This window comes from Cobetia sp. MC34 (genome assembly GCF_018340035.1).
Taxonomy (GTDB): Bacteria; Pseudomonadota; Gammaproteobacteria; order Pseudomonadales; family Halomonadaceae; genus Cobetia; species Cobetia amphilecti.
Map to the genome: position 1 here is coordinate 57,672 of NZ_JADPPY010000002.1, position 57,671 is coordinate 115,342.

At 65.2% G+C, this 57,671-nt stretch carries 37 protein-coding genes and 1 tRNA gene (2 of these 38 cut by a window edge); 23 read left to right on the forward strand and 15 right to left on the reverse strand.

Annotation, left to right across the window (positions count from 1 at the left end; genetic code table 11):
- A protein-coding gene (gene nhaC, locus IZU87_RS01590) for a Na+/H+ antiporter NhaC (RefSeq protein ID WP_249330374.1) crosses the window boundary here: on the forward strand, positions 1-415 show its end. 1,118 nt of this gene lie to the left of the window's left edge; only the last 415 of its 1,533 coding nucleotides appear in the window; the start codon falls outside the window, past its left edge; its stop codon occupies positions 413-415.
- Between the two features lie 559 nt (positions 416-974).
- On the opposite strand, the gene IZU87_RS01595 is transcribed toward nhaC, so the two are convergent.
- Entirely contained in the window at positions 975-1,865 is an 891-nt protein-coding gene (locus tag IZU87_RS01595; RefSeq protein ID WP_054555340.1) for an AEC family transporter, read from the reverse strand.
- A gap of 372 nt (positions 1,866-2,237) precedes the next feature.
- Here IZU87_RS01595 and glyA point away from each other — a divergent pair, with 372 nt between their 5' ends.
- The 6 genes from glyA (at position 2,238) to purU (ending at position 10,201) form a co-directional block, all read left to right on the forward strand.
- Positions 2,238-3,548, forward strand: a complete 1,311-nt coding sequence (glyA, locus tag IZU87_RS01600) for a serine hydroxymethyltransferase (protein WP_213113476.1) — start codon at positions 2,238-2,240, stop codon at positions 3,546-3,548.
- A 141-nt stretch (positions 3,549-3,689) separates the two neighbouring features.
- Positions 3,690-4,940: a sarcosine oxidase subunit beta family protein gene (locus IZU87_RS01605; protein ID WP_043333139.1), complete on the forward strand. Its 1,251-nt coding sequence runs from the start codon at positions 3,690-3,692 to the stop codon at positions 4,938-4,940.
- Positions 4,941-4,965: 25 nt separating this feature from the next.
- Complete coding sequence (locus tag IZU87_RS01610) at positions 4,966-5,292, forward strand: sarcosine oxidase subunit delta (RefSeq protein WP_043333138.1); 327 nt, start codon at positions 4,966-4,968, stop codon at positions 5,290-5,292.
- A complete protein-coding gene (locus IZU87_RS01615) occupies positions 5,289-8,396 on the forward strand; it encodes a sarcosine oxidase subunit alpha family protein (protein WP_213113477.1) in 3,108 nt (1,035 codons plus the stop codon). Before IZU87_RS01610 ends, IZU87_RS01615 begins: the two co-directional genes overlap by 4 nt.
- Complete coding sequence (locus IZU87_RS01620) at positions 8,389-9,090, forward strand: sarcosine oxidase subunit gamma (RefSeq protein ID WP_249330375.1); 702 nt, start codon at positions 8,389-8,391, stop codon at positions 9,088-9,090. Before IZU87_RS01615 ends, IZU87_RS01620 begins: the two co-directional genes overlap by 8 nt.
- Positions 9,091-9,325: 235 nt before the next feature.
- Entirely contained in the window at positions 9,326-10,201 is an 876-nt protein-coding gene (purU, locus tag IZU87_RS01625; protein WP_054555342.1) for a formyltetrahydrofolate deformylase, read from the forward strand.
- A gap of 109 nt (positions 10,202-10,310) precedes the next feature.
- Here the strand turns inward: purU and fhuB are convergent, their stop codons facing one another.
- From fhuB to IZU87_RS01670, 9 genes are all read right to left on the reverse strand, one after another.
- A complete protein-coding gene (gene fhuB / locus IZU87_RS01630) occupies positions 10,311-12,431 on the reverse strand; it encodes a Fe(3+)-hydroxamate ABC transporter permease FhuB (RefSeq protein WP_249330376.1) in 2,121 nt (706 codons plus the stop codon).
- Positions 12,418-13,422: an ABC transporter substrate-binding protein gene (locus IZU87_RS01635; RefSeq protein WP_249330377.1), complete on the reverse strand. Its 1,005-nt coding sequence runs from the start codon at positions 13,420-13,422 to the stop codon at positions 12,418-12,420. The genes fhuB and IZU87_RS01635 overlap by 14 nt, the downstream gene beginning before the upstream one ends.
- An 8-nt stretch (positions 13,423-13,430) precedes the next feature.
- Entirely contained in the window at positions 13,431-14,198 is a 768-nt protein-coding gene (locus IZU87_RS01640) for an ABC transporter ATP-binding protein (protein WP_054555344.1), read from the reverse strand.
- 99 nt (positions 14,199-14,297) lie between these two features.
- The gene (locus tag IZU87_RS01645) at positions 14,298-15,065 is read right to left on the reverse strand and encodes an RNA polymerase sigma factor (protein WP_064503260.1); all 768 of its coding nucleotides are present in this window, start codon (positions 15,063-15,065) and stop codon (positions 14,298-14,300) included.
- Positions 15,066-15,275: 210 nt separating this feature from the next.
- On the reverse strand, positions 15,276-17,993 hold the full coding sequence (locus tag IZU87_RS01650) for a GNAT family N-acetyltransferase (protein ID WP_213113478.1): 2,718 nt from the start codon (positions 17,991-17,993) through the stop codon (positions 15,276-15,278).
- Positions 17,990-19,606, reverse strand: coding sequence for a lysine N(6)-hydroxylase/L-ornithine N(5)-oxygenase family protein (locus IZU87_RS01655; RefSeq protein ID WP_213113479.1), 1,617 nt, complete (start codon positions 19,604-19,606; stop codon positions 17,990-17,992). The genes IZU87_RS01650 and IZU87_RS01655 overlap by 4 nt, the downstream gene beginning before the upstream one ends.
- The gene (locus IZU87_RS01660; protein ID WP_349305155.1) at positions 19,599-21,233 is read right to left on the reverse strand and encodes a pyridoxal phosphate-dependent decarboxylase family protein; all 1,635 of its coding nucleotides are present in this window, start codon (positions 21,231-21,233) and stop codon (positions 19,599-19,601) included. Before IZU87_RS01660 ends, IZU87_RS01655 begins: the two co-directional genes overlap by 8 nt.
- A 474-nt stretch (positions 21,234-21,707) precedes the next feature.
- Entirely contained in the window at positions 21,708-23,840 is a 2,133-nt protein-coding gene (locus IZU87_RS01665) for a TonB-dependent siderophore receptor (protein WP_249330378.1), read from the reverse strand.
- A gap of 307 nt (positions 23,841-24,147) precedes the next feature.
- Entirely contained in the window at positions 24,148-24,852 is a 705-nt protein-coding gene (locus tag IZU87_RS01670; RefSeq protein ID WP_213113480.1) for a hypothetical protein, read from the reverse strand.
- A gap of 251 nt (positions 24,853-25,103) precedes the next feature.
- Here IZU87_RS01670 and IZU87_RS01675 point away from each other — a divergent pair.
- A tRNA-Ile gene (locus IZU87_RS01675) sits at positions 25,104-25,180 on the forward strand.
- A gap of 261 nt (positions 25,181-25,441) precedes the next feature.
- Here the strand turns inward: IZU87_RS01675 and IZU87_RS01680 are convergent.
- On the reverse strand, positions 25,442-25,999 hold the full coding sequence (locus IZU87_RS01680; RefSeq protein WP_213113481.1) for a PRC-barrel domain-containing protein: 558 nt from the start codon (positions 25,997-25,999) through the stop codon (positions 25,442-25,444).
- A gap of 723 nt (positions 26,000-26,722) precedes the next feature.
- Between IZU87_RS01680 and IZU87_RS01685 the strand changes: the two genes are divergently transcribed.
- From IZU87_RS01685 to IZU87_RS01695, 3 genes are all read left to right on the forward strand, one after another.
- The gene (locus IZU87_RS01685; protein WP_213113482.1) at positions 26,723-27,085 is read left to right on the forward strand and encodes a hypothetical protein; all 363 of its coding nucleotides are present in this window, start codon (positions 26,723-26,725) and stop codon (positions 27,083-27,085) included.
- 643 nt (positions 27,086-27,728) lie between these two features.
- Positions 27,729-28,043 (forward strand): hypothetical protein, encoded by a 315-nt coding sequence (locus tag IZU87_RS01690; protein WP_213113483.1) that lies wholly within the window; start codon positions 27,729-27,731, stop codon positions 28,041-28,043.
- A gap of 236 nt (positions 28,044-28,279) precedes the next feature.
- The gene (locus IZU87_RS01695; RefSeq protein WP_043333131.1) at positions 28,280-28,507 is read left to right on the forward strand and encodes a hypothetical protein; all 228 of its coding nucleotides are present in this window, start codon (positions 28,280-28,282) and stop codon (positions 28,505-28,507) included.
- 146 nt (positions 28,508-28,653) lie between these two features.
- Here the strand turns inward: IZU87_RS01695 and IZU87_RS01700 are convergent, their stop codons facing one another.
- On the reverse strand, positions 28,654-30,267 hold the full coding sequence (locus IZU87_RS01700; RefSeq protein ID WP_249330379.1) for a peptidoglycan DD-metalloendopeptidase family protein: 1,614 nt from the start codon (positions 30,265-30,267) through the stop codon (positions 28,654-28,656).
- Between the two features lie 509 nt (positions 30,268-30,776).
- On the opposite strand from IZU87_RS01700, the gene IZU87_RS01705 reads away from it, so the two are divergent.
- Complete coding sequence (locus IZU87_RS01705) at positions 30,777-31,682, forward strand: LysR family transcriptional regulator (RefSeq protein WP_213113485.1); 906 nt, start codon at positions 30,777-30,779, stop codon at positions 31,680-31,682.
- Positions 31,683-31,838: 156 nt separating this feature from the next.
- The gene (locus tag IZU87_RS01710) at positions 31,839-32,849 is read left to right on the forward strand and encodes a glutathione S-transferase family protein (protein ID WP_213113486.1); all 1,011 of its coding nucleotides are present in this window, start codon (positions 31,839-31,841) and stop codon (positions 32,847-32,849) included.
- A gap of 71 nt (positions 32,850-32,920) precedes the next feature.
- Here the strand turns inward: IZU87_RS01710 and IZU87_RS01715 are convergent, their stop codons facing one another.
- Positions 32,921-33,442 carry a YaiI/YqxD family protein gene (locus IZU87_RS01715; RefSeq protein WP_213113487.1) on the reverse strand — a complete coding sequence of 174 codons (522 nt, stop codon included), beginning with the start codon at positions 33,440-33,442 and terminating at the stop codon, positions 32,921-32,923.
- Between the two features lie 591 nt (positions 33,443-34,033).
- Here IZU87_RS01715 and IZU87_RS01720 point away from each other — a divergent pair.
- The 3 genes from IZU87_RS01720 (at position 34,034) to IZU87_RS01730 (ending at position 37,309) form a co-directional block, all read left to right on the forward strand.
- Positions 34,034-35,740 (forward strand): DEAD/DEAH box helicase, encoded by a 1,707-nt coding sequence (locus IZU87_RS01720; protein WP_043333127.1) that lies wholly within the window; start codon positions 34,034-34,036, stop codon positions 35,738-35,740.
- A 187-nt stretch (positions 35,741-35,927) separates the two neighbouring features.
- A complete protein-coding gene (locus IZU87_RS01725; RefSeq protein ID WP_213113488.1) occupies positions 35,928-36,500 on the forward strand; it encodes a PRC-barrel domain-containing protein in 573 nt (190 codons plus the stop codon).
- A gap of 53 nt (positions 36,501-36,553) precedes the next feature.
- On the forward strand, positions 36,554-37,309 hold the full coding sequence (locus IZU87_RS01730; RefSeq protein ID WP_213113489.1) for an endonuclease V: 756 nt from the start codon (positions 36,554-36,556) through the stop codon (positions 37,307-37,309).
- Positions 37,310-37,315: 6 nt separating this feature from the next.
- Here the strand turns inward: IZU87_RS01730 and IZU87_RS01735 are convergent, their stop codons facing one another.
- Together IZU87_RS01735 and IZU87_RS01740 are read right to left on the reverse strand one after the other, a co-directional pair.
- Positions 37,316-40,903, reverse strand: a complete 3,588-nt coding sequence (locus IZU87_RS01735) for an AAA family ATPase (RefSeq protein ID WP_213113490.1) — start codon at positions 40,901-40,903, stop codon at positions 37,316-37,318.
- Positions 40,900-42,318 carry an exonuclease SbcCD subunit D C-terminal domain-containing protein gene (locus tag IZU87_RS01740; RefSeq protein ID WP_213113491.1) on the reverse strand — a complete coding sequence of 473 codons (1,419 nt, stop codon included), beginning with the start codon at positions 42,316-42,318 and terminating at the stop codon, positions 40,900-40,902. Before IZU87_RS01740 ends, IZU87_RS01735 begins: the two co-directional genes overlap by 4 nt.
- 409 nt (positions 42,319-42,727) lie before the next feature.
- Here IZU87_RS01740 and IZU87_RS01745 point away from each other — a divergent pair, with 409 nt between their 5' ends.
- From IZU87_RS01745 to IZU87_RS01775, 7 genes are all read left to right on the forward strand, one after another.
- Positions 42,728-43,147 carry a DUF1499 domain-containing protein gene (locus tag IZU87_RS01745; protein WP_043333122.1) on the forward strand — a complete coding sequence of 140 codons (420 nt, stop codon included), beginning with the start codon at positions 42,728-42,730 and terminating at the stop codon, positions 43,145-43,147.
- A gap of 604 nt (positions 43,148-43,751) precedes the next feature.
- Entirely contained in the window at positions 43,752-45,089 is a 1,338-nt protein-coding gene (locus IZU87_RS01750) for an MFS transporter (protein ID WP_213113492.1), read from the forward strand.
- Positions 45,090-45,294: 205 nt separating this feature from the next.
- Entirely contained in the window at positions 45,295-49,326 is a 4,032-nt protein-coding gene (gene recC / locus IZU87_RS01755; RefSeq protein ID WP_213113493.1) for an exodeoxyribonuclease V subunit gamma, read from the forward strand.
- Positions 49,323-53,552 (forward strand): exodeoxyribonuclease V subunit beta, encoded by a 4,230-nt coding sequence (gene recB / locus IZU87_RS01760; protein ID WP_213113494.1) that lies wholly within the window; start codon positions 49,323-49,325, stop codon positions 53,550-53,552. Before recC ends, recB begins: the two co-directional genes overlap by 4 nt.
- A gap of 4 nt (positions 53,553-53,556) precedes the next feature.
- Complete coding sequence (gene recD, locus IZU87_RS01765) at positions 53,557-55,689, forward strand: exodeoxyribonuclease V subunit alpha (RefSeq protein WP_249330380.1); 2,133 nt, start codon at positions 53,557-53,559, stop codon at positions 55,687-55,689.
- A 112-nt stretch (positions 55,690-55,801) separates the two neighbouring features.
- Complete coding sequence (gene nosP, locus IZU87_RS01770) at positions 55,802-56,992, forward strand: nitric oxide-sensing protein NosP (protein ID WP_213113546.1); 1,191 nt, start codon at positions 55,802-55,804, stop codon at positions 56,990-56,992.
- Positions 56,982-57,671, forward strand: the 5' end (the start) of a protein-coding gene (locus IZU87_RS01775) for an ATP-binding response regulator (RefSeq protein WP_213113496.1). The gene runs 789 nt beyond the window's last position; 690 of the gene's 1,479 nt are visible here — the first part of the coding sequence; its start codon is at positions 56,982-56,984; its stop codon lies off the right edge, out of view. The genes nosP and IZU87_RS01775 overlap by 11 nt, the downstream gene beginning before the upstream one ends.

The following is a 57,671-nucleotide window of genomic DNA, read 5'->3' on the forward strand; positions in this document are numbered from 1 at the left end:
GGGCGACCCCTACCTCTCCATCGCTCTGCCGGGACGCATGTACGCGCCGATCTATCGCGGTGAGGGATACTCGACGCTCAACCTGTCGCGCTCACTGGAAGAGGGCGGCACGCTCATCTCGCCGCTGATTCCCTGGAATGCCGGCGGTGCGGTGGTGGTCAGTTCACTGGGGCTGATGGCCGGTGGTGCGGGCATGGAGGGGCTGCTCTACATTCCGCTGGCCTTCGCCTGCTGGCTGTCACCGTTGCTGGGGCTGCTCTACACCCTGCTTGGACGCTTCATCATCCGGGCCGATGATGATGAGCGTGCCGAATGGCAAGTCAGGGGACATGCCGTGACAACGCTGGCCCAGCTGCGTCAGCAGCAGGCCGAGGGCCTGGCGGGACTGCAAGCCGCCACGCCAGAGGTGCGCTGACAGTCTGCTCGGCATGAGTGCTCTAAGACTTCATGCTCAGGTTCATGAGCAAGTCGACTCGCGCAGGAAGACGGCACAAACCATCTGGAGGTGCAGACGACTTCGGGGCTACCCTTCAGATGTTGCCACGTGAATGAGCGCATGCAGTGCAGGGGGCTCTGCGGGAAGTCCCGCCAGGCCACGCCAGGGTTCGCCCTGGTGCCATAAGCACAAGGCCCCGTTGGGCTGCATGCCATCTTCAGCTGCGGGTCGAGAGCGGAGAGCGTTCACGTCAGGTCCACGACTGCCACTCCAGTCACGGGTTTGGTCAAAAGGGCAATGATGACACAGGGGAACGGTGCGCCACCTCCAGGCCGGGAGCGGGTGCCAGCAGGACTACAAGGCTGATCGTCGCAACAGGAAGCGCCGTGCTGCTCAATATCGGGATGGTGCAATACCGTCTTCTTCACGGCACGGCAGTTTCCGCAGGAAGGTGTCACACGACCACGCAAGCTCAGGCTCGCGTGGTTTTTTTGTGCCTGTCATTCACTGGGGGATTGCTCGGGCCGCTTCCGTCGGGTCAGCCCAGTGTCGCCCCCATCGCCGCCAGCAGCATGGGCAGATAGAGGAAGGCGGCGAGCGTCGAGCAGAACACCAGCGTAGCGACGTACTCCGGCTCACGCCCGGCCTTCTGGGCGAACATGTAGTTGTAGACCGCCACCGGCATGGCCATCTGCATGGTCAACACGTGCAGTGCCAGCGGGGGCAGGTCCAGCAGGGTGCCGATCCCCCAGGCACACAGGGCGGCAAAGGGAATGCGCAGGACACTGAAGCCCACGCCCGCCGCCAGATTCTTGACGCGAATGCTGGCCAGCGACACGCCCAGGGTGATCAGCATCAGCGGCACGGTGAAGCCGGAGATCAGCTCCAGGCTGTTGGCGACGAAGCGCGGCATGTGCACATCGCAGAGCAGCATGAGGGTGGCGACGATGCTGGCCCAGATGGTCGGCGAGCGCACCACGCTGCGCAGCGGGTTGCCGCTGGTGCTGGCAAGCCAGGCGCCGAGGGTGAACTGCAGCAGCGACATGGTGACCATGATGGTGATGGCGTAGGCGAAGCCGGCCTGGCCGAAGGCGTAGAGCGAGACGGGCAGGCCCATGTTGCCGACGTTGGAGAACAGCAGCGGCGCCACCGCCACCTTCCAGGGCTTGCCGATCAGGCGCGCGAAGGGCCAGCTCAGCGCCAGCAGCAGAGCCATCACGGACAGCGTCGCCAGGCCCGTGCGCAAAAAGCTCGAGTTGTCGATCTCGGCGCTGCCCAGCGCATTGAGGATCAGCGCCGGCGTGCCGATGTAGAGCACCAGCCGGGTGACGAAGGCCATCGGGTAGTCGTTGCCCAGCCTGACCCAGAAGAAGCCGATGGCGGCGCCACACAGTACCGGTGCCATCACCGCCAGCAATTCCATCAGCATATTCTCAACTCCCTTCCTCAGGCGCGCGCTTGCATGGATCAGTCGTCATCCGGCGCCTGATCGCACGATATCGGTGTCTAGCATACCTGCCCGCAGGGGCTTCGGTGTAGCGCCAGTGGCGGGCAGCCACTATTCGCAGCAGCTCTGTGCGGGCCGTCTAGATGTCGCTTTTGCCTGCCGATGTCGCATTCGCGCTGCGGGGTGACGCTGACAAGCAGTTTGCCGCAGGGGGGCAGGGCTAGTATCGGGTCAAGACAGCCACTCAAGGCCTTGGCGCCGGCTGACTCGACAGGATTTGAGCGAACAGACGATCACTGATCACCCTTCATCGAACCATTCCAACAACAACGATCCGCTTACCGGAGGCGCGCAATGTCTCAGCAACATGGCTACACCCGTGATGACCGACTGGCCAGACTCGACCCTGCACTGGCCGAGGCCATCCTCGAAGAGACAGCGCGTCAGGAAGCGCATATCGAGCTGATCGCCTCCGAGAACTATGCAAGCCCGCTGGTGATGGAGGCTCAGGGCAGCCAGCTGACCAACAAGTACGCCGAAGGCTATCCGGGCAAGCGCTACTACGGCGGCTGCGAATTCGTCGACAAGGTCGAGACGCTGGCCATCGAGCGCGCCTGTGCGCTGTTCGGCTGTGACTTCGCCAACGTGCAGCCGCACTCCGGCGCCCAGGCCAACGCGGCGGTGTTCATGGCACTCGTCTCGCCGGGTGACACCATCCTCGGCATGAGCCTGGCGCATGGCGGCCACCTGACCCACGGCGCGGCCCCCAACTTCTCCGGCAAGCACTACAACGCCATCCAGTACGGCCTGACCGAAAGCGGCGAGCTGGACTACGAAGAGATGGAGCGTCTGGCGCGCGAGCACAAGCCGAAGATGATCATCGCTGGCTTCTCCGCCTACTCGCGCGTGGTCAACTGGCGTCGCTTCCGCGATATCGCCGACGAGATCGGCGCCTGGCTGATGGTCGACATGGCCCACGTGGCCGGTCTGGTCGCGGCGGGTCACTACCCGAGCCCGCTGCCCTACGCCCATGTCGTCACCACCACCACCCACAAGACGCTGCGCGGCCCGCGCGGTGGCCTGATTCTCTCCGCCACCGGTGATGAAGCGCTGCACAAGAAGCTCAATGGCGCCGTCTTCCCCGGCCAGCAGGGCGGCCCGCTGATGCACGTCATCGCCGCCAAGGCCGCGGCCTTCAAGGAAGCGATGAGCCAGGACTTCGTCAGCTATCAGGCCCGCGTGATCGCCAATGCCCGCGTGATGGCCGAGGTCTTCATGGCACGCGGCTATGACGTGGTCTCCGGCGGTACCGATGACCACCTGTTCCTCGTCTCGCTGATCCGTCAGGGCGTGACCGGCAAGGACGCGGACGCCTCACTGGGCCGCGCCCACATCACCGTCAACAAGAACAGCGTGCCGAATGACCCGCAGAGCCCCTTCGTGACATCCGGGCTGCGCATCGGCACTCCGGCCGCCACCACGCGCGGCTTCGGCGAGGCGGAATGCGAGGCACTGGCCGGCTGGATCTGTGATCTGCTCGACGCGCTGTCCACCGGCGAGAGCGCCAAGGTGGAAGCCGAGGTGCGCGGCAAGGTCGAGGAAGTCTGTGCACGCTTCCCGGTCTATGCATCGAACAGCGTGACCGACCCCGCCGCGCTTGCCTGAACAAGGCGCTGGCGAGAGACAACGATAACAACGACACATGCCGCAAGCGCAGAGACATCACTCGGGTGACAACAACAGACATCACTCGGGCGAGAGCACCGGACAGCGCTTGCGGTGGCAAAGATGTGAGGAGGGTGGCAAATGCAGCGTTACTCGGGATTCGGGCTGGTCAAGCATGCGCTCAGCCACCATGAGAACTGGCAGAAGGTCTGGCGTAGCCCAGAACCCAAGAAGGAATACGACGTCGTCATCGTCGGTGGCGGCGGGCATGGTCTGGCCACGGCCTACTATCTGGCCAAGGAGCACGGCATCACCAATGTCGCGGTGATCGAGAAGGGCTGGTTGGGCGGCGGCAATACCGCGCGCAACACCACCCTGGTGCGCTCCAACTATCTGTGGGATGAGGCGGCGGCGCTCTACGAGCACTCCATGAAGCTGTGGGAAGGCCTGTCCCAGGATCTCAACTACAACGTGATGTTCTCCCAGCGTGGCGTGCTCAACCTGGGTCACACCCTGCAGGACATGCGTGACATCCAGCGCCGCGTGAATGCCAACCGTCTGCAGGGCATCGATGGTGAAGTGCTGGACGCCCAGCAGGTGCAGGAACTGGTGCCGGCGATGGACTGCTCGAGTCGTGCACGCTACCCGATTCTCGGCGCCTCCTGGCAGCCGCGCGGTGGCGTGGCGCGTCACGACGCCGTGGCCTGGGGCTTCGCGCGCGGTGCCGACAGCCTCGGCGTCGACCTGATCCAGCAGACCGAAGTCACCGGCTTCCGCAAGCAGGATGGCGCCATCGTCGGGGTGGAAACCTCACGCGGCTTCATCGGTGCCAAGCGTGTCGGCGTGGTCACCGCCGGCAACTCCGGCGTGATGGCCGAGAAGGCCGGCTTCCGCCTGCCGCTGGAATCCCACCCGCTGCAGGCGTTGGTCTCCGAGCCGCTCAAGCCGATTCTCGACACCGTGGTGATGTCCAACCACGTCCACGGTTATGTCAGCCAGTCGGACAAGGGCGACCTGGTCATCGGTGCCGGCATCGACGGCTACGTGGGCTACGGCCAGCGTGGCAGCTATCCGACCATCGAGCACACCCTGCAGGCCATCGTCGAGATGTTCCCGATCTTCTCGCGGGTACGCATGAACCGTCAGTGGGGCGGCATCGTCGACACCTGCCCGGACGCCTGTCCGATCATTTCCAAGACGCCCGTGAAGGGGCTCTATTTCAACTGCGGTTGGGGTACCGGTGGCTTCAAGGCCACGCCGGGTTCCGGCAACGTCTTTGCCTGGACACTGGCCAAGGGGCGCACCCATCCGCTGGCAGAACCCTTCTCCTATGACCGTTTCAACACGGGCAAGCTGATCGACGAACACGGCGCCGCTGGCGTCGCGCACTGAACCTGCCGTCAGGAGACGACCGACCATGATGCATATCTTCTGTCCCTACTGCGGCGAGCTGCGCGAGGAAGAGGAATTCCACGTCAAGGGCCAGGCGCATATCGAGCGCCCGAAGGACCCCGAAGCCTGCTCCGATGCCGAGTGGGGGGATTATCTGTTCTTCCGCAACAACCCGCGTGGCGTCCACCACGAGCTGTGGATTCACGCCGTGGGCTGTCGCAAGTATTTCAACATCACCCGCCATACCGTGACCTACGAGATTCTCGAGACCTATCGCATGGGCGAGCAGCCCACCATCACCGGTGAGACGAAAGCCGATCCGACCACGCAAGCCAAGGGGGTGAGCGCATGAGCCAGCAAGACAACCAGACCGCCGCTGCCCCGCGCCGTCTCGCCTCGGGTGGACGCATCGACCGCGCCACGCCGCTGACCTTCACCTTCAATGGCAAGCGCTATCAGGGCCTGGCAGGCGATACCCTCGCCTCGGCACTGATGGCCAACGGCCTCGACGTGCTCAACGCCAGCTTCAAGTATGCGCGTCCGCGCGGCCTGGTCGCCGCCGGTGCCGAAGAGCCCAACGCCATCCTGCAGCTGGGCAGCACCGAAGCCGGCCAGGTGCCCAACGTGCGTGCCACCCAGCAGGCGCTCTACGACGGCCTGGAAGCTCACGCCGTCAGCGGCTGGGTCAAGGCCCAGAAGGACCTGATGAGCCGCTTCCTGCCGCAGGTCGGCAAGCTGGGCGGCAAGTTCATGCCGCCGGGCTTCTACTACAAGACCTTCATGGCGCCGGCCTCGCTGTGGATGACCTACGAGAAGTACATCCGCAAGGCCGCCGGTCTCGGGCGTTCTCCGCTCGAGGACGATCCGGACATCTACGATCACCTGCATCAGCACACCGATGTGCTGGTGATCGGCTCCGGCCCGGCGGGCCTGATGGCAGCGCTGGTCGCGGCCCGCAGCGGCGCGCGCGTCATCCTGTGTGATGAGCAGGAAGAGCTGGGTGGCTCGCTGCTCTCCATGTCGGCGGACTGTCTCGATCAGACCCTGGACGGCAAGCCCGCCATCGAATGGCGTGACGCGGTGCTTGCGGAACTCGAAGCCTGTGAGGATGTGCAGCTGCTGCCGCGCACCACCGCCAATGGCTACCACGATCACAACTTCGTGACCCTGCATGAGCGCCGTACCGAGCATCAGGCCGATCTCGCACCCTTGAATGCCCGTGGCGCCCAGCAGGCACGCTCCCGCCTGCACCGCGTGCGCGCCCATCGCGTCATCATGGCCACCGGCGCCCACGAGCGGCCACTGGTCTACAGCCACAACGATGTGCCGGGCAACCTGCTGGCCGGTGCCGTCACCACCTATCTGACCCGTTACGGCGTCGCCGCCGGTGACAAGCTGGTGCTGTCGGTCAACAACGACCACGCCTATCGCGCGGCACTTGCCTGGGCGGCGGCCGGTCGTGAAGTGGTCGCGATCGCCGATGCGCGTCCGGCCCCTTCCGGCGTGATGGTCGAGGCGGCGCGCGCCGCGGGCATCCGCATCATCGCCGGTGCCGCCGTGATCGAGGCCAAGGGCGAACGCCGCGTGACAGGCGCGCGCATCGCGGCCATCGATATCGACGCCTTCAGCGTGACGGGGGCAGTGGAAGAGCTCGCCTGCGACACCATCGCAAGCTCCGGCGGCTACAGCCCGGTGGTTCACCTGGCGGCGCACACCGGTGCGCGTCCGGTATGGAGCGACGAGATCCACGGCTTCCTGCCCGCGCTGGGCGCACCGATGCTCAAGGGCTTCGATGCCTGCGGCGCCGCCAATGGCAGCTTCGCGCTGGAAGATGTGCTGGTCGCGGCCTACGCCAGCGGTGTCGCCGCGGTGGAAGCCTGCGAGTTCGAGACCGCCCAGGCCGAGGTGCCTGCGGTCTCCGAACTTGCAGAAACGCCGATGCTGCCGCTCTACCAGGTGCCGCATGACAAGCCCACCGCTCGCGCGCCCAAGCAGTTCGTCGATCTACAGAACGACGTCACCGCCGCCGGTATCGAGCTCGCCACCCGCGAAGGCTTCGAGTCCATCGAGCACGTCAAGCGCTACACCGCGATGGGCTTCGGCACCGACCAGGGCAAGCTGGGCAACATCAACGGCATGGCGGTCGCCGCGCGCTGTCTGGGGCAGACCATCCCCGACACCGGCACCACCGTGTTCCGCCCCAACTACACGCCGGTGACCTTCGGCGCCATCGTCGGCCGTCACTGCGGCGAGCTGTTCGACCCGATCCGCTACACCGCGATGCACGAATGGCACGTAGCGCAGGGCGCCAGGTTCGAGGATGTCGGCCAGTGGAAGCGCCCCTGGTACTACCCGCAGGGCAGTGAGGACATGCATGCCGCGGTCGAGCGCGAGTGTCTGGCGGTGCGCGAGAAGGTCGGCGTGCTGGACGCCTCGACCCTGGGCAAGATCGACATCACCGGTCGCGATGCGCGCGAATTCCTCAACCGCATCTACACCAATGCCTGGGCCAAGCTGGGCGTCGGCAAGGCGCGCTACGGCCTGATGTGTCACGACGACGGCATGGTGATGGACGACGGTGTCACCACCTGTCTGGCCGAAGACCACTTCCTGATGACCACCACCACCGGTGGCGCGGCCTCGATCCTGGAATGGCTGGAGCTGTGGCACCAGACCGAATGGCCGGAACTGGACGTGCAGATGACCAGCGTCACCGATCACTGGGCGACCCTGACCGTCACCGGCCCCGAGGCGCGTGCGCTGGTCGGCGAGCTGACCGACATCGACCTTGACCGTGACAGCTTCAAGTTCATGGAAGTGCGTGAAGGGCTGATCGCCGACATTCCCGGGCGCATCTTCCGCATCTCCTTCACCGGCGAGCTGTCCTACGAGCTCAACGTGCCGGCCAACTACGGGCTGCATGTCTGGAAGCGCCTGTTCGAGTGCGGCAAGAAGTACGGCCTCACGCCCTACGGCACCGAGACCATGCACGTGCTGCGCGCCGAGAAGGGCTTCATCATCGTCGGTCAGGACACCGATGGCTCGATCACCCCGGAAGATCTCGGCATGCAGTGGTGTGTCGGCTACAACAAGCCGTATTCCTGGATCGGCAAGCGTGCGCTGTCGCGTCCGGATACCCGCCGCGATGACCGCAAGCAGATGGTCGGCCTGATTCCGACGCGCAAGAAGGCCGGCGATGAGCGCATCGTGCTGCCGGAAGGCTCGCAGATCGTCTTCGACCCCGAGCACGCCATCCCGATGCCGATGGTCGGCCACGTGACCTCCAGCTACTACAGCCCGACGCTGGGACATGGCTTCGCGCTGGCGGTGGTCAAGGGCGGTGCCAAGCGCATCGGCGAGACGGTGTTCCTGCCGCAGGCCGATGGCACGACGCTGGAAGCCGAAATCACCTCACCGGTGTTCTACGACAAGAAAGGGGAGCGCCAGCATGTCTGATGCCACCACACTCGACCCGCAAGCGGGTGCCGCCGTCGATGCGCAGCCGCAGGACATGACTAGTTCTCAGACGTCGGTGATCGACCAGCGCCCGACGCCCGAGGTCCACGCTCAGTGCGCCCGTTCGCCGCTGGCGCATCTGTTCACGGCCCGCGATGACGGCGATGCCGGCATCGTGCTGCAGGAAAAGGCGTTTCTCGGTCACCTGACGCTGCGCGGTGACCCCGCGCAGTCGGGCTTCGCCGAGGGTGTCGAGGCGGCGCTGGGTCTGGCGCTGCCGTTGACGCCGGCGACCCTCCACCACAATGAGGGCGGTCGCTCTATCCAGTGGCTGTCACCGGATGAGTGGCTGATCCTAGTGCCCGGCGAGGAAGCCTTCACTGTCGAGAAGGCGCTGCATGAGGCGTTGGCCGGCCGCTATCAGGTGGTCAACGTCAGCGGTGGCCAGACCGTCATCTCGCTGAGTGGCGACCAGGCGCGTCAGGTGCTGATGAAGTCGACGCCGACCGATGTGCACCCGCGTGCCTTCCCGGTCGGACGTGGCGTGCCGGCGGTGTTCGCCAAGGCGACACTGGTGCTGCGCCGCGTCAGCGAGAGCGAATTCGAGCTGGTGGTGCGCAGAAGCTTCGCCGATTACCTCGGCCGCTGGCTGCTGGATGCCAGCGAGGAATTCGGGGTCTGCATCAAGGCCTGAGATCTGAGGCCTGAGGTCTGCGTCTGGAGATAGATCTGCGTCTGGAGAGAGGTCTGTCACAGGCGCACGCAATGACCTGAATCGACTGCCAGGGGCCTTGCCCGGGCCAGGAGGCGGGCTTCAGAAATACTGAAGCCCGCCTCAATAATATTGGTTTGTCGCGCAGGACCTCGGATGCAACCCTGACGTTGCTGCTTCCAACAATAGATAATCCTTACATGACAGGCACCTACGTATGCGTGATACCTGGATTCTGACCGCCCAATGTCCCAGCCGCATCGGCACGGTGGACGTCGTGACACGCTACCTGCGCGAGCAGGGCTGCTATATCACCGAGCTCAATTCCTTCGATGACCGCCTGTCGGGGCGCTTCTTCATCCGGGCCGAATTTCGTCCGCAGACCGAGGCCGGTGCCCTCGATGACGGCTTCGATGCCGCGAGTTTCGAGCAGGGCCTGGGTACGCGTGCCGCCGACTTCGAGATGGACGTCAGCCTGAGTGCGCCGGATGAGCGCATGAAGGTGGTCATCATGGTCTCGCGCTCGGACCACTGCCTGAACGACCTGCTCTATCGGCATCGCATCGGCCAGCTGCCGATGGACATCACCGCCGTCATCTCCAACCATCCGGACATGGCGCCGCTGGCCGAGTGGCATGGCCTGCCGTATCACCACCTGCCGATCACCGCCGAGACCAAGGCCGAGCAGGAAGCCCAGGTATGGCAGATCGTGCAGGACACCGGGGCTGAGCTGGTGATTCTGGCGCGCTACATGCAGGTGCTGTCGAGCGACATGTGCGAGAAGCTCTCGGGGCGGGCGATCAACATCCACCACTCGCTGCTGCCGGGCTTCAAGGGCGCGCGCCCCTATCATCAGGCCTACGAGAAGGGCGTCAAGCTGGTCGGTGCCACCGCGCACTACATCAATGATGATCTCGATGAAGGGCCGATCATCACCCAGGGCGTCGAGACGGTGGATCACGCCCACTATCCCGAAGACCTGATCGCCAAGGGCCGTGATATCGAGTGTCTGACGCTGTCGCGCGGCGTGCGTTATCACCTCGAGCGTCGTGTCTTCCTGCATGACAAGCGCACGGTGGTGTTCGGCAACTGAGCCCGGGCTGCGTCCGCCAGCTCACTCCATCCATGAACTCCACAGACTCCACAAACGACGAAGCCCGCGACCTTTCGGTGGCGGGCTTCGTCTTTCATGCGTATGCGCGTCAGCTTCTGCGCAGGCTCCACAGGAAGTAGCTGCCGCCGATCAGCGATGCCATCAGGCCGGCGGGGATCTCGTAGGGCGACAGCAGCTGGCGGCCCAGCCAGTCGGCCAGCACCATCAACAGCGCGCCGCACAGCACCGCGCCGAGCATGTGCTCGCGGGCGCGGCTCAGCCCCAGCAGACGCGCCAGATGCGGTGCCAGCAGGCCGACGAAGGACAGCGGGCCGACGATCAGGGTCGCCAGCGCGGTCAGCACCGCCACCGCGCCCAGCAGCACCAGGCGGGCGCGGGTCACGCCGATGCCCAGCGCACTTGCGCTCGCCATGCCCAGCGGCAGGATATCCAGCCAGCGCGCCAGCGGACGCACCAGCAGGACCGCGATGATCGCCAGCGCGAGCACGCCGACCGCCGCGGAGAGACCCACGTAATAGGTGGAGCCGGACAGCCAGGCCAGAATCTGCTGACCGCGCGGGTCACCATCGGCGAGGATGATGCCGCGCACCGCATCGTAGAGCGCCGTGATCGCCACCCCGCACAGCAGCACGCGTTCGGGAATGAAGCCACTGCGATGATTGAGCACCACCAGCAGCGCCAGACAGGCCAGCGCCCCGCAGATGCCTGCGCCCAGCAAGGTCAGCTGCCCCGGTGACGGGACCAGCAGCAGCGTCAGCATCAGGGCGATGGCGGTGCCGCCGCTGATGCCGAGAATCTCGGGGCTGGCCATCGGGTTGCTGGTCAGGCGCTGCAACAGGGTGCCGGCCAGGGCCAGCAGCACGCCGGCGCCTGCCGCCGCCAGTACCCGTGGCAGGCGGAAGTCCAGCACGCTGGTCTGGCCGGCCATCAGCTGTTGAAGCATGTCACCGCCAAGAGTCCAGCCATCGGCGCCATTGCCGACCAGCAGGGCCAGCATCAGGGCCACGCAGACCCCGGCCAGCAGCCAGCCGAGCAGGCGGTCGGGATGGGGATGACGATGCGTCAGTGACATGCCGTGATGACTGGTGGGGCCAGCCCCCTGCGCCATCTTGAGGCGCGGGATCAGCCACAGCAGCAGCGGCGCGCCGAGGGCCGCCGTCATCGCGCCGGTCGGAATCAGGTTGGGCAGCAGGCCATCGAGACTGGCGACCACCTGGTCCGTCACCGCCAGCAGCAGCGCCCCGAACAATGGTGCCCACAGCAGGCGCTGGCCCAGGCGGCGCGCACCCATCAGACGCACGCAGGCCGGCGCGGCCAGGCCGATGAAGCCGATGATGCCCAGCACGCTGACCACGCAGGCGCTGAGAAATACCGCCAGTCCCAGACTCATCAGGCGCAGCTTGCGCAGCGAGACGCCCAGGCTTCTGGCATTGGCCTCGTCGAGGTCCAGCACCGCCAGCGGGCGCATCATCACCAGCGCCAGCAACATGCCCGGCAGCAGGCGGGTGAGCAGCGTGATCACGCCATCCCAGCTGTTCTGGGCCAGCGAGCCTGCGCCCCATACCAGGGTGCCGTGCAGGGCCTCCTGATTGAACAGCAACAGCACCATGCCCAGCGCGCCGATGTAGAGATTGACCACCAGCCCTGCCAGCACCACCACGGTCGGTGACATGCCTCGCGCCCAGGCCAGCGCGAACACCAGCCCCATGGCGGCCAGGCCACCGGCCAGCGCGACCCATTCACGGCCCAGCTGGAAGCCGTCTCCCCCAAGACCCGTGCCGGCCATCAACGCCGGGGCGAACAGCGTCGCCAGCATCATCGCCAGACTCGCGCCACTGGCGACGCCGAGGGTAGTGGGCGCGGCCAGTGGATTGCGCAGCACCTGCTGCATCAGCACGCCGGCCATGCCCAGCGCGCCACCGGCCAGCAGCGCGCAGACCAGGCGCGGCCACCAGCTGACATGCGCCACCAGCTGCGCGGAGAGCAGTGCGCTGTCAGCCTGGCCGAGGCTTGCCGCAGCGCTGAAGTCGGGCGATGCCCACAGTGCGGTCAGACCCTGCATCAGGCTCAGGCCTTCACGGTTGAGCGCGAGGCTGCCCAGCACCACAAGGGCCAGGGCCAACAGGCTGCAGGCCCGGCCCGGCGTGAGGTGCAGCGGACGACGGCCTGATGCGGGGCGGGTGCTCATGGCCTGCTCAGTGGTTGCCATCGGTGGTCTCCCCCTCAAGTGTCGCCTCGTCGTCAATCAGATGGCTGGCGAGCAGTGCGGCGAAACGGTTGGCCGAGGGCAGGGCGCCGAAGCTCCAGACCGGCGGCAGGAACAGTGGCGCCGAGGCCTGGCTGTTCTCACGCACGCCGGGCATGGCCTGCCACAGACCGTTATGCGCCAGTGCCTGGTGTCCGCCGGGCGGCAGCGGTTCCACCACCACCATGCGGCCCTTCAGCGTCACCAGCTTCTCGAGACTGACGGTGGCGAAGCCCCAGGCGTTGGTGTCCCCTTGCCAGGCGTTGTCGATGCCCATGCGCTCGATCACGGCCTGGAACAGGCTGTTGTCGCCGAAGATGCGCACATGGCGGTCATCCATGAATTGCACCATCAACAGCGGCAGGGGCGATTGACCCTTGCGTGCCGCCTGCTGGCGCAGCGCGGCGTTGTAACCGGCGAGGCGAGCGGTGCTCAGGCGAATCAGCTGTTCGGCCTGTGGCTCGCGCTGCGTCAGCTTGCCCAGCTGGCGGGTCGCCTTGACCAGTGTCTGCCAGGTGTCGGCGTCCGGGGTATAGATGGCGATGCTGGTGACCGGCGCGATGGCCGACAGGCGCGGCGCGAGGCTGGACAGCATCGGGCTGATCAGGATGTCGGCGGGGGCGAGGGCGGTCAGCTGCTCCAGATTCGGCTGGGTGCGCAGGCCGAGATCCCGCGTGCCCTGCGGCAGCGCCGGTTGGGCCACCCAGCTTGCGTAGGTGGCGACCTGACCCACGCCCATGGCGCGTACCCCGATTCCGGTCAGGGTCTCGGCCAGGGTCCAGTCCAGTGCCACGATGGGGCGATCGACGAAGCCGGCCGGTGGCTGGGCTGTCTCGGTCATCGCTGTCTGTTTCATCGCAGCCACGGCCGCCGCTGCCTCGTCTGCCACTGCCTCGTCCGTCGTGGCAGCGCTGGCGGACCCCACCGCCAGCAGGCTCAGACTGATCAGTGCCAACAGCCACTTCATAGCGGCACCGCGATCTGCTGCTGGCTCTGCGGCGGGGTGATCACCTGCATCTCGACGCCGTAGATATCCTTGAGGGTGGCGGGGTTCATCATCGCGTCGGGCGCGCCTTCGGCCAGCACCTGGCCGCCGTGCAGCGCCACCAGGCGATCGCAGTAACGCGCGGCCAGATTGATGTCGTGCAGCACGATGATGATGCCAAGCCCCAGGGTGTGGCTCAGGTGCGAGACCAGCTCCATCACCTCGATCTGATGGGCGATATCCAGCGCCGCCAGCGGTTCATCCAGCAGCAGATAGCGACTGCCCTGGGCCAGCAGCATGGCCAGCCACACGCGCTGACGTTCGCCGCCGGAAAGGGTATCGACCTGCTGTTCGGCGAAGGCTTCGGTGTGGGTCAGCGCGATGGCGCGCTCGATGGCTTCTTCATCCTTGGGGCCGGGACGGCCGAGCAGGCCGTGCCACGGATAACGGCCGAAGGCGACCAGCTCGCGGCCGGTCAGCGCTTCGGCCGCCGGCAGATGCTGCGGCAGGTAGGCCACCGCCCGCGCGAATTCCCGACTGCCGAACTGCGAGAGCGGGCGATCGTCCAGCGCCAGCTTGCCACTGGTCGGGGTGTTCTGACGCGCCAGCAGCTTGAGCAGTGTCGACTTGCCGGAGCCATTGTGGCCGATCAGGCCATGCACCTGCCCGGGGGCGAAATCGAGAGACTGCGTCTTGAGCAGGCAGCGCTCGCCGAGGTCAAAGCGCAGGTGGTCGAGAGTGAACATGAAAGCATCGTCATCCGTGGTCAGGGCGTCAGGCTAAGGGCGATTCATTCTGGGCGACATGACGCGGAGACGTTCGCCCATCCGTGCTCCGCGGGGCCATCAGTGCTGATCGCCTCTTGCTGTCGGGCTGTCATCACGCCGGCTTCGTCGTCGCGCCTTGCCGGGCGCGGTTGACGTGCGCTGCGCGGCTGGCGGCGAGTTCGTGGTGTCCTGTTGGCTGGCGGCGCAGTCGCGGCTGACTTCATTGCGATAACAGCCCGCCGCGGCCAGCCGCATCTCGCAGTGCTGCTGCGCCTGGGTGACGTAGCGGCCTGCCATGCGCTCGGACACGCCGAGTCGCTCGCCGATCTCGCGCTTGGTCAGGCCCTCGAGGCGATACCAGGTCAGGGCGAGGCGAAAATGACCCGCCAGCTCGGAGAGTGCCGCATCGACGACCTGCAGCTTCTGGCGGCGCGCCAGGCTCCTCTCCGGGTCCAGATGGGCGGCCGCCACGCGCTCATCGCCCTCGGACACCGATTCGAATTCCGGTGCGCGGGACTGGTGGCGGTGATGGTCGATGATCAGGTTGCGAGCGATGCGAAACAGCCAGGCGCGCGGGTTGGCGGGCCAGTCTCCGGTCAGGCGCAGACGCAGATAGACCTCATGGCTGATATCTTCCGCCAGCTCATGCGAGCCCAGCTGGCGCACCAGAAAGCCGGTCAGTTCGTGACGATGCTCGGCAAACAGCTGGTCCAGCGAGTGACGGTATTGCTGTGCAGCACAAGCCTGCAGCTCAGCGGGCGTTTCAGCTTCTGGCCCGTGTGCGTCAGGCGTTCGCTCATCCGTGTCGCGATGAGGCCGAACTGGGGGCTTGGCGTGAGAGGACATCCACGGCTCGCAATGAGATCTGTCGTGATGGGAGGGTAATGGTATTGTTGTTACGAATCATTATCAATGGTTGAGTATCAGACACGCCAAGGACCGCCCCCGTACATGACGAGGGCGGTCCCGGTGCTGCTTGGTCCTGGTTAGCTGGTCGTAGTTGACCGGTAGTAGTTAGCTGGTCATGGCGATCTGTTGATCGCCAAGTGTCACCGCTCAGCGGCGGGCGAAGGCCGCGATGGGGTTATCCAGCTCGCCCTTGAGCTGCAGGGCGCCAGACGGATCGGTGAGATCGACCATCTGCTGGTTGTTGCGCAGCTGCAGGCGGTTGAGGCACGACAGCGTGAAGCGCGGCGCGAACAGGTCATGGCGCGCGAACTTGTCGGCCATCTCCGGATGGGCATCCTGATAGTCATGGATGCAGGCCGCGACGCGCGACCAGAAGGCCTCCTCCGTCATCACCTGCTCGCGCACCAGCAGCGGTACCGCGAAGCGGAAGATGCAGTCGAAGACATCGGTGAGCAGCGACAGGATACGGATCGGTTCCGGCACCTCGACCACCAGACGCTCGACCCCTGCCGGCAGTTCGAGTGCACGGGTCTCCTCGGTGGCGAACAGCGCCGCTTCCTCGGCGATGTCCTTCATCAGCGCACCGCACGGCACGCCATCGCGCAGACGCATGATCAGGTTCTCGCCATGCGGCATGAACACCAGGTCGTGCTTGAAGTAGCAGTGCAGCAGCGGCGTCATGTAAGCCGTCAGCCACTTGTCGATCCACGCTTCGGCGCCGATGCCGGAACGCTCGATCAGCGCCGGCAGCAAGGCCTTCTCATCGTTGTCGACATGCAGCAGTGCGGCCATGGTCATCAGGCGCTCGCCCTCGTCCTTGACGTCTTCCGGGCTCTCACGCCACAGGCTGGCCAGCATCTTGCGATAGCCGATGGCCGCCGGGTCCGCGTCTTCCAGCACATCATCGCGATAGCCGATGGCCGCGACTTCACGCAGCAGGCGGAAGCCCCACTTCTCGAAGGATGGGTCCGAATCGATCAGGCCCTGCAGCCACTGATTGATGACCGGAGTGGCACGCATGTAATAGGGCGACAGGCCGCGCATGAAGCCCATGTTGAGGATCGACAGCGCCACCTTTACATAGCGACGGTTCGGCTGATTGCGGTTGTAGAGCGTGCGGATCGACTGTTGCGCCTGATAGCGGTCCTCCCCCAGGCCGAGACAGACGATGTGCTGACTGGCGATCTCGGCGGCGAAGGTGATCGCCAGCTTGTGGCTCCACTGCCACGGGTGCACCGGCATCATCAGGTAGTCGGAGGGCGCAAGGCCCTTCTCGGTCAGCTGCTGCTCCAGACGGGCGAGTTCGGCTTCACCCAGCTCTTCCTCGAGCAGACGACGCGGATCGAGACCATCCACGGCCGAGTAATGGGCGTTGTCGCGATGCACGGCGATCCACACCAGCGAGAACGGCTGGGCGGCTTCCGGCGCGTAGGCGCGATAGTCCAGCGCATCGAAGCCCATGCGGCCATTGTTGGCGACGAAGCACGGATGGCCTTCGCTCATTGCCGATTCCAGGGTCTGGAAGGAGGCGCCTGCCAGCACGCGGGCGGACTGATTCTCGCGCACGGCGCGCTGCATCTTCCAGGCGCTGGAGGCGAGCGTGGCGCTGACCTCCTCGAGATAGACCGGCAGTAGACGCGGCGGAATCTCCAGCACGTCATTGAGTTCCAGAATCAGCTCACGCGCGTCCAGCGGCAGGGCGTTGCCGTCGGCATCCAGACGCTGGATGGAGGCGGCATCGATCAGCCAGTGATCGAGCTGGAAACGGCGCGCCACGAAGCGATATTCCGCCGCGCGGCGGCTGACCGGCGGCGTGTCGCTGACCTGCGCTGCCAGCGGCAGGCGGAAGTGATGCCAGTTGTCATGGCTCTGGCAGGCGGTGCGGGTGCCGCAGTCATCGGCGCATTGCGGGTGGATCAGACGCTCGTGGCTGAACTCGGCCAGCGCCTTGCGCACCAGCAGGCGATTGGCCTGCTGCCAGTCCGGGCCGGTGAGATGCTGGCTGGCCGCGGCCGGGTTGGCGGTCACGCCGCTGTCCAGACGCGGGCTGCGAGTGGCCAGGGCGGCGCGGAACTCCTGCGGGGTGCAGAAGCACAGGCGGGCCGGCTTGCCGTCGAGATCCAGCGGGCCATGATCGACGAAGCCCACCGCGGCATTCAGCGGATGAATGGCGCGATTGCGGCTGTCCGGCTCCACCACCACACGGGTCACGGGACGGACTGCATCTTTCCCTTCATCGGCATGCTCATCGCGGAACTGGCCGGCGAAGATCATCGCCATGATCGATTCGATCACCGCCCGCGAGAAGCCGCTGATGGGGGCCTGGTCCTCGCTGCGCGGCGCGACGAGGAAGTGCATGCCGAAGTCGCCGGGCTGCACACTGTAATGCTTGCCGAGCGGGTCGTGCGCCGGGTCATAGAGCTCGACCAGAAAGGCCGGCTGGTCGTTGTAGAAACCGACCCAGCCCTGGGCGTGCTGGCTGTCTTCCAGGCCCTGGTAGAAGTCGTACTTGGTGGTGATGAGGTCATCACTCATGCCCCAGAAGCTGGCGCGTTCGCCGCTGGTCCACTCATCCACCATCGCCATGTCGGCGGCAAGGTCGAGCGGGCGCAGCGCGAATTCGGCGCGCTCGCTGGTGCTGTCGTCCTGCGGCTTGCGCAGGCGAGCCTGGGCTTGCTCCAGCTCCACCGCGCGGCGGGTGAAGCGCGTTCCCGGTGCCGGGCTGAGCAGATTGATCGTTGCGGGCGCGGCGAGTGAGGTCGTCCCGAATATCTGCTGTGACGGTGTCGCTGCACTGTGAGAACTTGCCGCGCTGCTGGACTGTTCGGCGCTTGCGGCGCTGGTGATGTCGACTGGCATGTTCATGCGGTGGTCTCCCGGTGTTGCGGTGCAGCGGTGTGAGTCGTGTCGGCCTGGGGGGCAGAGATGGTGTCGACAGAGGCGGTGCCAGCAGAGGAGCTGTCGGTAGAGGCGGTGCCGGCAGAGGATGGGCCGGTAGAAGAGGTGCCGGCGTGAATATCCGTCTCGCCGTAGGGCAGGTGTGCGGCGGGCAGCGGTGTGAAGCCATTGCCACAGCCCTTTTCAGAGCCGGGCGCGCCGAAGCTCTGGAAGGCGATGCGGCGCTCGATGGTATAGACCTCACGACCGGTGATGGCGCGCAGGATGCAGCTGTTGCGATAGCAGGCCATGCCCAGGTCCGGCGCGGCCAGCGAGTGGGTATGCAGCTCGGCATTCTGGACGAAGATCTCGCCGGCGAACGGTGATTGATCGCCCTCGTTGCCGTCGGCATCCGCGGTGCTTTGCGTGTCGACGGCGTAGAAACGACCGACGGCGTAGCGGCCTTCCTCGTCACGACGAATGCGTGACTCGATGCTGCGCAGGAAGGGCGGCGCCACGTAGTGATAGCCCGTGGCCAGCACCACGGCGCTGGTGTCATGACGCCAGGCCTGCTGCTGTTCGCGCTGATAGAGCCCCAGCGTGAAGTCGCCGTCGGTCTCTTGCTTGTTCAGCGAGGTCAGTTCGGTATTGGTCATCAGGGTGGTGGGCACCACGCCTTGCAGCTGCTTGGCGTAGAGGGTGTCGTAGATCTCGTCGATCAGCTCGAGATTGATGCCCTTGTAGAGGCCCTTCTGGGTCGCCAGCAGGGTGTTGCGCTGCTCACGTGGCAGGGCGTGGAAGTAATCGATGTAATCCGGCGAGGTCATCTCCAGCGTCAGCTTGCCGTATTCCAGCGGGAAGAAGCGTGGCGAACGCGTGATCCAGTTGAGCTGGTAGTTGTGCTGGTCGATCTCGCGCAGCAGGTCGAGATAGATCTCGGCGGCGCTCTGGCCGGAACCGATGATGGTGATGGCCGGCTGGGAGGTCAGTTCCTCCTTGCGCGCCAGATAGTGGGCGTTGTGGCACACGCGGCTGCCCGCGACCGGCACCACGTCACGCACGGCGTCGGCGGCTTTCGGCAGGTAGGGCTGGGTGCCGGTGCCCAGTACCAGCTTGCGTGCGCGATAGGCGAAGGCTTCGCCGGTGCTGGGGCGAGTGCCGCGCACGACATAGATATCGCCGACATGCTGGATGTCCTGGACGTCGTGATCGAAGCGCAGGCAGCTCAGCTCGCGCGCCGCCCACTGGCAGTACTGGTTGTACTCGCGACGCAGCAGGAAGAAGTCTTCGCGGATGTAGAAGTTGTAGAGCTTGTCATGCAGCTTCAGATAGTTGAGGAAGCTGAAGTGGCTGGTCGGGTCGGCCAGCGAGACCATGTCCGCCATGAAGGGCGTCTGCATGCTGGCATCTTCCAGCAGCATGCCCGGGTGCCAGTCGAACGCGGCCTTGCGCTCGAGGAAGACGCCCTGGACGTCTTCCAGCGGCTCGCTCAGACAGGCAAGGCTGAGGTTGAAGGGGCCGATGCCGATGGCAACGAAATCCAGCACATCATCGCGCGCTTCCAGAGTGTCTGTGACGTGAGGGTTCGAGGTGTCATGCATGACGGCTTTCCTTGGCTTCTGTGGTGTGACTGCGACGGCTGGCGGCCGGTATGTCGGCCAGTGGTGCGCCATGGTTCGGCTGGGCGGTGGTGCTGACGGCCAGATGATGCGCCTTGACCAGCGCCTGGCCGTGCTGGCGGATCAACTCGACCACGGCGGCCAGGTCTTCCTGGCGCGTTTCCGGATTCAGGAGAGTGAACTTCAGGTACTGACGGCCCGAGACCTTGGTGGCGGCGACGATGGCTTCACCGCTGCGTGACAGGCGCTTGCGGATCTCGCGGTTCAAGGCGTCCCACTGTTCGGCGCTGAGGGTCTCTTCACTGGCGTCATGGAAGCGGAACACCAGGGTGCTGAGCTCCGGCGCCTGGAGGACATCGATGTCCGGCGCCGCCTCGAGCAGCTGGTAGCCCTCGCGGGTGAGATCGATCACGCAATCGAGCATGTCGCCGAGGGCATCGGCGCCCATCAGGCGCAGTGTCATCCACAGTTTCAGGGCGTCGAAACGGCGCGTGGTCTGCAGACTCTTGTTGACCTGATCCGGCGTGCCTTCGCGGGCCTGAAGCTCCGGGTTGAGGTAGTCGGCGTGGTAGGTGACGTGGCGCAGCTGGGTGCGATCACGTACCACACAGGCACTGCAGCTGACCGGCTGGAAGAAGGTCTTGTGGTAATCGATGGTGACGGAGTCCGCCATCTCGGTGCCCTTGAGCCAGTGACCGTGGCGGCGCGAGGTGATCAGGCCGCCGCCGTAGGCGCCATCGACATGGAACCAGATGCCACGGGCGTGGCATTCACGGCCGATGGCCTGCAGCGGGTCGATGCTGCCGAAGTCGGTGGTACCGGCAGTGGCGACCACGGCCATCGGGATCAGGCCTTCGGCGCGGGCATTGTCGAGGGCGTCACGCAGGGCCACGGGGTCCATGCGGCGGCGCTCATCCACGGCGACCGGGATGACGGCGTTGTGGCCGAGGCCGAGCAGGGCACAGGCCTTCTGCAGACTGAAATGGCTGATGCCGGAGGCGAAGACGCGCAGGCGTCCGGCTTCCGGCGGCAGGCCGTGGGTCTGGTTACCGGGGTGGTTGGGCAGCTTCTCGCAGACCGCGTCACGGGCCAGCAGCAGTGCCATCAGGTTGGATTGGGTGCCGCCACTGGTGAAGATGCCATCGGCGGTCGGGCCCAGGCCCAGGCGCTCGGTGGTCCAGTCGATCAGGCGCTGCTCGATCAGGGTACCGCCGGCGCTCTGGTCCCAGGTGTCGAGTGAGGAATTGATCGCGCCCAGCAGGCTCTCGGCCCATACACCGGGCAGCACGACCGGGCAGTTGAGGTGCGCGATGTAGCGGGGATGATGGAAGTAGACGGCATCCTTCAGGTAGAGCGACTTGAGCTCCTCCAGACCGGCTTCGAGGTTCTCGAGGGGCGTCTCGAGATCGAGGTCGGCAAAGGCCGGACGCAGGGCCTCCGGGGTGATGCCACTGAACGGCTTTTGAACACTGTCGAGCTGTTCGGCCACCAGCTGGCTGATGCGGTCCATGCCTGTCTGCCAGGCATCCATGTTGGCAGGCGAGAACAAGGCGGCGCGCGGCGAGCTGGACAGTGAGAGCACACAGGCATCGGTCTGGGCGTCAGACACGGAGGATCCTGCGGCAGCGCCGTAGGTGGCGGCGGAATCTTGAAGGCTGTGCATTACATAACCTTATGCGAATGTTCGCAGGTAAAGACTTGGAAGAGACTCGCAGCCAGCTGGGACAGATGGCTCAGGTGCGAGGACCAGTCAGGACATTCATCAAGTGCCGCGTTTGCGGTCGTTGTTGTTGGTGAAGCTGTTGCTGTTGGTGAAGCTGTGGGTCAAGCCATTGGCTAAGACGTCGGCATGGTCAGTCACGTCTGCCGTGGGCATCGGCAGAGTGAGTCGTCACCGAGCGCCCCTGTGTCGGGCAATCTCGGTGGCCGGCAATCCCGGTGGCCGGCATCCCCGGTGACATGTATTGGACACGCCAGAGCTATCAGACGATGAGGGGTTCAGGGCGATGGTGCCGGCGACATCCTTGCCGCCGGCGGGTCGTGCGGGTCGATTCAGAATCGACGGACTGCGGAGTTTTCGAAATCAGAAATCATAGGTCAGTGTCGCGGTCATGCTGCGCTCGGCACCGTAGTAGCAGAAGCTGGTGTTGTAGCAGGACGCGATGTATTCCTTGTCGAACAGGTTGCTGACGTTGAGCTGCACGCTGGTGCCGCTCCAGCCGATCTGGCTCAGGTCGTAGCCGACCAGGGCATCGACCAGCGCGTAGTTCGGCACCTTCTCGGTGTTCTCGGAATCCGCCCACATGTCGGCGTAGTAGCGCACGCCGAGGCCGGCATTCAGCCCCGTGAGCGGGCCTTCATTGAAGGCGTAGTCACCCCAGACGCTGACCTGGTGCTTGGGCACCTGGTTGGCATCGTTGCCTTCGGTGCCATCTTCCGCCTTGGCATAGGTCACGTCGGTGTAGCTGTAACCGGCCTGCAGCGCGAAGTCGCGGGTCACCTGAGTGCGGGCTTCCAGCTCCAGGCCCTGGGACTCGATCTCGCCGTAGGCGGTGTAGTAGCTGTCTTCCGGGTCCTTGGAGGCGACATTTTCCTGATTGATGCGGAACAGCGAGACGCTGTACTGATCACGCGTGCCGTTGGGCTGGTACTTCATGCCGACCTCGACCTGCTTGCCGGTGGTCGGGTCGAGCAGGTCACCGTCTTCATCGGTGTAGGAGTTCGGCGAGAAGGACGTGGAGTAGCTGACATAGGGCGAGATGCCGTTGTCGAAGCCGTAGATCAGGCCGATACGGCCGCTCATCTCGTTGTCGTTCAGCTCGCTGGTGGTGTTGTAGTCACGATCGGTGTTCTTGATGTTGACCCAGTCCTGACGCAGGCCGGCGGCCAGGTTCCAGCGACCCCAGCTGATCTGGTCCTGCAGGTAGACACCGGTCTGGTCCAGTTCACGCTTCTGGTTCTCGGTGGCATAGATGGAGACATCGGCATCGCTGCTGCTGGAGACATCCAGCGTGCTGGCGGTGCCGTATTCCCAGTCCACGTCATTGGTGCGCGTCTGATAGTCGGCACCGAACAGCAGGGTGTGATCGAAGGCGCCGGTGGAGAAGCGGCTTTCCAGCTGGTTGTCGACGGTCCAGGCGCGCAGGCTTTCTTCGCCGCCGGAGTAGTAGCGGGTCAGCTCGGTGTCCGAGGCCCAGCCATAGGCGTAGACCTGCTCGAGGTCGACATCGGAGCGCAGATAGCGGAATTTCTGGCGTGCGGTGACAGCGTCGTTGAAGCGGTGCTCGAAATCGTAACCAAGCATGCGTTCGGTGCGATCGAACTCTTCGTAGTCCTCGTCACCTTCGTAGAAGTCGTTGCCGAGCTTGGTGCCGTTGTAGCTGACCACCGTGCCTTCATAGGGCAGGCCGGAGTGGTAACCGCCTTCCGGGTCCTTCTGGAAGTAGCCCATCAGGGTGACGGTGGTGTCGTCGGTGACGTCCATGGTGATCTGCGGCGAGAAGGCGTAACGCTCTTCCTCGACGGAGTCGACCTGGGTGTCCTCGGCACTGGCGAGGCCGGTCAGGCGATAGGCGATGCGCTTTTCGTCATCCAGCGGGCCGGTGAGGTCGAATGCAGCACTGCGTTCGTTGTCGTCGCCGACGGTGAAGCGGACCTGGCCGGAGTCCTGGAACTCGGGGCGCTTGGACTGCATCGCGACCAGACCACCCGGGGAGGAGCGACCGTAGAGGACGGAAGACGGCCCTTTCACCACCTCGATGCTGTCGAGGAAGTAGGGGTCGATGGTCATCGAGCTATAGGAGCCCGAGTCACCCATCAGCTTCAGGCCATCCAGGAAGGTGTTGCTGACACTGCCGTCGGAGAAGCCACGCAGCACCAGATAGTCATAGCGGTTGGAGGCACCGATCTGGTTGGTGAAGACGCCCGGCGTGTAATCCGCGGCACGCTGTACCGTCTCGGCTGCGCGCTTGTCGATATCGTCGCGCGTGATGGTGGAGACGGCCTGGGGGGTTTCCAGATAGCCGGTGTCGGTCTTGGTAGCCGCTGTGGTGGTCACCGTCATGGTGTCGAGGGTCTCGTCCTGAGACTCACGGTGGTCGGCCGCCATGGCCTGACCGGCGAAGGGCAGGCCAAGGCCAATCGCCAGTGCCAGAGGGTGCCTGGGCAGGGTCATCAGCAGGGAGCGAGTGGCTTTATGTGCGGCGGAGTCTTTCATGAGCGCGGTGTTCCATCCGGAATGATTTATATAGGAATGATTCTTGTTCGTCGTTCTCTCCTGTGGGTAGACGTTCAGATGACAGCTTTCTGAACCATGAATGAGAATTATTTTTATCATTCTCTTATGTCGTGGTGTCATGAGGGCTGACCATCGCCGTCATGCGCGCTCTCGCTGGCTGGCGCAGGCCGTCATCCTCGACTGCTAGCGAAACAAAAAAACCGCCCCGTGGGGCGGTTCTGATGACGCGATGAACGTGCTCACGACGGGATCGCGCTTGTCTGGCGGCGTCGCGCTGTGCTGAAGGTTACTGGTCGACCATCTCGCCCTGCAGCGTGACGGGAATGTCGCCTACCAGCTTGCCGTAGCCCAGCAGGTTGAGCAGGGTGCTGCCGACCTGATTCCTGGCGACTTCTGCACTGTCCAGTGAAATGGGGTCGGCGTTGATGAAGGTCAGGTGGGTGGCATCCTGACGGGTGACCTCCAGCGGCAGGGTCTCGCGGTGGGTGCGGTTGCCATCGGTGGCCGAGAAGGGCACTTGCATGCGCGTCGTCTGACCGGGTTCCAGCGCCGCGATGGCCAGCGGGTCAAGATTCAGGGTCAGCGTGGCCAGGCGCATCTGGCTGACGCCGGACAGCCACGGCGGCAGCTCGCCGACCTTGTCGAGCAGATCGGTCTGGCCGACGCTCAAGGGAATGCTCATCTTGCCGTCATCTCCCACGGTGCCGCTCAGGCCATTGAGGTGATGCACGTGCTCCACATTGCCCTGGCTGCCCTGTGCGGTCAGCGTCGCGGTGGCGCCGCTGCTGTCGGGCACCAGCTGCCAGGCGGCCTGTGTCGGCAGGCTGACACCGATGCCACTCATGGCGAAGGCCAGTGCAGCGGCCTTGATCGGGGCACCGAAGCGGCTTTTGGTAGCTATGGCGGTGAGGCGGCTGGCGGGTTTGCCGGTCGAGCGACGCGCAAGCGTGCGACTCAGGGCGCGGGTCCAGCGAGAGAAAGGCAATGACATGTCATGACTCCTGATGGCCAGGGGCTTGATCGGGCGAGGCCCGCCATGAGCGCCTGGAAAAGATTCGATGCTGCAGATGGCACATTGGACAGGCGGCGGCTCCAAGGGTTCGCGACACTCGTCGCAGCCGCAGCCTGACGGGGATGATCAACGCACATCTCGCGTCGCAGCCGGGAGGGGGGAATCGCTATGTTGTTGAGTTTTCGGGCTTTCCCGAGGCTCATGCTTTCGCTATCATATGCGCGCTGCATGGGCCCATAGCTCAGTTGGTTAGAGCACTCGACTCATAATCGATTGGTCGCAGGTTCAAGTCCTGCTGGGCCCACCATGCATGCCTGCCAGTGGGGTTCATTCAGCTGATGCTCAAAAGCTTCAGTGCCCCGACAAGTCGCCAATGGCGGCTTTTTTTGTGCCTGCCATTCCAGCCTCTCTTGCTGTTCTTTCTTTCTCTTCTTTCCCCCACCAGTGCATCAATGGCGTGATTTCTCGTGGTCCTGAACCACGAACGCCCCATGCCATGGGGCATGAGGCGTTTTTCTCTACATTGACGCGGATCATCCGGTTCGGGTGATCTCTTGCAGGGTCGCTATCACTGAGTCTCTTCTTCCATTTCCTGATCAGTGTCATTGGCGGCACCGCTGATGGCGTTGCCGGCGGTGGTCAGCGCATTGGCGGTCGCCTGACGAGTGTCCTGCCAGGCGCTGGCAGCGGTGTTCTTGGTTTCATCCCAGGCCGCTGCGGCGCTCTTGCGCGTGTCCTGCCACCAGTCGGTGGTGTAGTTCGGCTGCTGCTCGAACTCGCTCACATCCATGTCGAGGTGGATGCGATATTCCAGGGCATCCAGATCATCACCCTGTTCGGTCTCGAGGGTGAACTTGCCCGTTTCCACGACGTACTGGTTCTCGTCCAGCCCCATGGAGTCATCGCTTTCGACGACCAGAGCGGCGACCTGCATGTTGTCGTCGAGCAGGATGTCCTCGACTTCACCGATCACGTTGTTGTCATCGTTCTGCAGGTAGACATCGGCATCCATCAGCTCATCTGCGGAGTAGAGCCCCTGCGGACTGGCCATGGCCATGCTGGTAGTGGACAGCAGCGTGGTCGCGGTGATCGCACCCAGAATCTGTTTGCGGTTCATATTGCTCATGCCGTACTCCTTGCGTGTTGAATCGGTACTTCTGGTCCGGTCCCTCAAGCGCTTCCTTCTCGCTCGTGGCGCAAATGATTCGCCAGAACCATGACCCTACCCACTAAGATCCTGACGAGACCGACAAGTTTCAAGGGGGGGGTGAAAGAAAAACTTGTACGAGAATTCCTCTCTCTGTCACATGCAAGGTGTAAATGGGCAATGTCGTCGTGCCAAGAGAGTGGGGTTTCTGGTGCTCCGTACCTGTCGCGAACAGGCCGCCCGCACGCGCTCTGTCAGCAGGGTCCTGACGAAGGGGCGAGTAGAGGGGGCGAGCAGGGAGGTGAGGTTCTGAAGGATTGCATGGATGCCAAGGCCCGCGCCGTTCAAGGCAAGAAGTCGAGACAAGGCACGCGGATATGTCGCAATCAGTGCGCGTTCAAGGCTTTTTCTGCTCTCTGATTGGCTGCCTGGCGAGTGGAACAAGCTGTTTTTGCACGTCATAAGAGGCTTTTTTGTAGCGAAATGTTACACGGCTCTGGCGGGGCGCTCTCGTGCTACAGCGGGCGCATGGGGAGAGCTAAACGCTTGATCAGCGCACACGAAAACGCCTGCCAATGCGTCTACATGAGCTATACAGATACGTTCTGATACGCGTTAAAACTTGTACAAGGTTTTGGAAGTGTCTAACTTTGCAACTGTCTAAGCACGGCGGGGCAGGCAGGAGATCACCCTGATACAACATTGATGGAGCCGCAGAGCCGCTTTTTCAATCCCTTGTCAGGTTGCCGCAAGTTTTCACATCGTCATGCCGCCCGCTCCACCGGTTTCGAGCACAAGGTTTTCATCATGGATCCAATGGAGGGCATCGAGATGAACACAGTACGTAAGGTTCCCATGGAGTGTTCACGCTGTGGCAGCAACCGGGTTCACCTCGAAGATTCCCCGGCAGATGATGACATCGTCAGTTGTGCAGAATGTGATGAGTTTCTGGGTGTCTGGTTCATGTTGCGTGATCGCCTTGAAGTCAGCGCCCGCAAGCGAGCTGCGATTGACCCGGCCCTGATGGCGCAGAAGGTGGTCCAACAGCTGGACGCCTCGGCCTGAAGCAAGCGCCTTTAAGGTCCAGTGTTCGCCAGTGCGTGTGAGTGCGCACAAGAATTTTTACCTCAGTGCCAGTCGGATTTGCTGTTTCGCCCTGGTCGCGGGCTTGTTGCCCGGGGCAGCGAAACTGAATTTCTGGCACTGCAGGTGGAGTCGAGATTTCCGTGATACCGCTGACGACTGTTCAGCGTCCTGGTCGACCTGCGGCGAGCCGCGTTGCTTCCGCGATAGGTTCTGTTCTGCCTGAGAGTGTTTTCCCGGCCTTTGGCCGGGATTTTTTTGGCTTCAAGCCCATGAATGCCTGTCTGACGCCCGTCTGAAGAACGGTGCGGCGGATGCCCCCTGATCTGGTATGCGTTTGATCTGCGTCATTCGCGAGGTGTTATCAGACTGTAAGATAGTGCTGTCAGACTCTTGCCCGTCGCGCTGCCATGAAGTGTGTTCCGCGCTCTGCGCGATACCTTCCGCAGCCGTGAGCGCAGAGACTGACCAGCGATAAAATTGTGGCATCTAACCGAAAGTGCAATGGAGTCTGTCGCTATCTGTCTCCATCATGCGCACGCAAACCGAGCCACGTCTTGATGTTTTCTGTACTGAGAATCTGGTCATGACATCGTCATCTTTTGCGTCGAAAAGGAGTTCGCGCATGTTTACCCCATCAGTCCCGACCCGTAATGGCCCTCAGTGTCCCGAATGCAACGAAGCGCTGGATTGGCCTGCCCGTGATCTGCCGGATGATCACATCCTCAAGTGCCCCAACGGCCATGCGTTGTGTTCGATGGGCGATTTTCGCCTGGCGGCACGTGAGATGGCGCTGCAGGAAGAGTTCCGCCTGACGCGTGATGGCGCCAGATCACACGGCCAGCACCGTGTGCCGGAGCGCCCCGTCGCGCGCATGCCCAACACCGCAAGCCATGGCACCAGCCATGAGTCGCTTGCCGGCAGCATCAGCGCCGCGTGACATCTGTCTGTTCGCGCCTGCCCCTCAAGCCCCGGCCACCGTGCCGGGGCTTTGCGTCTGAGCGCAGTGCCGGGCAGTGCCTGGGCGAGGTATCTCGGTGAGGTAGCTCGAGCCGAAAGACGAGCGACTCCCCGCCAGCGGGGTTGCATGCCGTGTGAGTGGCCCCATGTCTTGGGGAGACGCCAATCGACCAGCCTCAAGGCGAGCGGCCCAGACACCGAACAGGAGAATGCTTCATGTCAGATCTTTCCGAGGAACTGCGTATTCCCAAGCCGTGCCCGGACTGTGGCAGCCAGCGAGTCCGCGTCTCGCAGGTCCACAATCCCGACGACAAGGTGTTCTGTGCATCCTGCGGTACCTACGTCTGCCTGTATGCCGATGTGGCCAGGATGCGAGAGGAGGGCGCGAGCAGCGAAGCGGAAGAGCTGCTGGAGCAGGCCTCCAACAAGGGTATGAAGAAGTGACCTGATCTCTGGCCGAGACACCGATAAAAGAAAAGGCCCCCCACCGTGAGGTGAGGGGCCTTTTCTTTTATCGGGCACATTTCATGTCAGGCGTATTTCATGTCAGGCGCAGGCCCTGTGCTTGCGGGCCCGCGCCTGGGTTCGCGTTAGCTCTCGTCACCCTGACTCGGGATGGAGGCCTTGGCGATGGCGCCAGTGTTGTCGGCGGCTTCCAGCTTGGCCAGCATGTTCTCTGACTGACGCTTGAAGTTGGCGAGCGCCTTGCCGGACAGAGACTTGTTGTTCGGCAGCTGAACGCGCATGGCATCGACCTGGCGGTTGTTGACCATCACCTCATAGTGCAGGTGCGGGCCGGTGGAGCGGCCGGTGTTGCCTGACAGGGCGATCTTCTCACCCATGGTCACGCGCTCGCCTTTCTTGACCAGCGGGCGTGACAGGTGCAGATAACGGGTCTTGTAGCCGTTGTCCATGCGCAGCACCAGATAGCGACCGGCCAGCGGGTGATTGCCGACCAGCTCGACGACGCCATCTGCGGTGGAAAGCACCGGCGTGCCGATACGCACCGCGAAGTCAGTGCCCTTGTGCGGGCTGATGCGTCCGGTCACCGGATGGCGACGGCTGAGGTTGAACGGCGAGCTGATGCGCGCCTTGTGCGCCAGCGGATAGCGATTGAAGGCCGGGTCGAGGCCCTTGCCGTCGGGGGTGTAGTAGCGGCCATCGCTGCTGTTGCGCACCACGGTCAGTGACTTGCGAGAACCTTCGTAGCGTGCGGCGAGGATGCGGGAATCCATGCTGGTGCCGTCGATCATGTCGGACTCGACCAGTACCTGGAACCTGTCACCCTTGCGCGTATCGCGACGGAAATCGATCTTCTTGCCCAGCACCTGGGTCAGCTGGCTGACTTCCGCCACGCCCAGGCCAGTGGCTTCCGCTGACAGGGAGAAGCTGCCACTGACCGTACCGGCGAACATGCGCTGAGTGGCCTGGGTCGCCTTCTCGATCTTGGCGACATTGAAGCTTTCACCGCCTGCCTCACGCTTGACCATGAAGCCGCGACGCGCGTCCTTCATGATGCGCAACGCCAGCAGGTTGCCGTCTTCATCCAGCTTGTAATCGAAGCTGTCGCCGATGCGCCAATGCGTCAGCACGCGCTTGTCAGGCAGCGCCTTGAGGATGCGCGTGGTCTCGCTGTAGCCAAGGCCCAGCGAGCGCTCCGCCATCACGGCGAAGGTATCGCCGGCCTGCACGGTATAGGTCTGCCACTCGGGCACATAGACTTCCTCGGCCGCCAGCTCGGTCTGCAGCGTCGGGCTTTCGCCGAGCTCGACCGGGTCGACGGAGAGGTCGTCATAGGAGGTGCCGCCGGCCTGTTCGTCGGTCGCGGTGCCGATGACGGCTTCCGCGGTCTTCACTGCCGCCGGCGCCAGTGCCACGATCGGGCCTGCCGTCTGGCTGTCGGGATGATAGTTGGCATCCGTCAGCAGCGTCGGCATGTCGAAATCGATGGCGACGATCTCGCTGGGCGTCAGCGCTGCCAGCGGAATGTCACCGGAGGTCGAGCTGGTCGCCGTCTGATTGGCGAGCTGCGCCGGGCTCAGGGGAGACTGAGTGTCATCGGCGGCAGCAATCGCCAGCGGCAGCTTGGCCGGGGTGCTGGAATTTGCACTGGCCAGGTCGATGGCGATGGACTGTGAGGCCGTAGAGACATCAGGAGCATCGAATGTTTCGAGAAGCTTGTGAGCACCCAGCACGGTAACCATGGTGGCAACAGGTAAAAGAAGATACTTGTGCGCGCGAGGGAGCGAATGAAGGATTCGCAGCATATGTGACCGATAAAGTTATGTGAAATGAAAAGATGGCAACAATGAGGCATTCGAACCTTAACCAAGGTTCCCATCGTTCGATAGGCTGGACGCATGTCCAGTATGAGTAATTCAACCCTGTTTAGATCATTGACGGCGCAATTGGCGGTACCGGCAACATGAGGTCTGGCGAAAATAGCGCCATTTTTGCTTAGGAAACGCTGTTCAGGCAGTAAATCCTGCTTGGTGTTAAATTTTGTAAAGTTACGCAAAATAGCGTATTTGGCCTCCTGCATTTCAGAGGATGCCGTCCTGATGTCCGAGGATTGCGACCAGATGTCGGGAGTCCGACAGCACAGAATGCTCTTTTGCTCCCGTCGGGTTGCAGTATCAGGTGTCTGGTTTTTTGCGTCTGGCATGTCAGGATTGCCCCGTGCATTCCCGTACGTTCTGCAAGAGGAATCCCGATGTCGTCACGCGTGACACTGGCTCAGTGGCAGATGCTGGCCGCCGTGGTGGACCACGGCAGCTTCGCGCGCGCGGCGGCCGCGATCCACAAGAGCCCATCGACCCTGAATCACGCCGTGCATCGCCTCGAGGCCTTGCTGGGCGTGCAGGTGCTGGAGTCGGTCGGGCGCAATGTCCGGCTGACCGAGGCGGGTGAATTGCTGCTGCGCCGGGCGCGTCAGCTGATCGAGAATGCGCGGGCACTCGAGGATGTGGCCGATGCGCTGTCGGCGGGCATGGAGAGCGAGATCGCCATCGCGGTGGATCAGCTGTTTCCGCCGGATGTGCTGGCACGGGCGCTGGAAGCCTTCTCGACGGCCTACCCTCAGGTGCGTGTCCAGCTGCACGAGACGACGCTTACCGGCGGGCGCGAGCTGTTCGAGGAGAAGGAAGCGGAGCTGTTGATCAGCGGTCTGATGCTGGATGGCCATCTCGGCACCCCGTTGCTGCGTGAAACCTTCATCGCCGTGGCGGCGCCGGGGCACCCGCTGCATGCTCTCGGGCGGCCGCTGGATCTGCGTGATCTCGTGCAGCATCGCCAGCTGGTGGTACGCGACAGCAGTCGTTCCAGCGGCATGGATGCCGGCTGGCTCAAGGCCGAGGCGCGCTGGACGGTGAGCCACCTGGCCACGTCAGTCGATCTTGCCGAACGCGGACTGGGCTTCGCCTGGCTGCCCCGTTCCCGCATGTGCGAGGCTCTGGCCCGGGGGCGGCTGCTGCCACTGCCGCTGGCCAATGGCGGCGAGCGCGAAGTGTCGCTGATGCTCTATCTGCCGGACGATGATCGCGCGGGCCCCGCCGTCCGCGCGATGAAGGCGCAGCTGCACGCTGCCGTCGAGCAGGATGCAAGCGAGCGGCGCTCCTGAAAGCGCGCAGGGCCTGAAAAGAGTGAGGGCTTGAGAAGAGCGCGCGGCGTGATCGTTCGAGAAACTCGATCGTTGCCACGCAGTGAATTCGCTTGCGCTGTCGCGCTTGGCTCTTAGGCTGGGGGCATCCCCTCAGCCATATAAGGAGCGTGCAAGATGGGCTTACTGGTCGACGGCAAGTGGCAGGATCGCTGGTATGACACCGACAGCACCGGCGGTGAATTCAAGCGCGAAAGCGCGCGGCTCAGGGATTGGGTCGTGGCGCCCGATGCCCCGCTCGAGGGGCCGCAGGGACAAGCGGCCGTGCCCGCCAGTGCAGATCGCTTCCACCTCTACGTCTCGCTGGCCTGCCCGTGGGCGCACCGCGCGCTGATCATGCGCTCTCTCAAGGGGCTCAAGCCGCTGGTCGGCATGTCCTACACCAGCCCCTTGATGCTCGAACATGGCTGGAGCTATCTCGAGGAAGAAGGCTCCAGCGGTGACCCGATCAATGGCGTGCGCTATCACCACCAGCTCTACACCCTGACCGACCCGCACTACACCGGCCGTGTCACCGTGCCGGCGCTCTGGGACAAGCAGACAGGTCGCATCGTCAACAACGAGTCGGCGGAATTGGTGCGCATCTTCAATGACGCCTTCGATTCGCTGACCGGCAATGATCTGGACTTCTATCCCGAAGACCTGCGCGGCGAGATCGATGCCATCAATGCCGAGGTCTATGACAAGGTCAACAATGGCGTCTACAAGACCGGCTTCGCCACGCGGCAGGAGGTCTACGAGCGTCACTTCACGGCGCTGTTCGAGTGCCTGGATTCACTGGAGCGCCGGCTGGCCGACTCGCGCTATCTCACCGGGGAATGGCTGACCGAAGCCGACATCCGCCTGTTCACCACCCTGATCCGCTTCGATGCCGTCTACTTCGGGCACTTCAAGTGCAATCAGCGCCGTATCGCCGACTATCCCAATCTCTCGCACTATCTGCGCGAGCTGTATCAGTGGCCGGGCATTGCCGAGACCTGCGATCTTGCGCATATCAAGACCCACTATTACGCCAGTCAGCAGACCATCAATCCCACCGCTATCGTGCCGCTCGGCCCGAGTCTGGCGCTCGACGCTCCCCATGACCGCGAGCGTCTACCGGGCCAGGGCGTTCGTCGTCACGCCTGAGGTCTAGAAGTGTGAGTTGATCGCGCCCGAGTTGGTGGCGCCCGAGTTGATGACGAGCAGCGGTGGTTGGGTCAGGCGCGCGGTGTCGGGCGTCTCATCTTGGCCAGCCAGCGGTCCAGTGCATTGCCGAAGTCGCGTTGCTCGCGCTGGCCATAGGCGGAGGGGCCGCCGGTGTGCTCGCCGCTGGAGCGCATGCTCTCCATGAAGTCGCGCATCTGCACCTTGGCGCGAATGTTGTTGCTATCCAGCGCTTCGCCGCGGGTCGTCATCACCAGCGCGCCTTTCTCGATCGCCTCCAGCGCCAGCGGCAGGTCGGAGGTGATCACCATGTCGCCGGGGTGGGCGCGCTCGACGATCAACTGATCGGCAGCATCGGCCCCTTGTGGGACCGACAGCGCCTTGACGTGCATCGAGCGCGGCAGCGGCACCTGATGATTGGCGACGAACCAGGTGGGGGTCGCGGTGCGTTCCGCCGCGCGCACCAGGATGTCGCGCGCGGCGCGCGGACAGGCATCGGCGTCGACCCACAGCGTGGTGACATGCTCGGCGGGATGTTGTGGGGAGGGGGCGTCATGGTCTTGCGCGTCAGTCATGCAGGCTCCTGTCAGGTGGCTGTTCAGCGAGTCGTGATGGCAGGGCGCATGCCTGCCCGAGGGCGGGCGGCCTGCGACCAAGGTCAAAAGAAAGGATGCAGAATGCGTGAGAGGCTGCTAGAATGCCAGCTCCTCGCATGTAGTGACCCACCATCCTGAGTAGCCGAGCCCGACGTGATCGCCGTTTCTTGTGGCCATCAGCCGGTATTTCGCGCCTCCCGGACCGCGTGGCGTAGCTTGCCCCAGCCATCCGTGACCCCTCGATTCGATCGATGTCCGGCCGCCGCGATGCAAGACCCGTCCCTGTCCACAGTGTGCATGATGGAGCGCCCCGAGACTCTGAGTAGAAGAGCCTCTGGTTGCTGTACGGTCGCCGCAGCGTTGTGCCTGAAAGTGGAATTGCGTCCATCTTCAGAGCAACCCGGGCCCGTCCATGCCAAGACGTCCAGCACTCGTACGTTTTTTCTGATGATGCCAGCGCCTCGTGCCTGACTGCATCGCCAGACGGAGCCCTTACGCTTCGTGTCGGTTCAACCCGACCCATTCTTCAGCTGCAAGCCTTACTTGTAGCCATTTAGGTGTGAGATATACATGACCACGACTTCCGTCGTCGATCGCTTCAGCGATCTTGCCCTGCTGCCTGCCGTCCTGACCTCTCTCGAGAAGCTGGGCTACGAAACTCCGTCCCCGATCCAGGCTCAGACCATCCCGAGTCTGCTCGAAGGCCGTGACATGATCGGCCAGGCACAGACGGGTACCGGCAAGACCGCTGCCTTTGCACTCCCGCTGTTGACCCGTCTGGACCTCGACCGCCGTGAACCGCAGGTTCTCGTGCTGGCCCCGACCCGTGAGCTGGCCCAACAGGTCGCCGTCAACTTCACACGTTACGGTCAGTTCATGCGTGGCCTGGAAGTGGCCACTCTCTGCGGTGGTCAGGACTACCGCGAGCAGATGCGTAGCCTCAAGAGCGGCGCGCAGATCGTCGTCGGCACCCCGGGTCGTGTCATCGACCACCTGGACCGCAAGAGCCTGAACCTGAACGGCCTGAAAGCCCTCGTGCTGGATGAAGCCGATGAGATGCTGCGCATGGGCTTCATCGATGACGTCAAGCGCGTCGTCGCCGATACCCCGAAGGAAGCGCAGCGCGTCTTCTTCTCCGCAACTCTGCCGACCGAGATCGAGCGTATCGTCAACCGTTACCTGGTTGATCCGGTCAAGGTTGCCATCAAGTCCGAATCGCGTACCGCTTCCACCATCGAACAGATGATGGTGCGTGTCGAAGGCGGCGCCAAGCTCGAAGCGCTGTCCCGTCTGCTGGAAGTCGAGACCGTCGATGCGGCCATCGTCTTCGTGCGTACTCGTGCCGCCTGTACCACAGTCGTCGAACAGCTGATCGCTCGCGGTATCTCCGCGGCAGCGCTGTCCGGTGATCTGGACCAGTCCCTGCGCGAGCGCACCGTGACTCGCCTGAAGCGTGGCAAGGTCGACGTGCTGGTCGCGACCGACGTCGCCGCTCGTGGTCTGGACGTGGCGCGTATCACCCACGTCTTCAACTACGACCTGCCGGGTGACAGCGAATCCTTCGTCCACCGTACTGGCCGTACTGGCCGTGCCGGTCGTGAAGGTCGCGCCATCACCTTCGTCAGCGGTCGCGAAATGCGCAAGGTTCGCTGGATGGAGCAGGCCCTGGGCCAGCGCATCACCGAACGCCAGCTGCCGAGCGAAGAAGAGATCCGTGGCCACCGTGACGCCGCCTTCCGTGCTCGCGTCGTCGAAGCCCTGGGCAGCAGCTCCAACGGTCACCGCGCTCTGGTCCAGAGCCTGGTCGAAGAAGGTCACGATCCGGTCGAGCTGGCCGCTGTCTTCGTCAAGATGGCTCGCGCCGAAGAGACGCCGATCCAGTCTCTGCCGAAGCCGGGTGCGCGTCGCAACGAGCGTTCCGAGCGCGGTGAGCGCACCGAGCGTCCGGAACGCGGTGAGCGTCGCAACTCCGCGCCGGTCGCACGTGAAGGCATGAAGCTCTACCGTGTGGCCGTCGGCCACCGTGACGGCGTCAAGCCGGGCCAGCTGGTTGGCGCTCTTGCCAACGAAGGCGGCATCGAAGGTTCACGCATCGGTCGCATCGACATCCGCAACACGCACAGTGTCGTGGAACTGCCGAGCGGTCTGCCGACCAGCATCGTGTCCAAGATGGCGCGTGCTCGCGTCGCTGGCCGTCCGCTGGAACTGGCAGAAGACGGTGCGGGCGCTCGTCCGCAGCGCCGTGAAGGTGGCAACGACGACCGTCGTCGCGCCTGATCAGGCCTGAGTCGGGTCGGCACTGATCGCAGTGCTGGCCACGGCTTCTGAAAAGACCGGTACCTCTCACGAGGTGCCGGTTTTTTTGTGCCTGGACGAAAGGCGTCACCGGGGCTGGTATCCTGTGCTGGCGTAGGTCCACCGCTCATCATAGCTCCACCGCTCATCATTTCCCGAGGATGCCCACATGATCTCTTCACTCGATGCCTTGCGCCGTGGCCTGCAGGCCACGCCTGCCCGCCAGCTGATGCTGTGCGCTCTGCTGGCGACCCCTTGGCTGTCGCTCAGTGCGGCCCACGCCGAGTCCGGCATGCCGGCCAGCAGCGCCACGCCGGAGATTCGCGTCCCGCTGGTCTCGCTGGAGGCCCTGCGTCTGGCGCCGGTGGTCTCACCGCAGGGCGAGGCGCTGGGCAAGGTCGAGGATGTGCTCAGTGATACCCGTGGTCAGATCCATCGCCTGCTGATTCGCCCTGACGGCGGCGACAAGGCGGCCAGCATCGACTTCGCGCGCTTCACCCGTGAGGCGGTCAGTGACCCGCTGGCGGCTGAGGCCCCCGGCGATATCCGTTACCGTCTGGTGCTCGACATGACGCCGGAGCAGCTGACGGCAAGCGCGGACCAGCCGCTTTCCAATCGCCTGTCACGCCAGCTGGAACGCAGCATGGGGGAGGTCGGCAATGGGCTGGACATCTTCCGCAATCAGGCGGCGGAAGTGCTGCGTTCACTGGGCAAGCAGCTTGAAGGTGAGGGCGATCGATAGCATCTGAGGGAGAGAGACCCGCAACCACCGTGAGGGAATGCATGAGTGAGTGGATGACAGCACTGCACGATTGGAATCTCGACCCTGCCGCCGCCGTTGCCAAGCAACGCGAAATGGCCACTCGACTGACGTTGACGCCGCCCTGGGGAGCAAGCCCCGGCGAGTGGCCAGCGACCATCACGGGGGTCGATATCGGTTTCGAGGATGAGGGCGAGGTGACACGCGCGGCGGTGGTGACGCTGGATCTGGCGACGCTGGAGCCCCTCGAGCAGCAGCTGATCCGTCAGCCGACACGCATGCCGTATATTCCGGGCTTGCTGTCGTTTCGGGAGCTGCCCGCCGCCATCGCCGCCCTCGAATCGCTGGAGCGTGCGCCCGAATGCCTGATGGTGGACGGCCATGGCATCGCGCACCCGCGCCGCCTGGGCGTGGCGGCGCATCTCGGCCTGTGGTGTGACCTGCCATCCTTCGGCGTGGCCAAGAAGCGTCTGTGCGGCAAGCATGGTGAACCGGGCGATGAGCGCGGCGACTGGGTCGCGCTGACGGATCGCGTGCGTGAAGCGGATGGCGAGCTCGGCATCATCGAGAATAGCGAGCTGCCCAAACGCGAACAGCGCAGCCAGCTGGGCGCCGTGCTGCGCTCACGCGCGAAGGTCAAGCCGGTGTTCGTCTCGCCGGGCCAGTGCATGAATCTGGACACGGCGCTGGCGATGACCCTGCATTGCCTGGGCAAGACCAAGCTGCCCGAGCCGACCCGACTGGCGGACCAGCTCGCCAGCCGCCGCCTCAAGCGGCTTCGTGATGCCTGACCGCCGCTAGCCCTCGATCTCCAGTCGGCTCTGGCCGTTGCCCGAGGGGCGTACCGCGATACGCACCGGAATGCGTTCATGCATCTCGGCCACATGCGAGATGACCCCGACGCGCCGGCCGCTGGCCTGCAGGCCATCCAGCGCCTCCATCGCCAGGGCCAGCGAATCCGGGTCGAGGCTGCCGAAGCCTTCATCGATGAACAGCGATTCGATGCGCAGCTCACCGGAGGCCATGCCCGCCAGGCCCAGCGCCAGCGCCAGTGAGACCAGGAAGGTTTCGCCGCCGGACAGCGAGTGCACGCTGCGCAGCTCGTCACCCATCTCGGTATCCACCACCACCAGCCCTAGCGGGCTGGCGCCGCGTGCCAGACGATAGCGGCGAACCAGATTGGCCAGATGCAGATTGGCATGCTCGATCAGGCGCTCGAGGTTGAAGGCCTGGGCGATGGTGCGGAACTTGGCACCACTGGCACTGCCGATCAGCTCCGACAGCGCGCCCCAGCGTTCATGGACTGCGCGGGCGCGGGCCAGCTGCTCGCCAAGTTCGGCGCTGCCGCTGCGGCGCTGATCATCATTGAGTATCGCCGCCTGCGCCGATTGATGGGCCTCGCGCACGGTAGTGAGCGGTGTCTTGAGCGCCGCGCTCAGAGTGGCCAACGCCTCGCCAAGCGCGTGGGTGTCTTCCTCGGGCTGTGGCTGCGCATCCTCCGGTTCTCCAGCGGCATCTCCCTGTGGGGGTTGCAGATGAGTCTGCAAGCGAGCATGCAGCGCCAGTGCCTGCTGGGCCTGGGCGCGGATGAGGCCAGTCTCTTCAGTTCCTGAAGCACCGTCTCCTGCGGTGCCTTCTCCCGCCGTGCCTTCTCTCGTCGTGCTTTCTCTCGCCGCACCTTCTCCAGCGGTACCTGCTCCTGACGTCTCCACGGCGGGCGCTGCCAGCTGTTCGAGTGCTGCCTGCCAGCTGGAGGTTCGAGCGGCCTGCCAGTGTTTGAGCTGACGCGCATTGCGCTCCTCACACAGGGCATCCGCGCGTGCGACGCGCTCGTGGGCGCTGCGCAGTTGCTGGCGCAGTGCCTGCAGCTCGTGATCCTCGACGGCCAGCAATTCCGCGATGCGCGCGTCATCCAGGCCGGGATTCGCTGTCTGCCAATGCGCGCGTTCGCGGTCGAGCGAGTCTTGCTCCTCGCGCAGCTCCGTCTGGCGTTGCTGCAGGTTGGCCTGCTGCTGCGTCAGCTGCTGTTGCTGTTCGCTCAATTCCTGCAGTGCCTGCCGCGCATCCTCTTGTTCGTTGCGCATCCGGGTGGTCAGCGACTCGATCCAGTCGGACCAGTCGCTCACGCTGGCATGCTGTCGCTTGGGGTCTGCGCTCAGCTGCTGGGCAAGCGTGGCGCTGAGTTGTTCGATCTCGCGCGCCAGCGCAGTGATCTGCGTCTCACACTGTTGAAGCTGCGCCTCGCCATGCTGGCATTGCGTCGTCAGCGTGGCGTGACGTGTTGCCAGTGCCTGGCGTTGCTCACGCAGCGGCGTCAGCTGACGCAGTGTCGACACCAGCGTGTTCTGGCGGGCGTCCAGTTCCCCAAGGAGCTGCTCGATCAGTTGCAGTGCGTGGGCAGCCGGCAGCTGCGGCAAGGGGGCAAGCTGGGGCTGCTCCGACAGCGAGTGCCGGGCCAGAAGCTCGCTCAGGTTCGTCTGGCAGCTCTGCGCCTGCTGCTGCAGGCGTTGCAGCTCCGTGTGCAGCTGGGTCTGTTCCTGCTGCAGATAGCCGAGCTGCTGCTCGAGGCGGGCATGCTCGTGACTGGCCGTCTCCATGGATTGCTGTGCGGTGGCCGTGGCCTGGCGGCGCTGGTCAAGGCGCTCGCGGGCCTGCTGCTCCAGCTGAGCGATCAGCGCCTCGGCCGGTGCGGCCTGGCCGGCGGCGGGGTGCTCGTGGCTGCCGCACACCGGGCACTCCTCGCCCTGGACCAGCCCGCGGCGCAGCGCCATCACGTTGTCGCTGCGTGCCAGACGCTCCTGCTCCTGCTGGCGGCGCTCGGCGTCTTCCTCGTGGCGCGCCTGATCACGGGCCTGCAATGCCTGCGCCTGCCGGCCAGCCACATCCCGCAACGCCTGTTGCTGTCGGGGCAGCTGCTGCTCCAGCTCGACAAGACGCTGCTGCACCTCATCACGGCGGGCCAGGCCACTGATCTGCTCGCTGAGTTCGGGCTTGAGCTCCAGTAGTGCATCGCGCTGACGTTGCAGCTGGTCACGATAATCTTCGGCATCGCGCAGCGGCTGGCCTGACTCGTCGACCAGCGTCGCCTGCAGCTGCTGGAGTTGCTGCTCCAGCTGCTGGCGCTGACGATCCTGTGTCTCCAGCTCCTGCTGATGTTGGCCGAGCGTGTCGCGCAGGCGTTGCTGTTCACTCTGCTGGCTGGCGTGTGCTTCGCGTTGTTGCGCCAGACGCGAGGCCACCTGACGTGCCTCTTCAAGCTTCGGCAGTTGCTCGCCACGCCAGGTCTCGCAGCGCTGCATGCGTTCATCGGCGGTGTGCCTGGCGGCTCTGGCCTGCTCAACCCTGGGCGACAGGGCGCCGAGCTGCTGCTCCAGCTGGGCCAGTTGCGTGACCAGCTGCGCATGCTGCGGCGCGATCGCCGTGAGGCGCAGCAGGGCAGGACGAATCGGCGCGAGGGCCTCCAGGGCGCTGAGTTGCTCGCGCTGACGGGAAAGCCCATCGCTGGCGGCGTGAGCCTCGGTCTGCTCCTGCTGCGCCTGACGCAGGGCCTGTTCGAGCTCGCCCGCCGTGGTGGTCCACTGGTGATAGGTCGTCAGCGCATCATGCTGTTCGCTGAGCCGGGTCATGGCCGTCTGACGTAGGCGGACTTCCTCCTCGAGCGCCTGGCGCTCCTGCGGGCTGGCCGGTAACTGGCCCTCCAGCTTGCGCTCCAGTTCATTGACGGTCTCGCGGGCGGCGCGCTCGCGCTCATGGGCGGCCATCGAGATCTCGGAGTAATGGCCGGTATCGGTCAGCTTCTCCAGCAACTCCGAGCGTTCATTGTCATTGGCACGCAGGAAGGCGCTGAACTCGCTCTGCGCCAGCAGTACGGCGCGGGTGAACTGCTCGAAATTGAGCCCCAGCCTGTCGATGATCAACGCCTTGGCGTCATTGCTGGTGGTGTTGAGGGTCTGAGCCGGCTGGGTGTCATCGCCGGTGGGCAGCAGCTGGAGATGTTGCTTGGCATTCTGCAGGCGCCCGCCGGGCTTGCCGCGCGCGCGGCTGACCGTCCAGCTGGCGCGATAGCGCAGGCCATCGCGGCCGATGAAATCCACCTCGGCCTTGCCTTCGCCGCAGCCACGCCGTAGCAGGCTGCGCGGGTCCTTGAGCGTCAACTGATGCTCGCCGACATCCTCCAGCTGGCCGCCACTCGGCGTCTGGCGCAGGCGCGGCGTGGTGCCATAGAGCGCCAGACACAGGGCATCGAGCAGCGTGCTCTTGCCGGCCCCGGTGGGGCCGGTGATGGCGAACAGGCCGGCATCGGACAGCGGCGCCTTCTCGAAGTCGACTTCATGCGTGCCGGCAAGCGACGCCAGGTTGTCGAGGCGCAGGGCGAGAATCTTCATGCCTGACCTCCCTTGGCCTTGTCTGCCGAGGCTGTCTTGTCTATCGAAGCCGCCTTGTCGGCCTTGCGAGCGGGCCGGGTGGCCGGCTCGCCTTCGAGACGCGTCTCGCGTGCGGCCTCGACCTCCTCGAGCAGCTGGGCGAAATCCTCGACCAGCGTCGGGTCCGGCTCACTGTCATAGGTGGCGCGATAGTGACGCTCGAACAGCCCCATCGGCTCCAGCTCATCGAGCTTCACGCCCTTCGGCGCACGATGCTCGGCATTGGGGGCCGGGTAGCGGGTGACCAGCTTGATCAGACGCAGCGGCGCGCCTTCCAGCAGCGCCTCGATGCGGGCGCGCAGGTCGATCAGCGGGGCTTCCAGCTGCACGGTCACTTCCAGCCACGGCCAGCGTGTCGGCTCGAGATCCGCCTGCGCCTCGGCGACCAGCGCCGTGAGCCGAGAGGTGATCTCGGTCAGTGGCGCAGGCCCGACGCGTGTGAGCGCGACTTGGCAGGGCACGCGATGCTCCTCGACCTTCTCCAGGCTGTCATTGTTGAGCGTGACATCGAGGATGCGGTGACCGTAGTCGACCTCGGAGAAGTCCATCGCCAGCGGCGTGCCGCAATAGCGGATGCGCTCCTCACCACTCACGCGCTGCGGGCGATGCAGGTGGCCCAGCGCCACATAGGCGATGTCGTCGGGGAACAGGCTGGTCGAGAGCGCCTCTTCGCCACCCATCAGGATCGGGCGCTCGCTGTTCTCGGACACCTCGCCGTCACGCATGTGGGCATGACCCATGGCGATCAGCGCCTCGCCGGGCTGGCGGGCGGCGCGCGCAGCACTGACCAGCTGCTGGTGCACGCGGGCCACGCCGTCGCGGTAGGCCTCGCTGCGGGTACGTTCGGCCTTGCCTGCTGCTTGGCCTTCCTGCTCGGCTTGTTCGCCGCTGCTCAGGCCGGTGACCTCGGCCGGGCGCAGGAAGGGCACCGCCAGGCACAGGGCGCGGCGCTTGCCGTCACGATCATGCAGGGGCACCAGCAGATGCTGGCAATCGAGACTGTGGGCATCGCCGCCGTCGGCGGAGTCATCCACCCAGCGCACGCGACCCAGCGCATGGGTCTTGAGACGTGCCAGCAACGCGGCCGGCAGCTCGATGCGCGAGCCGGAATCGTGATTGCCGGCGATCATCACGATCTCCAGCGCCGCGTCCTGCTCGTGGGCGCGCACGATGAAGTCGTAGAGCAGTTCCTGGGCGGCCAGGCTCGGGTTGACCACATCGAACAGGTCTCCGGCGATCAGCAGCGCATCCGGCGCCAGAGTCTTGAGCTGCCCGAGCAGCCAGTCGAGAAAGGCAGCGTGCTCGACATGACGGCTCTGGCCGTGAAAGCTCTGGCCGAGATGCCAGTCGGAAGTGTGCAGAAAGCGGAAGCTCACGATGGGGTCCTTGCGAAGTCGTCTGGCCGGCGGCTGGGGCTGGGGCAAGCCGGGCCGGGTGAAATGCTGCCCAGTGTACGGTCTGGCTTCGCTGGGGCGGAAGAGGGCACGGCCTCAAGCCGCTCAAGGTGCGGCGCATTATCAGGCAGATGATCTGGATCAAACCCTTCCACGGGCAAAATCGACAAAAGTCGCTACGCTGAAAGTCGAGGCCCTTGTCATTCACCGACAAGCCCACGCGATGGCAGCGTGTGGGAGTTGCCTCAAGCGAATCACATCAGCGGAGAAGCCCTCATGGGGCTTTCTTGCGCACAGTCTTCGCAACGTCTTCAAGCTGACTTGGATAACAATCAGGCTGGTGACAGAGGATGCTGTTACCGACGCCCAGAGATGACAGGAAGGATTCGAAATGCGCCAAGGTCTTTTTGCTTCACCTCGTCCCGACAATCTCGGCCTGCATGATGGCATGCTGGCTCCGGCCCCCAGCACCCCCAACGGGGTCAGTTCCCAGGCCACTGACAGCAAGCATTATGTCGCGCCACTCCCGATGCCGCAGGATTGCTGCGTCAGTGCGATGGAGAAGTTGCACGGCATCATAGAATCGATGGGCCATGCTGAAATCGTCAGCGAAGATGGCGGCTATCTGCACGCCGAGTTCCACACCCCCGTGCTGGGCTTCGTCGATGATGTGGAAATCGTCTGCAATGAAGAGGAGGGGGTCTGTCATGTGCGCAGCGTCTCGCGCAGAGGGCATTCCGATCTCGGCAAGAACCGCCAGCGGGTCGAGGACATTCGCCAGCGCCTGGAAGGCTGGGGCTACTGCAGCTGACGCTTGTCGATGAACCTGAATCTGAACCTGAGCCTCAGGAGTCGCCCGTCATGCGACGGAAGATGGCCCCTCGCATGACGCCCACTACCTCCCCTCATTGCTTGAACTGCACAGGATGACGTCCACCACCCCGGCCCGCCTTCTCGAGGCGCCGGGGTTTTTCATGCCAACTCTTGGCAAGGTCGGCGTGATTTCCCGCAAGACCCCTGCCAAACAGTGAGCGAACGCTACCCAGCCAAGGTCGCCTTTGCTACTCTGGACGCGATACATGAGACGCATGATTGCATCGATCTGTATTGTGTTTTTTGCAATACAGTGATGCGTCGTACGCTGGCAGGATTCCGCATGATCGCCACGCCTCCGGGGCAACCCCGGTGCTTTCAGTCATCATCAGCACGACTTCCGCTCCGTGACCGATGATGACTCTCGGTTGGATGATGTCTTTCGATTCGATGATGTCCCTCGACAGGATGATGTCTCTCGATTCGATGATGTCTCTCGACAGGATGATGTCTCCCCGACTGAAAGCCTCCAAGACAAGATGTGCGACGCGTGAATCACCCTTGACCATCGCTGGACACCAGCCCCCGCTAAACAGAGATCCATGAACGATTCCGTCCCCGCAGCGGGCTCCGCCTCCGCTGCTCACGATTTGCCCAACGAAAATTCGCTCAAGCGTGGTGACATCAAGGTGCTCGGTCTGTCCGCTCTCGGCGGCGCCCTCGAGTTCTATGACTTCGTCATCTTCGTGTTCTTCGCCACTGTCGTCGGCCAGCTGTTCTTCCCGCCCGACATTCCCGAGTGGCTGCGTCAGGTGCAGACCTTCGGCATCTTCGCCGCCGGTTATCTGGCGCGCCCGCTGGGTGGCATCATCATGGCCCACTTCGGCGATACGCTGGGCCGCAAGAAGATGTTCACGCTGTCCATCTTCATGATGTCGCTGCCGACCCTGCTGATGGGCATGCTGCCGACCTATGCCGTCATCGGCATGTGGGCGCCGCTGCTGCTGATCATCCTGCGTCTGTTCCAGGGCGCGGCGGTCGGAGGTGAGGTACCGGGTGCCTGGGTGTTCGTCAGTGAGCACGTCGCACCGCGTCACAATGGTCTGGCCTGCGGCACGCTCTCGATGGGCCTGGTGGGTGGCATCCTGCTCGGCTCGCTGATGGCCAGCGCCATCAACAGTGTCTACACCCCGCAAGAGGTCAGTGATTTCGCCTGGCGGATTCCGTTCATCATCGGCGGCGTGTTCGGGCTGTTCTCGGTCTATCTGCGTCGCTGGTTGCACGAGACGCCGGTATTCGCCGAGATGCAGCAGAAGAAGGCGCTGGCCGCCGAGCTGCCCTTGAAGATGATCCTGCGGGAACAGCGTCCGGCGATTGCCGTGGCGATGGCAGTCACCTGGGTTCTGACCGCTGCCATCGTGGTCGTGATCCTGATGACGCCGAGCCTGATCGCGGGCCTCGAGGGCCTGAGCCGCGCCGCGGCCTTCTCCGCCAACAGTCTGGCGATCGTGGCGGTGTGCATCGGCTGCATCATCTCCGGTTACATGGTCGATCGCATCGGCGCCGGCGTCACCCTGGTGCTGTGGAGCGCCTTGCTGGGCATCACCTATTGGGTCTTCCTCGCCACCATGCACTCAGACCCCAGCCTGCTGGTGCCGCTCTACTGCTTGACCGGCTTCAGCGTCGGCATCGTCGGCGCGGTGCCGAGCATCGCGATCCGCGGCTTCCCGCCAGCGGTGCGCTTCACCGGCCTGTCGTTCTCCTACAATGTCGCCTACGCCATCTTCGGTGGCTTCACGCCGATTCTGGTCTCGCTGATGATGACCGTCTCGCCGCTGTCGCCCACCTGGTACGTGGCGGCGCTGTCGCTGATGGGCGTGGTGCTCGGCCTGTGGCTGGCGATCAGCCCGCGTGGCCGCGAACTGATGCGCATCGTCTGATCAGCGTATCTGCTATCGCAGGATGAGAGGCAGGCCCTTGTGGCCTGCCTCTGCCTGAAAACGCGCATCACCCTCTGGGTGGTGCGCGTTTTTCGTTTGGGCCGGCGCCACGGCGACGCTAGGATAGAGCCATTCATTGTCTCTTCCGCGCAGCGGCTTGCCACGGCCACGATGGCCGGGTTGTCACTCCCAGCAGGATGCCCGCATGTTTACCGTTCTTCACGCCAATCACCTCGAGGACCTGCGCGATCTGGCCCTCAAGGTGATCAAGGCCGCGCCTCAGCCTCCGCTGGTGCCGGAAACCTTCCTCGTCCAGTCCAACGGCATGGCCCAGTGGCTGAGGTTGTCATTGGCCGAGGCCGATGGCATCGCCGCCTCGGTGGATTTTCCACTGCCCTCAAGCTTCGTATGGCGTGCCTATCGCGGGGTATTGGGTGGCGTGCTGGGCGACGAGATTCCGGAGCTGTCGCCCTTCGACAAGGGCCCGCTTGCCTGGCGTCTGCTGCGCCTGCTGCCGGGGCTGCTGGCCGATGAATCCCAGGCCGAATGTTATGCGCCGCTCAGGGATTACCTGTGTCGCGACGAGCGTGGCCAGCTGATCGAGGCGGTCGGTGAGGACGCATTGCCAGCGCTGCCCGAGGGTCCCGAGGCCGAACGTCAGCAGTGGCAGCTGGCTTGCCAGCTGGCGGACCTGTTCGATCAGTACCTCAACTATCGCCCCGAGTGGGTACGCAGTTGGGAGAGCGGGCTGGAAGACGACAACTTCCGGGATGCCTTCGCGCGTCAGCAGGCCGCAAGCGAGCTGCCGGCCAATCTGCTGCCCGACAACCTGCCGGACAGCCAGCAGTGGCAGCCGGCACTGTGGCGCGCGGTGCTGGCCGATGCGCCATCCAGCAGCCGCCAGCATCACCGCGCCGCCCTGCATGGTCGCTTCGTCGCGGCGGCGCGCGCGCTGGAGACACTGCCCTCGACACGCCGTCATCCGCTGCCGCCACGCCTGTTCGTGTTCGGTATCTCGGCGTTGCCGGGCCAGACGCTGGATGCGCTGCATGCGCTGTCCGGGGTGATGGACATCTACCTGATGATCACCAATCCCTGCCGCCATTACTGGGGCGATATCGTCTCCGACCGCGAAGCCGTGCGGCGCAGTTCGCGAGCAGACAGCCAGCGCATGGACAGCGAGCGCCTCGCGCAACAGCGTGCCCGTCACCCCGAGGCGCCGGCGCTGATCGGGCTGGCGGAGGAGGAGTTGCACCTCAAGGCCAACCCGCTGCTGGCAGGGCTTGGCGCACAGGGGCGTGACTTCATCGTCAGCCTGTATGAATTCGAGAGCGCGCTGTCGGGGCGCGACAGCGGCTTCGATCTCGAGCTGGACGTCTTCGTGCCGCGCATCAGCGAGGACACGCCACCCGAGCAGGCGCCGCTGCTGCAGCAGATCCAGGACGAGATACTCGAGCTGGTCCACCCCGGCGAGCGTGCCTTGGCCGAGGGCAGTCCGCGGGCGCTTGCGGCCGATGACGACTCCATCAGTCTGGTCAGCGCCCACTCGGCGCTGCGCGAGGTCGAGATCCTCCATGACCGCCTGCTGGCGGCCTTCGAGCGGGCCCATGACGCCGAGAAACGTGGTGAGGGCGAGCCGCTGCGGCCGCGCGACATCCTGGTGATGGTGCCCGATATCGACCGATATGCCCCCTATATCGAGGCGGTGTTCGGTCAGCTGCCGCCGGGCAATCCGCGTCATATTCCCTTCACCATCGCCGACCGCGTGGCCAGTCAGGCCAATCCGCTGCTCGGGCTGGTGCTGATGTTGCTGGAGCTGCCGGAACGCCGCCTTGGCGTCAGCGAGGTGCTGGATGCGCTGGATGTTGCTGCCTTCCGGCGTCGTTTCGCCATCGAGGAGGGTGAGCTCGAGCGTCTGCGGCGCTGGCTGGCCGACAGCGGCGTGCGCTGGGGCCTCTCCGGCGAGCACCGCGAGCAGCTCGGCTTCATGCCCCTCGACGAGAACAGCTGGCGCTTCGGGCTCGAGCGCATGCTGCTGGGCTACGCCACCGGCGCCCCCGCGCAGGGGGAACTTGGATATGAGCAAAATGGCGCTCCGATGGACGATCTGATGGACGGCCTTGTCGACATGAACGGCCTGAGCTTCGACGGCGTGGTGCCCTTCGATGAAGTGGCCGGTCTCGAGGCCGAGCTGGCAGGCAAGGTCGGCGAGCTGATCGAGAGCCTGGATCGCTGGCGGCGCTGGCTGGATACCTCGCGTACGCCGGCGGATTGGGCCACCACGCTGCAGCGGCTGTGGGAGGAGAGCCTCAGTCCTGACAGCGCCGAGGAATTCGACATTCTGGCGCGTCTGCAAGCGGCGCTCTCACGCCTCGACAAGGGCTGGCAGCAGGCCGGTTTCGAGGGCTGCCTGTCGCTCAAGGTGGTGCGCGAGGCGCTGCGCGGCGAGCTGGACAGCGGCGGTCTCGCCCAGCGCTTTCTCGCCGGGCGGGTCAACTTCGCCACCCTGATGCCGATGCGTGCGATTCCCTTCCGTGAAGTGCACCTGCTGGGCATGAACGATGGCGACTACCCGCGGGTGCGCATGCCGCAGGATTTCGACCTGATGGCCAGCCGCCCGCAGGCGGGCGACCGCTCACGCCGCGACGATGATCGCTACCTGTTCCTGGAGGCGCTGCTAGCGGCACGGGATCGCCTGTCAATCTCGTGGGTCGGGCGTGACCAGCGCGACAATGGCGAGCGGCCGCCTTCGGTGCTGGTCGGTGAACTGCTCGACTACATCGAGCTGGGCTGGGAGCCCGAGCAGCCGCACTCCGCCAAGCGTTCGCGGGAGGCAGCGCTGCGTGAGCGTCTGATCACCGAACACCCGCTGCAGCCGTTCTCGCGGCGCTATTTCCATGCCTCCCAGGCAGCGGTCGTCGATCTGTTCAGCTATGACGCCAGCTGGTCGAGCCTGTATCGCGCGACGGGGCAGGCTCAAGTGACTGAAACACTTCAGGAAAACCCAAGCAATGCCAGTCAGGTGAAAGCGGCGGCCACGACTGCCTTGAGGCAGCTGGTGGAGCAGGCGCCGGAGTCCCATCTGCGCCTCGGTGCCGATTCGCTGGCGCGCTTCCTGCGCCGCCCCTGGCAGCTGGGGCTGGACCGCGTCGGCGTGCGCTTCCGCGATGCCGAGGTGCCGGATGAAGACAACGAACCCTTCGCCCCCGACGGGCTGGAGAGCTTCACCCTGACCCGCGAGCTGCTGGACGCCGCGCTTGCCGGGCAGTCACTGCCGCTGGCCGCCGAACGTCTGCGCCGGGCCGGGCGGCTGCCGGCGCTGGGCTTTGCCGACGCCTTGATCGAACCGCGCCTCAAGCGCCTGGATCAGCAGTTGGCCAGCTGGCGTGACCAGCTCAGCGATGCCATCTCGCTGCCGCCGCGCACCCTCGAGGTACCGCTGATCATGCAGGATGAGGGCGGCGAGATGCTGCGCGTGACCCTCACCACGCGCTTGATCAGCCGTCAGCAGCTGCGCGATGACGCCGAGGGCGAAAGCCGCCTGCTGGCCACGCTGGAGGCGACCCACTTCGGCACCCTCAAGCCCGGCAAGGAAGGGCGCTACAAGAAGCTCGGCAAGCCGCATCGTCTGCTGGCCGGCTACCTCGACTGGCTGATGGCCAATGCGTGTCCCGGCCTCGGGGAAGTGGCAGGTGATCAGGGCGCAAGCCGTGAAGGCTATCAGTGGCTTGCGGTGTTCGAGGACCGCTGGCTGCTGTTCCCCGCGCTGCGCATCGAGCAGGCCGAGGCCGCGCTGCGCCATCTCGTCAAGGCCTATGCCCAGGGCTGGCAGGCGCCGCTGGCGGCCGCGCTGGAACTGGCGACCACCCTCTGGGAGGTGGTGGGCGAGGAGGATCGCAATGCCCTGTTCGGCGCGCTCAAGGCGCAGGCCGCGGACGGCAACGCAAACCTTGAGACGGCGCTGGCCGCCATTCACAAGCCCTGGCTTGGTGAGAGTCTGACGCGCGCCATGGAAACCCGCTTCAGCGAAGACATCTTCAAGGGCCCCCAGGCGCTCAGGCGTCAGGAAGGCGCGCTGGGCGAGTTGTGGCCGGAGTTCGAGGCCTTTGCACAGGCCGGCGGCGTGCTCAACAGCGTGCAGCTCTATCAGCCACTGATCGAGAGCATGATCGGCGTGCGTCAGGGCATTCTCGGCGAACGCGCGGTGGAGCTTGCCACCGGGAAGGCGACGTCATGAGCGATACCAGAGTGGAAGACATGCGCGGTGTGGAGAGTGGCGTGAGGAGTGGCATCGCTCAGGACAAGGAAGCGGCAATGAGTGACGAGATGGATCAGAGCCAGCAGGGCCAGGCCCTCGATATTCCGACGCTGCCCCTGCTCGGTCAGCATCTGATCGAGGCGAGTGCCGGTACTGGCAAGACCTTCACCCTCGCCGCGCTCTACGTGCGGCTGGTGCTCGGGCCCTTGCCCGGCCAGGACGCGGGCGTCTGCTATCCGCGCCCGCTGACGCCGCCAGAGATTCTGGTGGTGACCTTCACCGAAGCCGCCACCGCGGAGCTTAGAGACCGCATTCGAGCGCGCCTCAAGCAGGCGCGTGAGGCGCTGCTGGAGCGTGCCAGTCCTGATCCGGTGCTGGCCGAGTTGCTCGCGCCGCTGCTGACATCATCACCTGCCGAGGACGCATCTCGCCTCAAGGCTGCCGCGGCACGGCGCCTCGATCAGGCCGCGCGCCTGATGGATGACGCCGCCATCTTCACCATCCACGGCTTCTGCCAGCGCATGCTCAGCCGACATGCCTTCGATGCTGGCGGACGCTTCGGCGCCGAGCTGTTGCAGGATGGCCAGTCGCTGCTGGCGCGCTGCGTCGAGGATTACTGGCGCTGCGAGTTCTATCCGCTGGCCCGTGAGTGGCAGGCCTTGATCCGTGGGCGCTGGGCCGGGCCCGACGCGTTGGGAGAGGAGCTGCGCGGCCTGCTGCGGGATGGCACGCCACGCCCGCTGTACCGCGACGGCGAATGTCTTGAGGCCCCGCATGACCTGAGCGAGCTGCTCGGCAATGCCGAACAGTGGCGTCAGCAGCAGGAGGCCGCCCGGCGCGCCGTCGAGGAAAGCTTCGATGAGCCGGCCATCCGCGCGGTGATGGGCGAGGCCTTCGCCAGCAAGGCCCTCAACGGCAACAGCTACAAGGAGGCCGAGCTCGAGCCTCGCCTGGCGGCGACGGCCGCCTGGCTGGCCAGCGGTGAGCACGACTTCGCCGCCGACATGCTCGACAGCAAGAAGCTGTGCTGGCTGAGTCAGGCCAAGCTCGAGAAGGGCACCAAGAAGAACTGCCAGACGCCGCGCCATCCCTTCTTCGCGGCGCTGGACAGGCTGGCCGAGGTGCCCGCCCCGGACGCCGTACTGCTGGATCAGGTCGCCGTGCACGCGCGTGACAGTGTCGCCCGCGCCCTGATCTGCGAGAAGCGCCGCCTCGGGCTGTGGGAATTCTCCGACCTGCTCAATGATCTCGATCACGCACTGGAGCCGTCGCTCAATGGCGAGGCCAGCCAGCGTCTGGCGCGCCAGATCCGTCAGGAGCTGCCGGTGGCGATGATCGACGAATTCCAGGACACCGATCCGGTCCAGTACCGCATCTTCCGGCGCATCTATCCGCAGACGGCGGGCGATGGCCCGACCGACGACGATGCCATCAACATTGATGTCGGCAACGATGCTGGCGAGGCGCCCAGCACGCTGTTGATGATCGGTGACCCCAAGCAGGCCATCTATGCCTTCCGCGGCGCCGATATCGACACCTATCTGGCGGCGCGCAAGGTCACCAGCTCGCGCTTCACCCTGCCGCGCAACTTCCGCTCCAGTGCCGCGATGGTGTCCGCGGTGAATGCCCTGTTCGCCCAGCATCAGGCGCCCTTCGGCAGTGAGGACATTCCCTTCCAACCGGTCGAGGCCCAGGGCACGCGCACCCGGCTGGTGCTGGGTCATCCGGATGGCCGCGAAGAGGCCGCCTGCGCGCTGAACCTGTGGTGGGCCAGCGGTGAGCGTCTGAGCGCCGATGACCACCGCCGCGCCATGAGTGGTGCCTGCCGCGCCCAGATTCAGGCCTTGCTGGAAGGACAGCAGCGTCTGGCGGCGGGCGAGCCGGGGCTGGTGTTCATGGACGAGGGCGATTCGACGCCACGTGGCGTGGCCGCCAGCGATATCGCCGTGCTGGTGCGCAACGGCCGCGAGGCCGCGGCGGTGCGGAGCGCGCTGGCCGAAGGCGGCATCCGCAGCGTCTATCTGAGCGAGAAGAGCTCGGTATTCGACACGCCGGAGGCCTTCGAACTGTTGCAGCTGTTCGAGGCCGTGGCCCATCCGCGTGATGACCGCCGTCTGCGCGCGGCGCTGGCGACGCGGCTGCTGGCCGAGGATCTCTCGCTGGTCGAACGCCTCGCGGTGGATGAGTTGGCCTGGGAGCGTGAGGTCGAGCGCTTCGATGGCTATCACCGCGACTGGCAGCGGCGCGGCGTGCTGCCGATGCTGCGCGGCGTGATGCGCGACTTCCGGGTCGGTGAGCGGTTGGCGGCGCGCGCCGGGGGCGAGCGCGCCCTGACGGACGTGCTGCACCTTGGCGAGCTGGCCCAGAATGCCGCCCAGCGCCTCGATGGCGAGCAGGCGTTGCTGCGCTGGTGGCATCAGGCGCTGGAATCCGGCCATGAAGCGCTGGACAGCGACAGCCTCAGTCAGCGACTGGAAAGTGATGAGGGGCTGGTGCGCGTCGTCACCATCCACAAGTCCAAGGGGCTCGAGTATCCCATCGTGCTGCTGCCGTTCATGGCCAGCTTCCGCGCGGCCGAGCCGGACAAAAATTTCGGCCTGCTGACCCTCAAGCAGCGCTGGCTGGCCACGGCTGAAGAGGGAGGCGCTGACGAGGAAGACGATAACGAGGAAGTGCCTGCTCACAGAGTCGATCAGGAGGATGACGCTCTCGATGACAGCATCCTGGTCAAGAAGCCCTCCAGGGAGGCCATCGCGGCGGCCGACCATGCACGGCTGATGGAAGATGTGCGTCTGCTCTACGTGGCGCTGACGCGTCCCAAGTTTGCCTGCTGGCTGGGGCTGGCGCCTATCGGCAAGGGCGGTTTCAGCAAGCAGCTGAGCCTGCCGTCCACCGCCGTCGGCTACCTGCTTGGCCTGAGTGATACCCCGGATATCGAGGCCAGCGCCATCGAGGCCGCGCTGCACGGCTGGTGTGATCAGCAGTCTGCCGGTCTGGCGCGCGTTTCCGGCCTGCCCGCACCAGTAGGCCATGAATATCAGCCCCCGGCGGAGCGCGATCAGCACTTCCACGGCGCGCGCCACTTCGCGGGCGGTATCGAGGATGACTGGTGGATCGCCTCCTACACCGCCTTGCTCACTGATGCCCGTCAGGTGACGGCGGCGCTGGAAGACACCGCCGACGCCGCGGATGACCGCGTGCCCGAGGGCGCCACCGAGATCGCGCTGGAAGAGGGCGAGCAGGGCCTGACGCGCCCGGACCGCGAGGTGGCGGGGCAGTCCGGCCCGCTGCTGGCCGGCGGCCTGCCGATGACGGTGGGCGAGATCCATCTGCATGACTTCCCGCGCGGACCGCGCCCGGGGACCTTCCTGCACGGCCTGCTGGAGGCGGTGGATCTCGATCGCCTCGGTGCGGATGACTATCGCGGCGAGCTTGAGCGGCTGGTGGGCTCGCGGCTGCATTTCGGTGGCTTCGATGCCAGCTGGCAGCCGCGCCTCACCGACTGGCTGGAGCAGGCGCTGACCCGCCCGCTACAGGGCTTCGAGGGCGAGCCTATCCTGCTCAACCGGCTGGAGGCCTGGCTGCCGGAGCTGGAATTCTGGCTGCCGGCCGTGCACGCACGCAGTCTGCCGCTGGACGCCGTGGTCACCGCGCTGGAACCGTTGCCGCGCTCGCGGCCCAGGCTCGCGCCACGCCGCATGCACGGCATGCTCAAGGGCTTCATCGATCTGACCTTCCAGTCCGGCGGGCGCTGGTACGTGCTGGACTGGAAATCCAACTATCTGGGCGAGCGCCCCGAGGATTATCTTGGTGAGTCACTGGCCCGCGCCATGGTAGAGCACCGCTACGACCTGCAATACGTGCTCTACACCCTCGCGCTGCATCGCCTGCTCAAGGCGCGCCTCGGCGACGACTACGATTACGAGCGCTGCATGGGCGGGGTGCTGTATGTCTTCCTGCGCGGCCTGGATGCCGGCGGTGATTCACCCGCGCTTGCGGTGGATGAGACTGAAACGGCGCCCGGCCGGCCCCTTGAAGGGACAGCGACGCCCGGCGTCTTCCAGCGCAGGCCATCACAGGCGCTGATCGAGGCGCTGGATCTCTGGCTGGGCGGCGACAGCTCCGCATTGGATAGCCTGCTCCTCAACACCACCGACACCTCGCCACTCACGCAAAGCGGCCAGCAGGGGGCCTTCGATGTCTGACACCATGTCTGTGCCAACGCAGCAGCACAGCGCTGCCCCTGACGCCCCGACTGCCGACACCCTGCTCGCCACGCTCGGCCTGTGGGTGGAGCTGGGCTGGCTTAGGCGCGTCGATGCCCATCTGGTGCGCTTCATGGCGCGCCATGTGCCGGAGGCCCCGGCCAGCGTATTGCTGGCGGCCGCGTTGGCCAGCCACCAGCTGGGACGCGGGCATGTGTGCCTGTCGCTGTCGCGGGCGCTGGCCGAGCCACGCGCGACCCTGTCGTTGCCGCCGCTGGAGCAGTCCGAGGCGCATCTGGCCGAGGTCAGCGTAGCCCTGCCGGAGGCCTTCCTGGCGGATCTCGATGCCGGGCGCTGGGCCGAGCAATTGGCGGCATCGCGGCTGGTCAGCGTACTGGCGCAGGCCGACTCCCCGGCAGGCCATCTGCCGCTGCGCCCGCTGGTGCTGGTGGGCGAGCGCCTCTATCTGCGCCGTTACTGGCAGGCCGAGCGTGAAGTCGCGGCGGGGCTGCGTGCGCGGATGGGGCCGAGTGAGGAGGGCGAGACGCGGGTCAGTGATGCGCTGGGCGAGCGTCTGCGCGAGCTGTTCGCCAGCAATCAGCCGGACCCGCACGGCGAGCCGGACTGGCAGAAGCTGGCCTGCGCCCTGGCGTTGCGTCAGCGCCTGACGGTGATCTCCGGCGGCCCCGGTACCGGCAAGACCACCACCGTCACGCGCCTGTTGGCGCTGTTGCAGGCTCAGGCGCTGGCGGGTGGCGCTGACGGTGTAGAGGGCGAGCTGGAGAGCGCTGAGACAGGCCATCCGCACGAGCGGCGGGCGCTGGATATCCGCCTGCTCGCCCCGACCGGCAAGGCGGCGGCGCGGCTGTCGGAGTCGATCCGGGGGGCGGTGGCGAAGCTCGAGGTGCCAGACGCGGTACGCGCCGCCATCCCGCGCGAGGCAAGCACCGTGCACCGTCTGCTGGGCGCACGGCCGGATTCGCGCCACTTCCGCCATCACGCCGGCAACCCGCTGGCGCTGGATCTGCTGGTGGTGGATGAAGCCTCGATGGTCGATCTCGACCTGATGGCCGCCCTGCTCGGCGCGCTGCCCGCCCACGCCCGCCTGATTCTGCTCGGCGACAAGGACCAGCTGGCCTCGGTGGAAGCCGGCGCCGTGCTGGGCGATCTCTGCGAGCATGCGCTGCCGCCGCGCTACTCACCGGCGCTGTGTGAAGATCTCACCCGCCTGACCGGCGAAACGCTGGAGCAGGCCATCGCCGTGCCTGATGGCCAGGACTTGGAGGAAACATCAGCGACGCGCGGCCGACTCGCCGATCACGTGGTGGTGCTGCAGAAGAGCTATCGCTTCTCTGCCGACAGTGGCATCGGCGCCCTGGCACGCGCCAGCAACGCCGGTGATCGTCAGGCGCTGCGCGATGTCTGGAAGGCCGGTTATCGCGACATCGCCTGGCTCAAGCTCAGTGGCCCGGAGGACCGCGATCTCGAGAAGCTGGTAGTCAATGGCTACCGCCCGGCGCTGGAGGCCGTGCGTGAGCGGCGCCCGGCGCGTGAGGTGATCGACCTGCTGCTCGAGTTCCAGCTGCTGTGCGCGCTGCGCCGTGGCCCCTATGGCGTCGATGGCCTCAACCAGCGCGTGGCGCGGGTGCTGATGCGGCGCGGCCTGATCGCCGACGAGCGCGGCTGGTACGCCGGTCGCCCGGTGATGGTGACGCGCAACGACCGCGCGCTGGGGCTCTACAACGGCGATGTCGGCATCACCCTGCCGGACCCCGCTGCCGGCGGGCGCCTGCGCGTGTTCTTCCCGGTCGAGGAGGAGGCGACGCCAGACACCGAGCGTGATGGGCAGGACACCGACATCCAGCGCTTCCACCGTGGCGTGCGCGCGGTATTGCCGTCACGCCTCGAGGCGGTGGAGACCGTCTTCGCGATGACGGTCCACAAGTCGCAGGGTTCCGAGTTCCGCCATGTGTTATTCGTGTTGCCTGAGGGCGCCAATCCGATTCTGACCCGTGAGCTGGTCTACACCGGCATCACGCGGGCCAAGTCGCGGGTCACGCTGGCGGGAACCCGCCGCGAGACGCTGGAAGGTGCCATTGAACGACGCGTGGTGAGAGCCAGCGGGCTGGTGCTCTAGGCCGGACACCGACGGATGATCGTCATCTCCGGCTCCGCCGCGCTCGACGGGAGGAGGGGACATGACGGACGTCAGCAGTCGCGTGAAGGAAAGAGCGCAGCCACAGAGCGAGATGCATGCCGTGGCGCTGGCCACGGCGGCCAGCCAGCTCAAGGACCCGCAGGCGGCGGTGGCCGAGCTTGCCCGAACGCTTGATCTGGCGCTGGGAAGTCGCGAGCGTCTCGGCGGGGTGCTGTTCTTCTGCTCGGCGGATTATCCGCTGGCGGCACTGGGCCAGGCGCTGGCCGCCACCTTCGGCGAGGTGCCGGTAAGCGGCTGCACCACCGCCGGCGAGATCACGCCCGCGGGCTATGCGCGCGGCTCCATCACCGCCATCGGCCTTGCGCGCAGCGACTTCGCGCTGGCGCAGGTGCTGATCGATGATCTGAGCGGTTTCGATCTTCCGCGTGCCCAGGCGCTGAGTGACGAGCTGCTGGCACGCTGTCGCGAGCAGGCCGTGGCGCCGGTGATGGGCAACAGCTTCGCGCTGACGCTGCTCGACGGGCTCTCGAGCAGCGAGGAGCAGGTGCTGGCGACGCTGGATGCGGCGCTGGGCAGCATTCCCGCCTTCGGTGGCTCCGCCGGGGATGACAATCGCCTGTCGCACACCTATGTCTACGCCGATGGCGTCTTCCATGATCAGGCGGCGGTCGTGGTGGTGGTCAATACGCGGCTGCCGTTCGAGGTCATCAGCACCCATCACCTCACGCCGCTGGCCGACAAGCTGGTGGTGACGGCGGTGGATCGTGATTCGCGCCGCGTGCTGGAGCTGAATGCCGAACCCGCCGCCGAGGAGTACGCCCGGCTGGCCGGCGTCGCGCCCGAAGCGCTGGAGGAGGCGGTCTTCGCGCGTTGTCCGCTGGCGGTGCGCATCGGCGAGGCGCATTACGTGCGCTCCATCCAGCGCGTGAATGACGATGCCAGCCTGAGTTTCTACTGCGCGGTGGAGACCGGCATCGTGCTCACCGCCATGCAGGCCACGCCGATTCTCGAGCAGCTCGAGCAGCGTCTGGCCGAGGTGGAGGCGCGCCTTGGGCCGCCCGCGCTGACCATCGGCTGCGACTGCTTCCTGCGGCGCATGGAGATCGAGGCGCTGGCACTGGAGGATGAGGCCTCGCGCATGCTCAGGCGTCACCGGGTGATCGGCTTCAATACCTACGGTGAGCAGCACCACGGCATGCACATCAACCAGACCTTCACCGGTGTGGTGATCGGCCAGCACCGGTCGGTTGCCGACGGCACGGGAGGACAGGATGTCGCCTGATACGCCGCTGACCGAACAGGGCTTTCTGACCAGGACAGCCCCCCTGACCGAGCCGGATACCCAGACTGAGACGGATGCTCAAAGCGCCGAACTCGCCGCCCTCAAGGCGCGCAATCGCCAGCTGGAGAAGATCAACGCCGCCCTGATCGAGCGGGTCGAATCCAGCAGCCCTTCACCGAGCGCGCCCTACGCCGCCTTCGAACATGCGGTGCTGCTGGCGGATCAGGTGCGCGAGCGCACCGATGCCCTGCATCGCACCCTCGATGAGCTTGGGGCGCTCAATCGACGCCTCACCGCCGCCAAGGCCGCCGCCGAGGCGGCCAATCACTCCAAGACCCGCTTTCTCGCCGCCATCAGCCATGACCTGCTGCAACCCCTGAATGCCGCCCGGCTGTTCGCCAGCGCCCTGGAAGAGCAACTGGCGCGGCTGGCGCTGGATGATTCCCTGCCGGGCGACGCCACGCCCAGCGAGCTGGTGGCGCGGCTGGGGCGCTCGCTGGCAGATGTCGAGAGTCTGCTGGGCACGCTGGTCGATATCTCGCGGCTGGATGCCGGCGTGCTGACGGCGGATGTTGCCGTCTTCCCGGTGCGTGAGCTGCTGGATGTGCTCGCCGAGGAATATCGCCAGCTGGGCGCCGCCCGTGGGCTCGAGCTGCATTACGTGGCCAGTCATCTGAGT

Excerpts from the sequence above, each read along its gene's own strand:
- IZU87_RS01730 (WP_213113489.1), top strand. The coding sequence starts at position 36,554 with ATGACAGCACTGCACGATTGGAATCTCGACCCTGCCGCCGCCGTTGCC.
- IZU87_RS01690 (WP_213113483.1), top strand. The coding sequence starts at position 27,729 with ATGTTTACCCCATCAGTCCCGACCCGTAATGGCCCTCAGTGTCCCGAA.
- IZU87_RS01670 (WP_213113480.1), bottom strand. The coding sequence starts at position 24,852 with ATGTCATTGCCTTTCTCTCGCTGGACCCGCGCCCTGAGTCGCACGCTT.
- IZU87_RS01620 (WP_249330375.1), top strand. The coding sequence starts at position 8,389 with ATGTCTGATGCCACCACACTCGACCCGCAAGCGGGTGCCGCCGTCGAT.
- IZU87_RS01705 (WP_213113485.1), top strand. The coding sequence starts at position 30,777 with ATGTCGTCACGCGTGACACTGGCTCAGTGGCAGATGCTGGCCGCCGTG.
- nosP (WP_213113546.1), top strand. The coding sequence starts at position 55,802 with ATGCATGCCGTGGCGCTGGCCACGGCGGCCAGCCAGCTCAAGGACCCG.
- IZU87_RS01750 (WP_213113492.1), top strand. The coding sequence starts at position 43,752 with ATGAACGATTCCGTCCCCGCAGCGGGCTCCGCCTCCGCTGCTCACGAT.
- IZU87_RS01720 (WP_043333127.1), top strand. The coding sequence starts at position 34,034 with ATGACCACGACTTCCGTCGTCGATCGCTTCAGCGATCTTGCCCTGCTG.
- IZU87_RS01745 (WP_043333122.1), top strand. The coding sequence starts at position 42,728 with ATGCGCCAAGGTCTTTTTGCTTCACCTCGTCCCGACAATCTCGGCCTG.
- purU (WP_054555342.1), top strand. The coding sequence starts at position 9,326 with ATGCGTGATACCTGGATTCTGACCGCCCAATGTCCCAGCCGCATCGGC.
- IZU87_RS01680 (WP_213113481.1), bottom strand. The coding sequence starts at position 25,999 with ATGAGCAATATGAACCGCAAACAGATTCTGGGTGCGATCACCGCGACC.
- IZU87_RS01735 (WP_213113490.1), bottom strand. The coding sequence starts at position 40,903 with ATGAAGATTCTCGCCCTGCGCCTCGACAACCTGGCGTCGCTTGCCGGC.
- fhuB (WP_249330376.1), bottom strand. The coding sequence starts at position 12,431 with ATGGCAACCACTGAGCAGGCCATGAGCACCCGCCCCGCATCAGGCCGT.
- IZU87_RS01695 (WP_043333131.1), top strand. The coding sequence starts at position 28,280 with ATGTCAGATCTTTCCGAGGAACTGCGTATTCCCAAGCCGTGCCCGGAC.
- IZU87_RS01650 (WP_213113478.1), bottom strand. The coding sequence starts at position 17,993 with ATGAACATGCCAGTCGACATCACCAGCGCCGCAAGCGCCGAACAGTCC.
- IZU87_RS01700 (WP_249330379.1), bottom strand. The coding sequence starts at position 30,267 with ATGGTTACCGTGCTGGGTGCTCACAAGCTTCTCGAAACATTCGATGCT.
- IZU87_RS01715 (WP_213113487.1), bottom strand. The coding sequence starts at position 33,442 with ATGACTGACGCGCAAGACCATGACGCCCCCTCCCCACAACATCCCGCC.
- recD (WP_249330380.1), top strand. The coding sequence starts at position 53,557 with ATGTCTGTGCCAACGCAGCAGCACAGCGCTGCCCCTGACGCCCCGACT.
- IZU87_RS01725 (WP_213113488.1), top strand. The coding sequence starts at position 35,928 with ATGATCTCTTCACTCGATGCCTTGCGCCGTGGCCTGCAGGCCACGCCT.
- recB (WP_213113494.1), top strand. The coding sequence starts at position 49,323 with ATGAGCGATACCAGAGTGGAAGACATGCGCGGTGTGGAGAGTGGCGTG.
- recC (WP_213113493.1), top strand. The coding sequence starts at position 45,295 with ATGTTTACCGTTCTTCACGCCAATCACCTCGAGGACCTGCGCGATCTG.
- IZU87_RS01615 (WP_213113477.1), top strand. The coding sequence starts at position 5,289 with ATGAGCCAGCAAGACAACCAGACCGCCGCTGCCCCGCGCCGTCTCGCC.
- IZU87_RS01595 (WP_054555340.1), bottom strand. The coding sequence starts at position 1,865 with ATGCTGATGGAATTGCTGGCGGTGATGGCACCGGTACTGTGTGGCGCC.
- IZU87_RS01665 (WP_249330378.1), bottom strand. The coding sequence starts at position 23,840 with ATGAAAGACTCCGCCGCACATAAAGCCACTCGCTCCCTGCTGATGACC.
- IZU87_RS01710 (WP_213113486.1), top strand. The coding sequence starts at position 31,839 with ATGGGCTTACTGGTCGACGGCAAGTGGCAGGATCGCTGGTATGACACC.
- IZU87_RS01640 (WP_054555344.1), bottom strand. The coding sequence starts at position 14,198 with ATGTTCACTCTCGACCACCTGCGCTTTGACCTCGGCGAGCGCTGCCTG.
- glyA (WP_213113476.1), top strand. The coding sequence starts at position 2,238 with ATGTCTCAGCAACATGGCTACACCCGTGATGACCGACTGGCCAGACTC.
- IZU87_RS01605 (WP_043333139.1), top strand. The coding sequence starts at position 3,690 with ATGCAGCGTTACTCGGGATTCGGGCTGGTCAAGCATGCGCTCAGCCAC.
- IZU87_RS01655 (WP_213113479.1), bottom strand. The coding sequence starts at position 19,606 with ATGCATGACACCTCGAACCCTCACGTCACAGACACTCTGGAAGCGCGC.
- IZU87_RS01645 (WP_064503260.1), bottom strand. The coding sequence starts at position 15,065 with ATGTCCTCTCACGCCAAGCCCCCAGTTCGGCCTCATCGCGACACGGAT.
- IZU87_RS01610 (WP_043333138.1), top strand. The coding sequence starts at position 4,966 with ATGATGCATATCTTCTGTCCCTACTGCGGCGAGCTGCGCGAGGAAGAG.